44 protein-coding genes and 1 pseudogene are annotated in these 51,216 nt (G+C 70.0%); 25 read left to right on the top strand and 20 right to left on the bottom strand.

Going from position 1 to position 51,216, the window contains the following annotated elements; genetic code table 11:
• Positions 1–47 precede the first annotated feature (47 nt).
• Positions 48–527, bottom strand: coding sequence for a response regulator (locus tag VIL67_RS18855; RefSeq protein ID WP_332050466.1), 480 nt, complete (start codon positions 525–527; stop codon positions 48–50).
• A gap of 149 nt (positions 528–676) precedes the next feature.
• Between VIL67_RS18855 and VIL67_RS18860 the strand changes: the two genes are divergently transcribed.
• A complete protein-coding gene (locus VIL67_RS18860) occupies positions 677–880 on the top strand; it encodes a hypothetical protein (RefSeq protein ID WP_332050467.1) in 204 nt (67 codons plus the stop codon).
• 475 nt (positions 881–1,355) lie between these two features.
• Here VIL67_RS18860 and VIL67_RS18865 read toward each other — a convergent pair whose 3' ends face one another.
• The 3 genes from VIL67_RS18865 to VIL67_RS18875 all read right to left on the bottom strand — a co-directional run bounded on the left by VIL67_RS18865 (position 1,356) and on the right by VIL67_RS18875 (position 5,981).
• The gene (locus VIL67_RS18865; RefSeq protein WP_332050468.1) at positions 1,356–2,495 is read right to left on the bottom strand and encodes a zinc-binding dehydrogenase; all 1,140 of its coding nucleotides are present in this window, start codon (positions 2,493–2,495) and stop codon (positions 1,356–1,358) included.
• 464 nt (positions 2,496–2,959) lie between these two features.
• On the bottom strand, positions 2,960–3,124 hold the full coding sequence (locus VIL67_RS18870) for a hypothetical protein (protein WP_332050469.1): 165 nt from the start codon (positions 3,122–3,124) through the stop codon (positions 2,960–2,962).
• Positions 3,125–3,221: 97 nt separating this feature from the next.
• A complete protein-coding gene (locus VIL67_RS18875) occupies positions 3,222–5,981 on the bottom strand; it encodes a TonB-dependent receptor (RefSeq protein ID WP_332050470.1) in 2,760 nt (919 codons plus the stop codon).
• Positions 5,982–6,327: 346 nt separating this feature from the next.
• Between VIL67_RS18875 and VIL67_RS18880 the strand changes: the two genes are divergently transcribed.
• Together VIL67_RS18880 and VIL67_RS18885 are read left to right on the top strand one after the other, a co-directional pair.
• Entirely contained in the window at positions 6,328–6,756 is a 429-nt protein-coding gene (locus VIL67_RS18880; protein ID WP_332050471.1) for a DUF4112 domain-containing protein, read from the top strand.
• 60 nt (positions 6,757–6,816) lie between these two features.
• Positions 6,817–7,116 (top strand): PAS domain-containing protein, encoded by a 300-nt coding sequence (locus VIL67_RS18885; RefSeq protein ID WP_332050472.1) that lies wholly within the window; start codon positions 6,817–6,819, stop codon positions 7,114–7,116.
• Between the two features lie 3 nt (positions 7,117–7,119).
• On the opposite strand, the gene VIL67_RS18890 is transcribed toward VIL67_RS18885, so the two are convergent.
• The 3 genes from VIL67_RS18890 to VIL67_RS18900 form a co-directional block, all read right to left on the bottom strand.
• Positions 7,120–8,406 (bottom strand): DUF418 domain-containing protein, encoded by a 1,287-nt coding sequence (locus VIL67_RS18890; RefSeq protein ID WP_332050473.1) that lies wholly within the window; start codon positions 8,404–8,406, stop codon positions 7,120–7,122.
• Between the two features lie 113 nt (positions 8,407–8,519).
• Positions 8,520–9,206: a TetR/AcrR family transcriptional regulator gene (locus tag VIL67_RS18895; protein WP_332050474.1), complete on the bottom strand. Its 687-nt coding sequence runs from the start codon at positions 9,204–9,206 to the stop codon at positions 8,520–8,522.
• 912 nt (positions 9,207–10,118) lie between these two features.
• A complete protein-coding gene (locus VIL67_RS18900) occupies positions 10,119–11,621 on the bottom strand; it encodes a hypothetical protein (protein ID WP_332050475.1) in 1,503 nt (500 codons plus the stop codon).
• 250 nt (positions 11,622–11,871) lie between these two features.
• Between VIL67_RS18900 and VIL67_RS18905 the strand changes: the two are divergent.
• The 9 genes and pseudogenes from VIL67_RS18905 to VIL67_RS18945 form a co-directional block, all read left to right on the top strand.
• A pseudogene (locus VIL67_RS18905) lies at positions 11,872–12,174 on the top strand (TetR/AcrR family transcriptional regulator); the annotation flags it as partial.
• A gap of 71 nt (positions 12,175–12,245) precedes the next feature.
• Complete coding sequence (locus VIL67_RS18910) at positions 12,246–13,493, top strand: serine hydrolase domain-containing protein (protein ID WP_332050476.1); 1,248 nt, start codon at positions 12,246–12,248, stop codon at positions 13,491–13,493.
• 175 nt (positions 13,494–13,668) lie between these two features.
• Positions 13,669–15,888, top strand: a complete 2,220-nt coding sequence (locus tag VIL67_RS18915; RefSeq protein WP_332050477.1) for a TonB-dependent receptor — start codon at positions 13,669–13,671, stop codon at positions 15,886–15,888.
• Positions 15,889–15,948: 60 nt separating this feature from the next.
• A complete protein-coding gene (locus tag VIL67_RS18920; RefSeq protein WP_332050478.1) occupies positions 15,949–17,223 on the top strand; it encodes a spinster family MFS transporter in 1,275 nt (424 codons plus the stop codon).
• A gap of 204 nt (positions 17,224–17,427) precedes the next feature.
• Complete coding sequence (locus VIL67_RS18925) at positions 17,428–18,486, top strand: hypothetical protein (RefSeq protein WP_332050479.1); 1,059 nt, start codon at positions 17,428–17,430, stop codon at positions 18,484–18,486.
• 84 nt (positions 18,487–18,570) lie between these two features.
• On the top strand, positions 18,571–18,954 hold the full coding sequence (locus VIL67_RS18930; protein WP_332050480.1) for a response regulator transcription factor: 384 nt from the start codon (positions 18,571–18,573) through the stop codon (positions 18,952–18,954).
• Positions 18,951–20,039: a YaiO family outer membrane beta-barrel protein gene (locus tag VIL67_RS18935; RefSeq protein WP_332050481.1), complete on the top strand. Its 1,089-nt coding sequence runs from the start codon at positions 18,951–18,953 to the stop codon at positions 20,037–20,039. Before VIL67_RS18930 ends, VIL67_RS18935 begins: the two co-directional genes overlap by 4 nt.
• A gap of 3 nt (positions 20,040–20,042) precedes the next feature.
• Positions 20,043–21,083 carry a HEAT repeat domain-containing protein gene (locus VIL67_RS18940; RefSeq protein ID WP_332050482.1) on the top strand — a complete coding sequence of 347 codons (1,041 nt, stop codon included), beginning with the start codon at positions 20,043–20,045 and terminating at the stop codon, positions 21,081–21,083.
• The gene (locus VIL67_RS18945) at positions 21,080–22,516 is read left to right on the top strand and encodes a glycosyltransferase family 2 protein (RefSeq protein WP_332050483.1); all 1,437 of its coding nucleotides are present in this window, start codon (positions 21,080–21,082) and stop codon (positions 22,514–22,516) included. The genes VIL67_RS18940 and VIL67_RS18945 overlap by 4 nt, the downstream gene beginning before the upstream one ends.
• Here VIL67_RS18945 and VIL67_RS18950 read toward each other — a convergent pair.
• Positions 22,500–22,751: an Hpt domain-containing protein gene (locus tag VIL67_RS18950; RefSeq protein ID WP_332050484.1), complete on the bottom strand. Its 252-nt coding sequence runs from the start codon at positions 22,749–22,751 to the stop codon at positions 22,500–22,502. The two genes, VIL67_RS18945 and VIL67_RS18950, sit on opposite strands and share 17 nt — an antisense overlap.
• Positions 22,752–22,939: 188 nt before the next feature.
• On the opposite strand from VIL67_RS18950, the gene gltB reads away from it, so the two are divergent.
• Together gltB and VIL67_RS18960 are read left to right on the top strand one after the other, a co-directional pair.
• The gene (gltB, locus tag VIL67_RS18955; RefSeq protein ID WP_332050485.1) at positions 22,940–27,592 is read left to right on the top strand and encodes a glutamate synthase large subunit; all 4,653 of its coding nucleotides are present in this window, start codon (positions 22,940–22,942) and stop codon (positions 27,590–27,592) included.
• A 26-nt stretch (positions 27,593–27,618) separates the two neighbouring features.
• Positions 27,619–29,070: a glutamate synthase subunit beta gene (locus VIL67_RS18960; protein WP_332050486.1), complete on the top strand. Its 1,452-nt coding sequence runs from the start codon at positions 27,619–27,621 to the stop codon at positions 29,068–29,070.
• A gap of 99 nt (positions 29,071–29,169) precedes the next feature.
• Here VIL67_RS18960 and VIL67_RS18965 read toward each other — a convergent pair whose 3' ends face one another.
• The 8 genes from VIL67_RS18965 to VIL67_RS19000 form a co-directional block, all read right to left on the bottom strand.
• Positions 29,170–29,724 (bottom strand): DUF4142 domain-containing protein, encoded by a 555-nt coding sequence (locus VIL67_RS18965; protein WP_332050487.1) that lies wholly within the window; start codon positions 29,722–29,724, stop codon positions 29,170–29,172.
• 190 nt (positions 29,725–29,914) lie between these two features.
• The gene (locus tag VIL67_RS18970; RefSeq protein WP_332050488.1) at positions 29,915–30,085 is read right to left on the bottom strand and encodes a hypothetical protein; all 171 of its coding nucleotides are present in this window, start codon (positions 30,083–30,085) and stop codon (positions 29,915–29,917) included.
• A 46-nt stretch (positions 30,086–30,131) separates the two neighbouring features.
• Positions 30,132–31,625 carry a hypothetical protein gene (locus tag VIL67_RS18975; RefSeq protein ID WP_332050489.1) on the bottom strand — a complete coding sequence of 498 codons (1,494 nt, stop codon included), beginning with the start codon at positions 31,623–31,625 and terminating at the stop codon, positions 30,132–30,134.
• A complete protein-coding gene (locus VIL67_RS18980) occupies positions 31,625–32,149 on the bottom strand; it encodes a protein-tyrosine phosphatase family protein (RefSeq protein ID WP_332050490.1) in 525 nt (174 codons plus the stop codon). Before VIL67_RS18980 ends, VIL67_RS18975 begins: the two co-directional genes overlap by 1 nt.
• A 4-nt stretch (positions 32,150–32,153) precedes the next feature.
• Positions 32,154–33,077, bottom strand: coding sequence for a glycoside hydrolase 5 family protein (locus VIL67_RS18985; RefSeq protein WP_332050491.1), 924 nt, complete (start codon positions 33,075–33,077; stop codon positions 32,154–32,156).
• Entirely contained in the window at positions 33,074–33,862 is a 789-nt protein-coding gene (locus tag VIL67_RS18990) for a TIGR04290 family methyltransferase (RefSeq protein ID WP_332050492.1), read from the bottom strand. The genes VIL67_RS18985 and VIL67_RS18990 overlap by 4 nt, the downstream gene beginning before the upstream one ends.
• Complete coding sequence (locus VIL67_RS18995) at positions 33,859–34,455, bottom strand: histidine phosphatase family protein (RefSeq protein ID WP_332050493.1); 597 nt, start codon at positions 34,453–34,455, stop codon at positions 33,859–33,861. Before VIL67_RS18995 ends, VIL67_RS18990 begins: the two co-directional genes overlap by 4 nt.
• On the bottom strand, positions 34,452–35,579 hold the full coding sequence (locus VIL67_RS19000; protein WP_332050494.1) for an inositol-3-phosphate synthase: 1,128 nt from the start codon (positions 35,577–35,579) through the stop codon (positions 34,452–34,454). Before VIL67_RS19000 ends, VIL67_RS18995 begins: the two co-directional genes overlap by 4 nt.
• Positions 35,580–35,870: 291 nt before the next feature.
• Between VIL67_RS19000 and VIL67_RS19005 the strand changes: the two genes are divergently transcribed.
• From VIL67_RS19005 to VIL67_RS19050, 10 genes are read left to right on the top strand one after another with little or no spacing between them, the layout of a single operon-like run.
• A complete protein-coding gene (locus VIL67_RS19005) occupies positions 35,871–36,110 on the top strand; it encodes a hypothetical protein (protein ID WP_332050495.1) in 240 nt (79 codons plus the stop codon).
• Positions 36,111–36,118: 8 nt separating this feature from the next.
• Positions 36,119–37,231, top strand: coding sequence for an NAD-dependent epimerase/dehydratase family protein (locus VIL67_RS19010; RefSeq protein WP_332050496.1), 1,113 nt, complete (start codon positions 36,119–36,121; stop codon positions 37,229–37,231).
• Positions 37,228–38,298 carry an SDR family NAD(P)-dependent oxidoreductase gene (locus tag VIL67_RS19015; RefSeq protein ID WP_332050497.1) on the top strand — a complete coding sequence of 357 codons (1,071 nt, stop codon included), beginning with the start codon at positions 37,228–37,230 and terminating at the stop codon, positions 38,296–38,298. The genes VIL67_RS19010 and VIL67_RS19015 overlap by 4 nt, the downstream gene beginning before the upstream one ends.
• Positions 38,295–39,422, top strand: coding sequence for a glycosyltransferase family 4 protein (locus VIL67_RS19020; protein ID WP_332050498.1), 1,128 nt, complete (start codon positions 38,295–38,297; stop codon positions 39,420–39,422). Before VIL67_RS19015 ends, VIL67_RS19020 begins: the two co-directional genes overlap by 4 nt.
• On the top strand, positions 39,419–40,528 hold the full coding sequence (locus VIL67_RS19025; RefSeq protein WP_332050499.1) for a CgeB family protein: 1,110 nt from the start codon (positions 39,419–39,421) through the stop codon (positions 40,526–40,528). The genes VIL67_RS19020 and VIL67_RS19025 overlap by 4 nt, the downstream gene beginning before the upstream one ends.
• Positions 40,528–41,622: a CgeB family protein gene (locus VIL67_RS19030; protein WP_332050500.1), complete on the top strand. Its 1,095-nt coding sequence runs from the start codon at positions 40,528–40,530 to the stop codon at positions 41,620–41,622. Before VIL67_RS19025 ends, VIL67_RS19030 begins: the two co-directional genes overlap by 1 nt.
• Positions 41,619–42,707, top strand: a complete 1,089-nt coding sequence (locus VIL67_RS19035; protein ID WP_332050501.1) for a CgeB family protein — start codon at positions 41,619–41,621, stop codon at positions 42,705–42,707. The genes VIL67_RS19030 and VIL67_RS19035 overlap by 4 nt, the downstream gene beginning before the upstream one ends.
• 56 nt (positions 42,708–42,763) lie before the next feature.
• The gene (locus VIL67_RS19040) at positions 42,764–43,780 is read left to right on the top strand and encodes a UDP-glucuronic acid decarboxylase family protein (RefSeq protein WP_332050502.1); all 1,017 of its coding nucleotides are present in this window, start codon (positions 42,764–42,766) and stop codon (positions 43,778–43,780) included.
• A gap of 14 nt (positions 43,781–43,794) precedes the next feature.
• Complete coding sequence (locus VIL67_RS19045) at positions 43,795–45,231, top strand: phosphomannomutase/phosphoglucomutase (protein WP_332050503.1); 1,437 nt, start codon at positions 43,795–43,797, stop codon at positions 45,229–45,231.
• 31 nt (positions 45,232–45,262) lie between these two features.
• The gene (locus tag VIL67_RS19050; RefSeq protein ID WP_332050504.1) at positions 45,263–46,480 is read left to right on the top strand and encodes an MFS transporter; all 1,218 of its coding nucleotides are present in this window, start codon (positions 45,263–45,265) and stop codon (positions 46,478–46,480) included.
• On the opposite strand, the gene VIL67_RS19055 is transcribed toward VIL67_RS19050, so the two are convergent.
• Genes VIL67_RS19055 through VIL67_RS19070 form a run of 4 tightly spaced genes read right to left on the bottom strand, consistent with a single transcriptional unit; the run spans position 46,464 to position 49,866 of the window.
• Positions 46,464–47,207 (bottom strand): nucleotidyltransferase family protein, encoded by a 744-nt coding sequence (locus VIL67_RS19055; RefSeq protein ID WP_332050505.1) that lies wholly within the window; start codon positions 47,205–47,207, stop codon positions 46,464–46,466. The two genes, VIL67_RS19050 and VIL67_RS19055, sit on opposite strands and share 17 nt — an antisense overlap.
• Positions 47,208–47,209: 2 nt before the next feature.
• Positions 47,210–48,298: a CgeB family protein gene (locus tag VIL67_RS19060; protein WP_332050506.1), complete on the bottom strand. Its 1,089-nt coding sequence runs from the start codon at positions 48,296–48,298 to the stop codon at positions 47,210–47,212.
• Between the two features lie 58 nt (positions 48,299–48,356).
• A complete protein-coding gene (locus VIL67_RS19065; protein ID WP_332050507.1) occupies positions 48,357–49,103 on the bottom strand; it encodes a metallophosphoesterase family protein in 747 nt (248 codons plus the stop codon).
• Entirely contained in the window at positions 49,087–49,866 is a 780-nt protein-coding gene (locus tag VIL67_RS19070) for a nucleotidyltransferase family protein (RefSeq protein ID WP_332050508.1), read from the bottom strand. Before VIL67_RS19070 ends, VIL67_RS19065 begins: the two co-directional genes overlap by 17 nt.
• A 416-nt stretch (positions 49,867–50,282) precedes the next feature.
• On the opposite strand from VIL67_RS19070, the gene VIL67_RS19075 reads away from it, so the two are divergent.
• On the top strand, positions 50,283–51,216 hold a 934-nt coding region (locus tag VIL67_RS19075), incomplete at its 3' end, for a HAMP domain-containing protein (RefSeq protein WP_332050509.1).

Genomic DNA, 51,216 nt, shown 5'->3' on the forward strand with positions numbered 1-51,216 from the left:
CCCCTGGTGAGCATCCAAGGGATCGTGCAGCAATCTCCAGTCGCCCCTCACCCGCGCCGGCGCTCGCGGCCTCGATAGTCGGGCTCCTGCCGACGGCGGCGGTCAGGCCCGAAATAGCGCTCCGCCTGGACAAACGGGCGGGGGCGGTGGATGAGCACGTTTAGCCGGTCCACCAGTCGCGCCACCGTGAACGGCTTCACCAGGTATTCGCTGACCCCCGCGTCCCGGGCCGCGTAGACGACGCTGCGTTCGCCGGACCCGGTGAGCATGAGGATCGGCAGGAAGGCCGCCGGGCTGTCGCCGGGACGTCGGATCCTTCGGACCAGCTCCAGCCCGTCGCCGCCCTCGAGGTTCCGGTCCACAATGAGCAGGTCGAAGGCGCGGGTCTCCAGCAGGTTCCAGCCCTCCTCGACCGTGGCGGCAGTCTCCAGGTCACGACAGCCGAGGCTGACCAGCACGCTGCGGAGGAGTTCGGTCATCTGGCGATGATCCTCGACTACGAGGATCCGGGCGGCGCTTAGGTCCATGGGCGGGGGCTTATGGCGTCAGGGCGGTGGACCGCGCGACGGCTTCGTTACTCAAAATGAGGCGGCGGCGTTTGCGGCCGCATGCCGGCCGTGGTCCTTCCGCGTGCGGACGTTCGCCACATCCGTGCCTGCGCCGTGGAGTCGCCATCGTGACCGAAACCGAACAGCACGCCTTCGCCCTGGAGCTCCTCGTGACGCTTCGGCTCTCCCTCGATCCGCCAGAGGTCCGGGCCCGTCTCATGGCCGCGGTCTCGTCGCTGGCCCTCGAGGCGTCGCCCGAGACGCGTCAGGTGCACGAACTCGCGCTGACGATCCTGAGGTCGGGCGAGCCGCTCGCGGTCGTATCGGCCTGAGGGACGGCCGGAGGGGTTTTCTCGGCCGGAGCGGCGCGGCGCCCGTCCTGCCTGGCGACGGCCAGCTGGCGTGAGTGGTCCGCTTCGGCTGCCCAGGCGGGCGCCTGATGCTGCCGACACCTGACGCTGGCCGACGCCGGCCGTTGCGGCGCCTGCCGAATTGCTGACGCTAATGAAGATCGCGATGACGGGTCTCGGGGTGCGGGCGGAGGCGGAAAACCAACACCTCGGTATGGCAAGATGAAAAGGCGCGGGACCTGAGGGTCCCGCTGGAGCTCATGGCGCGCGAGTTCGCCTCGCCGGCGACCTCGGCGCAGGCGGCGCCGGCTCGTTCGGGGGCGCGCGACCATAACGCCTGTGGCGCGGGTCTATCCCGTCGTGGTTCCGCGCGCCGAACTGCCGGCGACGGTCAGCCTGCTCGCCGGAAAGGGGTTGGGACCGGCTCGGCCGGCCGGGACCGGCGCGCTCGCAGGCGTCAGAGGGCCTTCTGCGGCGCCACCAGGTACTTCTCGCCCGTGTGCTTAGCGTTATAGGCGGCGACCCGGTCAGGCTGGAGCGCCTCGGCTAGCGAGATCTCGGCTGTGTAGCGGCTGGCGAACGTCGTCTTCAGCTCCGCCGCCACGCGGTCCCTGAGGGCCCGGGCGCGCTCCGGCCCGATCTTCGCCAGGAAAGGCGTCAGCAGGAAGCCGCCGATGCTCCACGCGAAGCCGAAGCTGCGATTGAACTCGGTCGGGCCGGTGTCCAGGCCGCCGTAGATGTAGACCTGCTTGAAGCTGTCCGAGCCGTAGCGGCTGTAGACGGGCATGCGCCGCACCGCCGCCGCCTCCATAGCCGCCAGGATCTGGCCCACGAGCCGTCCGCCGCCGATGGCGTCGAAGGCGATGGTGGCGCCCGTGGCTTCGAGGGCGGCGGTAAGCTCCGCCTGGAAGCTCGGGGATCCGGTGTCCACCACATGGCGCGCGCCCAGGCTGCGGAGCAGTTCAGCCTGCTCGGGCCGGCGGACGATGTTCACCAGCTCCACGCCGTCCTGCAGGCAGATGCGGTTCAGCATCTGGCCCAGGTTCGACGCCGCGGCCGTGTGCACGAGCGCGCTGTGGCCCTCGCTTCGCATGGTCTCCACCATGGCGAGCGCGGTCAGCGGGTTGACGAAGCAGGAGGCGCCGTCCGCCGCGGTGGCGTCGTCTGGAAGCGGCAGGACGTCGGCCGCGGAGAGCGTGATGTACTGGGCGTACATCGCCCGTCCGAGCGCTGCGACCCGTCGGCCCAGGAGCGCCCCTGCGTTCTCACCGGCGGCGATCACCAGGCCCGCGCCTTCATTGCCGGTGGGGAGTGACTGGTCGAGGCGGCCGCGGACGGCAGGCAGGGCCCGCTCCGGCACCCTGGCGGTCAGCACCGGGCTCTGCGGCGAACCACTGATCGCCAGGCTCGAGAGATCCGCAGGACCGAACAGCAGGCCGAGGTCGGACGGGTTGATGGGCGCCGCCTCGATCCGCACGAGCACCTCGTCCGGACCCGGCGGCCGGACCGGCTCTTCGGCTAGGAACAGCTGCAGTTCGCCGGCAGCCGTGATGAGGCTCCGCAGCGACAGGCCGCTCTGCGGGATGGGGTCGGGCATGGCTGTGTCCTCGCGATCGCCGTGTTGTGCCGACCATGTCTAGGGGCGGATGCGCGCTACGGCCACTCCCGACGCCCAGCCAGTTCGCGCGGCCTCCTCCGATCTCGCGCTCCGCGTTGTCGGCCGAGCCGCTTCCAGTCGGGCGTCAGGCCGGGCCCTGGTCCGTCAGCATCGCGCGTGATCACGGCCTCTCCGCCCACGCGCGCGGCCAGACGGGCGAGAGCTGCGGACCCGTATAGCCGGCGCAGTGGCGCTCATCGCGAAGCCCATGCCGCGCTTGAGCTGCTTGACAATGGAAGCGGTGAGGCTGCCGTCGCTGGGGATGGCTTCGCTGGTCTACGACAACTCGACGCCTGAAGCGCGGCAGAGGAACTCGTCGTGTGCACTCTCGTCCAGGTCCTGGAAGCATCCCCAGCGGCTCACGTTGTGGACCAGCACCGCGACGGGCCCGGGCGCGCCGCCGATCACGCCGGTCGGCAGCTGCTGCAGGCCTCCGCGACACCCGAGGCCAGGCCGCTGACGCCCGGGTTGGCGTAGGTCCTGAGGATGCTCAGCTCCCAGGCGGCGGCGTAGTCGGCGTTATGGGCCGTCTGGCGCCCCTGGAAGAAGTCCTGGTGCTCGCGCGACATGCGCGTCCTGCGATGCTGCCCTCCACCATGGTGGTCTCCTGGTGACGCCTGCAGTGGCCCTTTCGCCCCTCAGGGCCAGGAGGCGCCTCCTGCTGGATCAGAAGAAGCGGTACTGCAGTTCGATGCCGTAGGTCCGCGGCGGGGTCAGTGGATAGGTGCTCGCCACGCCCTGCACCACATTGCGGATCGGGGCGCCGGCCGGCGGCGTGTAGATGCTGCCCGCCCGCCGGCTCGCGCCGGCGCCGCCCTCGTAGCCCAGCTCGTCGAAGAGGTTCCGCACGAAGCCGATCACGGTGATCTTGTCCCCGGGCGCCTGCCAGGTGATCCGCGCGTCAACCTGGTCCCAAGACGGAGAGCGATAGTAGTCGCGGTTGAAGATCGAGCCGTACTGCGCGTCGCGCCAGATGTAGCTTACCGAGCCGATCAGGGCGCCGCCGCGTGGCAGGTCCCAGGTGTAGTTCGCGTTTACCGCTACCTTGTGCCGGGGGGCGTTGGGCAGGGAATTCCCGTCGAGGTCCTGGGCGCGCTGGAAGCCCCCGTTCGGGTCAGGATTGCCTGACGTCTGTGTGGTCTGGCCGGCCGCGTTCACCACGGGGCGGGGGCTGGTGTAGACGTCGGCCGCGCAGGTGGTGGCGGCGTCCCCGTAAACGGCCGCCCGGCACGCAGCGCGGTCGGTGATCGGACGGCTCCGGGCGTTCAGGGCGGCCGGATCTGCCGGATCTACCGCGGCGCCTTCGGTGATCTCGGCGTCCAGGTAGGCGTAGTTGAACAGGATCTGCAGGCCCTGGAAGGGCTGCCAGACCGTCTCCAGCTCCACGCCTTTCGACGTGGCCTTGGGCACGTTGTAGAGGATTGCCTCCGAGACGGCGACGGCGCCTGACGTGTTGATCACGCCGAGCGGGATCTGCGCGTTCTTGTAGTCATAGTAGAAGGCGGCGAGGTTGGCCTGCAGCCGGCCGCCGAAGGTGCGCTTCATGCCCACCTCGAAGGCGTCGACCGTCTCCTTTTCTGTCCGGGGGTTGGGCGAGAAGCCCACGTCGATCCCCACCCGGAAGCCGCCCGGCTTGTAGCCGTGGCTGTAGCGGGCGTAGGCGTTGGTGTTCTCGTCGGGTTCCCACTTGAGGCCGACATTGCCCGTCGCCTCCTTCCAGGTGTCGGCGAGCCGGCGTATGGCGAAGCCCGTCGCCCGGTCGAAGGTGGTGGGACCGGACACGCCTGGCGGCAGCACCGGCCGCGGCCCCCATTGGTTCTCTGTGATGTCTACGGGCGGAATGCCGCCCGGCACCGCGCCGTTCAGCTCCGGGGCGGCGAAGCAGCCTGCCACGAGGTAGCAGAGGAGGCGGCCCCGCTCGACGCCCTCCTTGCGGTCGATGGAGTAGCGGGCGCCCACCGTCAGGGTGAGATCGGGGGCGAACTCCCAGTCCAGCTGGCCGTAGGCGGCCTTGGAGCTGATGTCGAACTCCGGGTTGGTGTCGAAGATCCGCTGCGCCGGGTTCTGCGGGCACACCCCGGCGCGCTGGGCGCAGAGCAGGGCCGGCACGCCGAACGGGCCCTGCACGCGCGGCTCCTCCACGAGGTAGGTGTAGACGGGCTGGGTGAAGTGTTCGTCCCAGTAGTAGAGGCCGGCCAGCCACTGGAGGGGCCCTTCGTGGGTGGAGACCAGGGTGAGTTCATGGCTCATCCACTCCTCGCGCTCCTGGTAGTTGAAGGCATAGCGAGGGCGCACGGTGAGGTTTCCTCCCGGGATCAGCGAGGGCAGGCGGTAGGCGAGGATGGGCGCGGTCTGGTCGACGGGCGTCGGCCCGTTCAGCGCATAGTTGTAGTTCACGGCCCCTGCCAGGTAACGCAGGTCGAACGACGGAAAGTGGTAGGTCCACTCGCTGGCGAAGATGAAGGTGCCGTTCAGGTCGACGTCGTAGGGAACGGTAGAGGCGATCTGGCGCGGGTTGCTGAGAGCCGGATTGGTGCAGCCCAGCGGCGAGGGGTTCACCACATTGGTGACATTGCCTGAGCAGCCGTAGCCGGGGTTCAAGGTGATGGCCGCGTTGGCGGCCTCGTAGGTGGGGTAAGGGGCCGGCGTCCAGGTGCCGCGCGCGCCCGGCCCGCCGGCGCCGTTGCGCCACTCGATCCAGGTAAGCTTGGCCCAGCCTTCGAAGTTGTCGTTGAAGTCGAAGCGGAGCTGGCCCTCGACGATGTTGGTGTCGATGATGTTCCCCTCGTCGGGGAAGCCGGGCACGATGTTGTCGATCCAGCCCTTGGTCTGCTTCTCCCAGTTGGCGGCGACCCGGAAGTAGACGCCTGGGATCTTGGTGGGACCGGAGGCTGCGAACTCCAGCAGGTGGTGGTCGTAGTTCTGGTATTGAGCGCGCGCCTCCGCATACCATTCCTCCGTGGGTCGCCGGGAGACCAGGTTGATCGCCCCGGCCACGGCGTTGCGGCCGTAAAGCGTCGCCTGTGGGCCCCGCAGCACCTCGGTTCGCTCCAGGAACAGCGGGGTCTTGCCCGCTTCCACCGTCGAGGTGGTGTAGATGCCGTCGGAGTAGACCGACACCGAGGCGTCGGCGGCGTGCACATTGCTCGTGCGTCCGACGCCTCGCAGGCTCACACGGTCGGTCTGGGTGGAGTACTGCAGGCCGGGCGTGAAGTTGGTGATGTCCTGGACGCTCGTGATGCCGAGGATGTCGCGGCTCTCGGAGGTGAAGGCGGAGACCGCCACCGGCACGTCCTGCAGGCTCTGCTCCCGCTTCTCCGCCGTGACCACCAGTTCCTCGATGGTATTGGGAGCCTGCGCCTGGGCGGCAGAGGCCATCGTCGCGGCCAGCAGGGCGCTGGACGCCATCAGGGTCAGTCTTTGCATGTCAGCCGCCTCCCCGCAGCTTCTGGAACAGCGCTATTCCCTGCGCTTGTCTGCGAGGCTGTGCCAATGCCGCGGCGCCGTCAACAATCGCCGCCCAGGTTATCGCCGTTCATGAAGTGGAAGTAGAGTGCTGTTACCTTGCGCGACATCTTACAACTTAGGATCGGTTGAATGACGGCGGCCTTGGACCGATGTTGTAACTAGATCTGGTTTTCATACCCCCAGAAGTTAACTCGGGGCGCGCTAAACCGCGCCCCGGTATTCTTTGTGAGCAAGTCCTGAGCCGGCTGCAATTCTCACCTTCGAGTCGGCGCGAACTCGTCACCGCGCTGTGCGTTGCTGAGCCATGACCGACCCCTCCCGCGAACGCGCCCACCAGGCCTGGCGATCGGCCCAGAAGATCCGCAAGCTGTCCGACGGCATGTTCAAGGTGGGCCCTTGGGGCGTCGGACTGGACGGGATGCTGGCCTGGGTGCCGGGGGTCGGCACGGCCTACTCCCTGGGAGCCGGCGGGCTGCTGCTTTACGAAGCCTCGCAGTGCGGCGCTTCGAAGGCCACCCTCGGCAAGATGGCCGGCTGGCTTGCCGCCGACACCGCCTTCTCCGGAGTACCGCTCGTGGGGTGGGCCATCGACACCTTCTTTCGCGGCCATCGCATGGCCGCGCGCGAACTGCAGCGCGACATCGAACGCCGCCATGGTCGGCCGGTGCTGCATGAGGGGCTTGGCGGCCGGAGCGCCTCCGCGATGCGCGACGTCACCCCGCGCCGGAGCTGAGGCCGCCGGGCCACGACAGGCAGCGCGGCGTCTGCTATGCGGCGCCATGGGGGACCCGTCGTGCCGCTGAGCGACAGACCAGCTTACTGCACCGTGGATCGCGAACTGCGGTTCCTGTCGGTCAACGACACCATGCTGCGCGTGCTCGGCAAGGCGCGGGAGGAGATGGTCGGGCGGACCTACCTCGAGGTCTATCCGCAAGCCGAGGGCGGCGAGGTGCACCTGGCCCTGCAGCGGGCGCTCAAGTCACTCACGCCCCAGAAGGAGCGGCTGTGGTCGCGGCCGCTGAACCGGTCGTTGGACATGGAGATCTATCCGGTGGCCGACGGGTTGCAGGTGGCCTTCTCGCCGGCGGATTAAGTCCTACTCAGCGAGCGCCCCCGCCGGCCCGGGCTCGGCGCGCAGGAGCGCCTGGCGCCGCCACTGCACGAGCGAACGCCAGGCCCACTCGAAGGGGCCATAGCGGAACCGAGCCAGCCAGGGCCGGCTCCAAAGCAGGATGAAAGCCCAGACGCCGGCGACCACGAACAGCAGCTGGGCGCGCGACAGCTCGCCGAACAGGCCGAACCCCCAGCCGCCGAACAGGGCCGCGGTGATGATCGAGGTCATGAGGTAGTTGCTGAAGGCCATGCGCCCGGCGGCGGCGAGGCGGTCCACCAGGGGCCCCGTCGCGCCTGAACGGACCAGCAGAAGCAGGGCGGCGGCGTGGGCGAGGGCGATGAACGGACGCGTGGTCTGCTGCCAGACCTCGAGCTCATGCAAGACCAGGGGTTCGAAGCCGCTCCGCCAGATCAGCCAGGCGAGCCAGGCGGTGACGGGCGCGCAGACGAGGTAGCCGAAGGCGGCGAGCGCGGCGTAGGCGCGGCTTGTCCAGCGCAGGGTGAAGAAGCCCAGGCGAAAGAGCGCCATGCCGATGAACATCTGCCCGATCGCCTCGGGAATGGCGTCCTGCGGCAGGAAGTAGGTGTAGAACATCTTCAGGAGTTCGAGCCGCGCGTGGACGGCGTCGACGAAGCCGCCGCCGAAGCCCGCCAGCTCGGCCGCAGCAACCTGCGGCGGCGGGGCGATGGCTCCGCGCGCCTCCTGCCAGGCGGCCACGAGGGCGGCGGGGGCGCCAGGGGCGCTCGCCGCGGCGCGCAGCGTCGCCAGCTGCTCGGCCTGCCAGAGGTTCTTGGCCAGCAGGGCCAGAAGGATGGCTGCCCCGAGCGTGACCTGGGCGCGGGGCGACAGCTTGCGGAAGGGGAAGATCACCAGGCCGGCGACGGCGTAGGTGACCAGGATGTCGCCGAACCAGAAGAACACGGCGTGCAGCAAGCCGAACACCGCCAGCCAGAACATGCGGCGATAGTGGGTCTGAGCCGGCGAGAGGCCGCGGGCGCTCGCCGCTCGATCGGCGATCAGCACCGCGCTTGCGCCGAACAGGAAGGTGAACAGCGCGCGCATCTTGCCGTCGACGAGCACGTTGTTGACCGCCCAGGTCCACAGGTCCGCGCCCTCAGAGCCGCCGGCGAAGGTCGGCTGGAGGTAGGCGAAGGACGGCAGGCCCATGGCGACGATGTTCATCAGCAGGATGCCGAGCACCGCAAAGCCGCGGACCGCGTCAATGGACAGGTGGCGTTCGCCCGCGGGCGCGTTCCCGATGCCGCTCATGCTGTCTCCCCCAAGCCGCGGAGGATGACCACCAGGCGGGGCGTGTCAATCTTGCGTAACGCCGGTCCATGGGCGGAGCAGGGCGTCGTGCGCGAGCCCGCGTCGCGTTGACCTCAGGCCGGCTTTCGCCGCACCACCTCTTCGATGCCGGCGGCGCAATAGGCGTAGAGCCGGGCGCGCACGGCCTGCATGTCCGTGGAGCGGCACAGGCCGTCCGACAGCTGGTCGATGCGGCCGGTCTCCGAGAGCGCCAGCATCATCGAGCCGGTGAGGAACTGGTAACACCAGTAGAGGTCCCGGATCTCGGCTTCGGGAAGGGCCGCCTTCAGGGTCTCGACGAGCTGGTGGACCACGGGATCGAAGAAGCGGTGCATGGTCTCACCGCCCCACGCCGGGGTGTTGTTCACGAGCGCGACGAGCCGGAAGTAGTTGGTCCAGCCTTCATCGTTGGTGCTCGAAAGATCGATCAGCGGTCCGATGAACGCCTCGATCACGCCCTCGGTGGTCAGTCCCCCGGCGGCCTTGGCCACATAGGCTTTCATGGCGTCGAGCCGCGCCGCGTTGAGGATCTCGGCGCGGCGGGCGAACACGCTGTCGAACAGCTCGCGCTTGGCGCCGAAGTAGTAGTGGATCAGCGCCGTGTCGACGCCCGCCTCGGCCGCCACCTGGCGCACCGTGACCCCGTAGAAGCCATGACGGGAGAAGAGCGCTTCGGCGGCGTCGAGGATCGCCTCGCGCAGGTCGGGCCCCTGGCCCTTCGGTCGCCGGCCACGCGGCGTCGACGTTGGACTCGCGTTCAAATGGTCCCTCGCATGAACCGTCTGCCGCCCGGAGCTGGGCAGTTCGCTTCCTGTGGTGGTCGGCCGCCGGACGACCGAAGACAAGCTGATTCTTCGTCCAGGCGACCGCGACCGCCTGCCGGCGCCGAGGGTTGACGTCGAGCTGGGGCCGGGCGGCAGGGCAGGATCGAACGCGGGGGCTGCATCCTCAGCGCCGCCGATCCCGGGCGGGCGAGGCGAGCCGGTCCAGGAGCAGCGGCTCGCGCGCTGGCGGCTGCAAGGCAGGCTCGAGCCGCGCGGCCCAGAGACCGTCCAGCACCCGGTCCACCGCCGCCACGCGCTCGTCAGGCGCGAAGCGGCCGTAGTGCTCCAGCACGGTGCGGGGCGTGTCCTGGATGGCCCAGGCGGCATGCTGCGCCGACCCGGTCGCCTTCAGCACCTCGGTCGCGAGCACGGCGCGCAGGGCGTGGGGACCGTGTGGCAGCAGGCCCGGGATGGCGCCGCATCCGGTGAACGGGTTGCGCACTCCGTGGCGGCCTGTGATGCGGCGCCAGGCGGTGTAGAAGGCGCCGCGATCGTGCTCGGACCCGCAGCCCCGCGCGCGCCGCACGAAGAAGGCGCCGGAGTCCTCGGCGCTCCCCAGCACAAGGGCGCGGTCCTCGCCGAGCCAGGCGCAGATGTGGGCGTAGAGCCCGTCCCGGTCGGGAAGGACGCGCCGGAAGGGGCCGTTCCGGAAGAAGGAGGAGTGGGCGTTCTTGAAGGCTGCGGCCGGGGCGAAGACCTCCCAGGCCGCCTCGCCCGAGTTCCAGCGCAGCTCCGCGCGGCGCGCGATGGTGAGCTCCACCGCGCTGCGCGCTGCGCCGTGGGGGCGGCAGAACAGCAGTTCCCGCAGGTTGCGTGAGCGAAAGCCCAGCGTCAGGCCGATGCGCAGCATCAGGTAGTCCTGCCGGGCCTGCGCCGCCCCGAGCGGGTCGCGGGCCGGGTCGGGCGCCCGGGCCAGGACGTCGGCGGCGATCTTGAGGTACTCCGCCAGCGGCGAGCGCGCCTGCAGCACCGGCAGGATCGCCTCGTAAGGGTTCGGCTGACCCGGGCGAGGCGCTCGACCTCCTTGGCGCGCATACGCGAGAATCCTTCGAATGCGCGGCAGGCGCCCGCCCAGTCCGCCTGCAGGCGCGCGACCTCGCCCGCCTCGAGCAGGCCCGGGATCGGCTTCAGGGTCTGGGCCAGGTCCGGGCGCTGGGCGAGCCAGCCCGTGCCCGCACGGGCCAGGGCGCCGGCGCCGCCCACCATGCGGTGTTCCCAGGGGCTGAGGAAGCCGCGGCGCGCCTCGCGCCAGGCGATATACCAGTCCCAGACGGCGGGGACACAGAGCAGGGCGAAGGTGAGGCTGTCGCGCGGCGCCCCGAGGCCGCGGGCGGGACCGGTAGCGGGCGCGGCCAGGGCGCCGAACAGCAGGCCCAGGTGGTGGAGCTGCTGGCCGGCGGTGGCGGGGCTCCAGATCCCGTGGCGCAGCTGTCCGGCCGGGGCGAAGCGGGCGGTCTTGAAGGCGACCAGCTGGGCGGCCTGGGCGGCCAGGGCGTCGGGCGCGGCCCGCAGGCCGGCCACGGCCCGGCTGCGGTCGTCGAAGACCAGGGCGAAGGCGTGCTCGGAGGCGCTCTTCTGGTAGACCCGGGCGCGCGAGGCGCCGTGGTAGACGCTGCGCACCCAGGCGAGGATCTCGGCCTGTTGCTCCCGGGCCAGGTCGGCGAAGCCGGCGGGCAGGCGCCGTCCAGCGTCGTCATACAGGGTGGGCGGGGGGACCTCGGCGGCCGCGGCTGGTCCGAGCAGCTCGCTCAGCGCGCCGGCGGGCAGGTCGTAGCGCCGCTCGATGGCGGCCACCCGGGCGAGGCCCGCGGCGGTGCGCGGCCTGGCGGCTCCCCGCCGCCACATGGCGATGCGGCCGGCGGCGACGGGCTCCGCATGGCCAAGGGCGGCGGCGAGGGCGCCGTCCGTTTCTCCGGCCTGCCGCATGGCCGCGTCCAGGGCCGCGGCGAAGCCGCCGGGCGGCGGGCGCCTGGACCGCTGGCGCTGCTGCGCCGGCGCGGCGCGACGGCGCGACGGGGGGGTGGAGGCCCGCACGGGCGGGGCCGCGCCCAACTCGCGCAGCAGGGCTGCGAACCCGGGCCGCAGGCCCCGGGCGGCGATCCGCAGCGTCTGCAGGTCGACGCCGGCCTCGACGGCGATGACCGGCCACTGGAGGCGGCGGGGCGAGCCGGGCAGGGGCCGTTCCCGGGCCAGCTGCGCCTCGGCCCAGGCGCAGAGCGCGCAGGCGTCCGCGGGCGGCAGCCATGCCGGGCCGTGGCGGCCGAAGAAGGCGAGGATGGCGGCGCGGCGCATGCCCGAGCGGCGCGGCGGCGTGGGCTCGTGCGCGGGTTGGCAGGGTTCGGCGCTCGCCATGTCCTTCACCTCGTGTCGCATCGGGTGGAGACGCAGGCGGGGGCGCTTCACCCTCGCGGCCGGCCGCCGCGGGGATGGCGGCGCGCCTGGCGAGGCGCGCGCGGTCGTCCTGGACGATGGGTGAATTTCGTTGCCGGCGCCGTGACGCACCTCCGGGAGTGGAAAAATGGCGGTTAGGGGTCGGTAAGTTCCTGTTCCGCCGAGGGAAATTCCAGTTTGTGGCTCTGGAGGTCTCCCGTTCGATCCGGGGGCGCTGGTGAACAACACGCCGGCCTGGGGCGGGGAGACCATGCACCGGTTCTTCGACCCGGTGGTCCACCAGCTGGTGGAAACGCTCAAGGCCGCCCTGCCGGACGCCGAGATCCGCGACCTTTACTGGTGCTATCAGTTCCTCACCGGCTCGATGATGCTGGCGCTGTCGGAGACGGGTCGCATCGACCAGCTGTCCGACGGCCTCTGCCGCTCCACAGACATGGAGTCCGTGCGCGCCCGGCTCTACGCCTATTGCGCCGCGGGCATCCAGGAAGTCGTCCGCCGCAAACCCTCGCCGTGAGAAGGGGGCTGGCGTACTCGCCTTTCGACCGCGAAACTGTCTCCAACCAGAAGAACCCAGGGGAGGAGACCATGACCATCCACACCTCGCGCCGCACGCTCTTGGCCGGCGCCGCCGCCTTCGCGCTCGCCGGGCCCGCCCGAGGCGCGGTGAAGGTCGCGCCGCCGCAGTCAGCCGGCTTCAACCCGGCCGGCGTCGCCGCGCTGAATCGCGAGATGCACGCCCTGGTGGACCAGCAGAAGCTGGCCGGGGTGGTCACGCTGCTGGCCCGCAAGGGCAAGGTGGTGAACTTCGACGCCTACGGCGCGCTCGATGTCGCCACCAAGGCGCCGGCGCGCAACGACAGCATCTTCCGCATCGCCTCCATGACCAAGCCGATCACCGGCGTGGCCATGATGCAGCTCTACGAGCAGGGCCGCTGGCGCCTGGACGATCCAGTCGCCCGGCACATCCCGGAGTTCGCCGGGCTGAAGGTGAAGGCGGCCGACGGGACGCTCGTGGCGCAGGCCCAGCCGATGACCATGGCCCAGCTGATGAGCCACACCGCCGGGTTCGGCGTCAGTGCGGTCTACGAGAAGGAGAACCTCGCCGAAACCGACCTGCAGGGGATGATCGACAAGCTGGCCAAGCTGCCGCTGGTCAGTCAGCCCGGGACAGATTGGGCCTACGGCCCGGTGGTGAACATCCAGGGCTACTTGGTCGAGAAGCTGTCGGGCAAGTCGCTGGACCGCTACTTCCAGGATCACATCTTCACGCCGCTGAGGATGGTCGACACCCAGTTCTGGGTGGAGCCGGCGAAGGCCGCCCGGGTGTCGAAGGTCCACACCTATGACGCGGCCGGACGGATTGTCCCGACCCAGGCGGCGGTGCAGACGACCAAGCCCCGCTTCCTGTCCGGCAGCGGCGGGCTCTACTCGACCGCCGAGGACTACTACCGCTTCTGCCAGGCCCTGCTGAACGGCGGAACGCTGGAAGGCGCCAGGATCCTCAAGCCTGAGACCGTGCGCCTGATGCGCCAGGACGTGCTGCGGCCGGGCGTGAAGGTGGACCTCTATGGCCCCAACCAGGAGGGGCTCGGCTTCGGCATGGACTTCGCCGTGCACAAACGCCCGGCGGAGAGCGGCCTTCCGCACGGCCTCGACAGCTACTGGTGGGGCGGAGCGTTCGGAACCTGGTTCTGGATCGATCCGACCCACGACATCGTCTTCGTGGGCATGATCCAGAACGTCCGCGGCTCGGTCCCGGGCGGCGGCACGCCGGACGTGCGAGGGATTTCGCCGAAAGCCGTCTACGCAGCGCTCTCCGACCGAAGGGCGTGACGAAGCGCCACTGTGGCGCAATTTCATCACCTGATTAAAATCAGCGCCAGCCGCACCTCCCGCGGCTGGCGCTGGTCGCCCGAATTACGGCAGATTGCGCCGTAATTCGCTTTGCGATGAATTCTGCGCCGACCTTTCGCCAAACGGGGACGGACGGCGGCGCCGGGAGGATCTTATGAAAGCTCTCATGAAGGCGGCGCTCCTCGCGGGCGCGGCTTGGTCCGTCGTTCCCACCCTGGCCTTCGCCCAACAGGCGGCCGACGCCGACCAGGCGGTGGTCGAGGAACTGGTGGTCACCGCGCGGCGGCGTGAAGAGTCCCTGAAGGACGTGCCGGTCGCCGTCACCGCTGTCACCGCCGAGCGCCTGGAGCAGACGGGCGCGGTCGACATCACGACGCTGCAGCAGACCACGCCGAACCTCACCGTGCAGGTGGCGCGCGGCTCGAACTCGACCCTGATCTCCTTCATCCGCGGCGTCGGCCAGCAGGACCCGCTGTGGGGCTTCGAGCCGGGCGTCGGCCTCTACATCGACGACGTCTACGTCGCCCGCCCGCAAGGCGCGGTGCTCGACATCTTCGACATCGAGCGGATGGAAGTTCTGCGCGGGCCGCAGGGCACGCTCTATGGCCGCAACACCATCGGCGGGGCCATCAAGTACGTCACCGCCAAGATCGAAGGGGATCCGGAGCTGCGCCTGCGCGGGCAGTTCGGCTCGTACGATCAGCGCGACGTGATCGCCTCGGCCAAGGCCAAGGTGACCGACCAGCTCGGCATCGGCCTCACCTGGGCCAAGTTCAACCGGGACGGCTTCGGCACGAACCTGAGCACCGGCGCCGAGCACTACAACAAGGACGTCTCGGCCGCCCGCGCGACCGTCGAGTTCACGCCCAGCGAGGACCTGTTCTTCCGCCTGTCCGGCGACATCGTCACCGACCGGTCGAACCCGCGCCACGGCCACCGCGAGACGCCGCTGATCACCCTGGCGGGCGCGCAGCCGGCGTTCCCGGTGCTGGACGACGTCTATGACACGCGCGCGGGCTCGGGCGACCACAACCTCGTCGAGGCGCGCGGCGTCTCCTTCATGGGGCAGTGGGACGTCTCGGACGTGCTGACGGTGAAGTCGATCAGCGCCTACCGCGCCGGCGAGACCGAAGGCACGATCGACTTTGACAACGAGCGCGCGACCCTGCTCGACATTCCCGCCCGCTACAACGATCACCAGTTCACCCAGGAACTGCAGTTCCTCTACACCGGCGACCGTGTCCAGGGCGTCTTCGGCCTCTACTACCTCAACGCCACGGCGGCGGGCGCCTTCGACACCGTGCTCGGCCAGGCGAACACCACCACCGCCACCGCGGGCCATGTGGACACCGAGAGCTACTCGGCCTTCGCCGACGTCAGCTTCGATGTGACCGACGCCCTGTCGATCTCGGTGGGCGGCCGCTACACCCGCGACGAGAAGACCGGCCGCGTGTACCGCCAGAACTTCACGGGCATCCGCAGCCCGCTGTTCGGCAACACCCTCGCCGTGCCGGGCCTGCTGCGTTCGAACTTCACCAGCTCGGACAAGTACGAGCGCTTCACGCCGCGGGTGAGCGTCAGCTACGACATCAACCCGGACATGACCGGCTATGTCTCCTACAGCCAGGGCTTCAAGTCGGGCGGCTTCGACATGCGCGCCGACGCCATCCTCACGCCCAACTCGGTGAACGGGTATGATCCGGAGAAGGTGGAGTCCTACGAAGGCGGGCTGAAGGGCTACTTCTTCGACCGGCGCCTCTCCCTGAACTCCGCGGTCTTCTACGCCCGCTACAAGGACCAGCAGGTCACCCTCCAGACGCCGGTGGGCACGTCCATCGCCAGCCAGGTGCTGAACGTTGGCCGCTCGCACATGTACGGCGTCGAACTGGAAGGCGTGGCGACGATCACCGACTACCTGAGCGCCAACTTCGCGCTCGGCTACATCAAGGCCGAGTTCGACGAGTACCGGGCGCTCGATCTGACGGTGAGCCCGCCGGTGACCCGCGACTTCGCCGACAGCCGTGTGTTCCAGAACACGCCGGAATGGACCGGCTCGGTGGGGCTGACCTACACTCGTGATCTCGGCGACGCCGGCTCGATCAGCTTCATCCCGACCGCCTCCTACCGCTCGTCTTTCTCGATGTTCGAGATCCCCTCGATCCTCGACCAGGACAGCTACTGGCTGGTGGACGCCAGCCTCGTGTGGACCTCGGCCAACGACAAGTACCGCGTCGGCCTGCACGGCAAGAACCTGACTGAAGAAGAATACCGCGTCGGCGGCTACAACTTCCCGGGCGCCCTGTTCGGCAACTCGGTGACGGCGTACTACGGTCCGCCGCGTACGGTGATGCTGTCGCTCGAAGCGAAGTTCTAAGACAAGAGACGCCCGGCTCTCCTCCAGAGCCGGGCGTTTTTCATTGCTGTCCGGAGCCCCATGACCACGACGAACCCGTCCGCCGCGCCTGCGTCGGGCCGCTACCGCATCCTGGTGTTGGCCGTCCTGATCCTGGCCTACACCTTCAACTTCCTGGACCGGCAGATCCTCGGAATCCTCGCTGGGTCGATCAAGAAGGACCTGGGTCTCACCGACAGCCAGCTCGGGCTCATGGGCGGCCTGGCCTTCGCCCTGTTCTACACGGGCCTGGGCATCCCGATCGCCTGGTGGGCGGATCGCGGCAACCGCACCTGGATCATGACCGGCGCCCTGGCGCTCTGGAGCGGGTTCACCGCGCTTTGCGGCCTGGCCGGCGGCTTCACCCAGCTGTTCCTTTGCCGCATGGGCGTGGGCGTGGGCGAAGCGGGCGGCGTCGCGCCGGCCTATTCGCTGATCGCCGACTACTTCCCCAAGCACCAGAGGGCGCGGGCCTTCGCGGCCTATTCCTTCGGCATCCCGATCGGCTCGGCGCTGGGGATCCTGTTCGGCGGACTGATCGCCGCCTCCATCGACTGGCGCGCCGCCTTCGTGATCGTCGGGCTGGCTGGCCTGCTGCTGGCGCCCTTCTTCAAGCTGGTGGTGAAGGAGCCGGTCCGCGGCGCCATGGACGAAGCGCCGGCCGCGCCGGCGCCGCCGGCGGCGGGCGGCCTTGCGGCCCTGCTGGCGAAGCCCAGCTTCTGGCTGATTTCGCTGGGCGCGGCGGCCTCGTCGGTGTGCGGCTATGGGGTGGCCTTCTGGCTGCCGTCCTTCTTCGAGCGCAGCCTGGGCATGGGCCTCGTGGATCGCTCGCTGTTCCTGGGGGTGATGACGCTGTTCGGCGGCGTGGCCGGCGTCTGGCTTGGCGGCTGGCTAGGCGATAAGCTGGGCCGGGCGCGGCCGCAGGCCTATCTGCTGGTCCCGGCGGTGTGCTTCCTGGTGGCGCTGCCCTGCTTCTTCCTGGCCGTGCAGGCGCAGAACCTGGTCGTCGTCTTCCTGCTGCTGCTGATCCCGACCGGGCTGAACCTGGCTTGGCTGGGGCCGGTGGTGACCGCGGTGCAGCATCTGGTGGCGCCGGCCCAGCGCACGACCGCCTCCGCCTGCTTCCTGTTCGTGAACAACCTGATCGGGCTTGGGCTCGGAACCTGGTTCTTCGGCGCCGTGTCGGACGCGCTGACGCCCCGCTTCGGGGTGGAGGCGCTGCGCTACGCCATCTACTCCGGCCTGGGCTTCTATGTGGTCAGCGCCGCGTTGCTCGGTCTGGGCGCCCTGCGCCTGCGCCGCGACTGGGTGGAATGACGACCATTCGTCGCAGTAATTCCACCACAGGTGAATTACCGCTTGCGTTTGTGCGCTGCAGCGTGAATCTGGTGGCGCCCTTCGGGGCGTTTCCTCCCTATGAACTGGCCGCGCCGCTGGCGCGGCCTTTTTTTGCGCGCCAGCTCTCGTGGCGGCGCAGCTTGGCTGCGTGATAGACCAGCCGGCCCTCACCTGGAGCAGACCGTGAAGTCCGGCCTCGTCGTCCTCTGCCTGTCCGCCGCGCTGCTCGTGTCCTGCGACCGCAAGCCTGCGCCGGCGCCCCAGCCAGTGGTCGCGCCCGTCCAGACCGCAGAGCGCGCGGGACCCGTTCGCTGGAACGCGGCCGCCGGCGTGTTCGAGATCGGCGGCGCGCCGCTGCGCACCGCGCGCCTGTGGACATTCGACGGCTCCACGGACGGGTTCGTCGGGCAGGGTAGCGAGGTCATCCCGGCTGACCCCCAGGGCCTGGCGGTGACGATGGCGAACTCGCCGTTGCGTTCGCCCCGCGGGCTGCAGGCGCCCGGCGCGCAGTTCCCCCTGGTGCTGGTACGGCTGACGCGCCTGGCGGCAGGGCAGGGGTGGAACGGGGCGCTGTACTACTCGACGACCCTGCACGGCGAGGGTGGCGACTGGCTCGGCCTGCCGCTGGACAACACCCCGCCCAAGGTCGGCGAAACGGTCACCCTCGTCTACGACATGAGCCGTCAGGCCCGGGGCGCCCCCGACTGGACGGAGTCCGTGATCGAACAGATCCGGCTCGACCTGGAAGGCCGCGGCGGCGGACGCTTCGTCATCCACCAGGTGGCCCTCGCCGCGCCGTCGGACGGCGTGGCCCTGCCCGCGGCGGGCGGCTCCGCGGCCGGGGTGATGGAGCCGGTCCCCGCTGAGCTGCGGGACCGGCTCGCGCCCGCTCCCGTGGCCAAGGGCTGCAACGTCGAGGAGGCGGCGCTGACCCGCGCAGGGGAGGGGGAGATCCTCAGCCTCGCCGGATGGATTTCCGAGCTCGGCCCCGCGAACACGTCGCCCGAGGGGCTGGCGCGATTGCAGGGACCCGGCGGTGATTTCGTCGCGGCGCTGACGGTGAACGGCCCGCGCAAGGACGTGGCCCGCCACTTCGACCTGCCGTCCGCGCACGACAGCGGCTTCAGCGCCACCCTGCGCCTCCCGCAACTGACGCCCGGGAGCTATTCGGCTTGGGTGTATCGTCGCACCCCCACGGGGTGGGTCGTCTGCAAGGCCGCCCAGCCGCTAAACCTGCCCTGACCGCGACCTTCGGTCCGCTTCGCTGGCCTTGGTTACGTGATATTCGCCCGGTCCGCCCGCATCCGCTTGCCTCGGAGACGCGCCATGTCCCAGACCCAGGTCCTCATCGCCGACGACGATCCGCTGCTCCGGGCGATCCTGGAGCACAAGCTGGCCGCCGCCGGATATCAGGTGAGCAGCGTCGAGGACGGCCGCGCGGCCGTTGAGGCCGCCGAGGCGAGCCGGCCGCAGTTTGTCGTGCTGGACGCCATGATGCCCGTCATGGACGGTTTCGAGGCGCTCCGCCGGCTGAAGGAGAACCCCGCCCTGGACGGCGTCACCGTGGTGATGCTCACCGCCTTGAAGCGGGATCAGGACGTGCTCGGCGCCCTCAAGCTCGGCGCCGCCGATTACCTCGCCAAGCCCTTCAATCCCGACGAGCTCGTCGCTAGGCTGGACCGGTTGGCCGCCCAGCGGAGCCCTACGTGAAGACAGTTCTTGCGGCGGCCCTGTTCGCCGCCGTACCCGCCGTCCTCTGCGCTCAGCCTGCAGACGACGGCGCACGCGGCCGCGAGTTGCGGCTGGCCGGCCGCCCGGCGGAGGCCATCCCGCTGCTGGAGGCAGCCGCCCAGGCGTCCCCTGCCGACGCCGACGTCTGGCTCGACCTTGGCCTGGCCTACGCCGCCGTCCAGCGCTACGCCGATGCCGAGCGGGCGCTCGCCCAGGCCCGCCGCCTCGCGCCCGAGTACATGGACGTCCAGCTGGCGCAGGCGCGCCTGGCCTACTGGCGCGGCGACGTGGCCGAGGCCGAGCGGCGGCTGCAGCCGATCCTTGCCGCAGGTGAACACGACGAGGCCCGCGAGCTGGCGGCGCAGTTGGCTGCAGCCCGGCAGGCCCAGCCTTACGCCTGGCGTGTCGACCTCTCCGGGGCGCGATCCAACCTGAGCGCCGGACTGTCGGACTGGAGCCGCGCCGCCGTGGCCGTGACCCGGCGGCTGTCCGACACGCGCAGCGTCGGCGCCTATGTGGAGCACGCGCAGCAGTTCGGCTTCGAGGACACCTATGGCGAGGCCACCTTCGGCTTCCGGCGTGGCTACGTTTCGCTGGGCGGCTCGGCCGACGCGGATTTCCGTCCCGAATGGCAGGTGCGCGGTGGCGTCTACGGCACCCCACATGCGATTGGCGCCGGCTGGACAGCGACGCTGTCGCTGGACGCGTCCTGGGCCCGCTACTGGAGCGGCGACGTGCGCTACGTGCAGCCCGCGGTGACCCTGGTGCATGGGCAGAGCTGGATCTATGCGCGCTGGATCAACTCCTTCGACGAGCGCGAGGACTACCGGTCGGGCTACAGCGTCTACGGCTCGTGGGCCGCCACCCCCAAGCTGCGGCTGTCCGCCGGCTGGGCCGCCGCACCGGAGTCCAACCAGGGCGTCACTGTGGACGTGAGGGCGCTCAGCGGCGGGGTCGCTGTGGACCTGGACTCGGCCACCACCGTGCGCCTCGACACCGTGCACGAGATGCGCGACGCCTATGACCGCACAGAGCTCTCCGTCGGCCTGACACGTCGATTCTGAGTCATGCCGCTGCTCGACGTCATCTGGTGGATCGCCGCCTTGCTGGTGGTCAGCGCCTTGGCCTGGATGAGCGGACTGATCCTGCTGCGGGTCGTCCACGCCCGCCGCACCACGCGGCGGGCGGCCGACCGCCGCCAGGTGGAGGCGGCGCTGATCGGCGCCATGCAGGGCCGCAGCGATGTCGAGGCGGCGTTCGCCCCGTTCCGCGGCCGCGCGCGATTGCTCGCCGAGACCCTGCTGGACTTCCTCGGCATCGTTCGTGGTGAGGACCGCCGCCTGGTCGTCGGCGCGCTCGAACACCTGGGCGCGGACCGCACGCTGCGCGAGCGTGTCTTCTCAGGATCGCTGCCAGGCCGGCTGGCGAGCGTGGAAGCGCTCGGAGCCTTCCCCGGCCCGGAGACCCAGTTCGCCCTGATCCGCGCCTCCACCCGCGGCCCAGCAGAGGTGCGCCTGGCCGCCCTTCGCTCCCTTTGGCAGGCCGGCGGGGAGGTGGATGTGGCGCGGCTGGTGGGCGGGCTGGAAGGCGGCGAGTTTCCGCCCTCCGGCGCTTTCAGCGAACTGCTGCGTCTGGTGGTGGAGGCTGACCCCGCCGCCGCTGTGGCGGCCCTGGAGCAGCTGGGGCGCAGCGCGCCGGCTCGCGGCCTGCTCGCCCAGGCCCTCGGCGCGGCGGGCGCCTACGGGGCGATCCCCGCCCTGACGGCGCAGGCGCAGGCCCCCGAAGCTCCGGTTCGCACCGCGGCGATCGAGGCCCTCGGGCGCCTGCAGCACCCCGCCGCTCAGCCCGTGCTCGCCCGCGCCCTCGGCGACAGCGACTGGCAGGTCCGGTCGGCCGCCGCCGACGCGGTCGGGGACGCGCGTCTGGCGGGCCTTGTCGAAGGCGTGGCGAACTTGCTGGACGACCCTGTCTGGCGCGTCCGCCACCAGGCCGCGGCGGCGCTTGGCAAGTTGGGCCCGGCGGGCACGGCGCGGCTGGAGGCCGTCGCCCGGTCTGACCACGAGGTGGCGCGCCACGCCGCGGCCCTGGTCCTGGCAGGGGTGGCATGATCGAGGTCGACCTGCAGGCGATCGCGCACGCGCTGACGCGCTTCGCCGAGTCCATCGCCTGGTTCGTGATCGCCGCCGGCCTGTTCCAGAACGCCTTCCACATCTGGCAGCTGGTGCTGGCCGCCCGGGCGCTTCGCCGGGACCGTGGCGGTCCGCAGGGACGCCTGCTGTGGCGGCGCTACGCCGAGACGGCCCCGCCCATCGCCCTGCTTGTGCCCGCCTATGGCGAGGAGCTGACCATCGTCGAGAGCGTGCGTTCCCTGCTGTCCCTGCAGTACCCCGCCTTCGAGGTGGTGGTGGTCAACGACGGATCGAAGGACCGCACGCTGGACGCCCTCCTCGAGGCCTTCGAGCTGCAGCCGGTGGACCGGGACTACGAACTGATCGCGCCCTGCGCGCGGATCCGCGGCCTCTACGCCACGGCGCGTCAGCCGAAACTGCTGGTGGTCGACAAGGAGAACGGCGGCAAGGCGGACGCCCTCAACGCGGCGCTCAACCTGTCGCGCGCGCCCATCGTCTGCTCCATGGACGCCGACAGCCTGCTCGAGCCCGACGCCCTGCTTCGCGCGGTGCGGCCGTTCGTCGAAGACCCGGAGCGGATGGTCGCCGTGGGCGGCTCGGTCCGGATCGCCAACGGCTGCGAAATCCGCTTCGGGCGGGTCACGCGGATCGGCGTGCCGCGGAACTTCCTGGCGGTGCTGCAGACCATCGAATACCTGCGCGCCTTTTTGATGGCCCGGCTGGCCTGGAGCGAGCTGCAGTCGCTGCTGATCATCTCGGGAGCGTTCGGCCTGTTCCGGCGCGAGCCGGTGCTGGCCGTCGGCGGCTACAGCCTGGGCACAGTGGGCGAGGACATGGAGCTGGTGGTCAAGCTCCACAAGCACTTCCGCCGCGAGAAGAAGCCGTACAGGGTGGTGTTCCTGCCCGAACCGGTCTGCTGGACCGAGTGCCCCGAGGACCTGGGCGTGCTTGGCCGCCAGCGGGCCCGCTGGCACCGGGGCGCGCTGGAGACGTTCGAGCGGCACCGGGACGTGCTCTTCAATCCGCGCTATGGGCGCGTGGGCGTCCTGGGCTTCGGCTATATCCTGATCGTCGACGTCCTTGGGCCGTTCATCGAGCTGGCCGGCTATGTGCTCGTCCCGGCCTTCTATCTGCTGGGCGTGCTCAACGCGGCCTACCTGTGGGCCTTCCTCGCGGTGAGCTTCGCGTTCGGCGTCGTACTCAGCGTCGGCGCCCTGGCGCTGGAGGAAAGCGAGCTCCGGCGCTTCCCGGACGTGAAGAGCCTGGTCGTGCTGATGCTGGCCGGGATCGTCGAAAACTTCGGCTACCGGCAGATCAACAACTTCTGGCGGGTCCGGGGCACCTGGCAGTATCTGACCAAGCAGCACAGCTGGGGGACCATGACCCGGCGGGGGTTCACGAAGGCCGCGTAGCCTCGGCCATGGACGCGAGCAGGGCGGCCCAGTCGGCGGGGTTCGCCTCGCCGTCGACGAGCTGTTCGTCGACCACGGCCGCCAGCCGGCCGAGGTCCGCGAAGCCCAGCATCCCGGCTGTGCCGGCCAGCCGATGGACCAGGGGGCGGGGCTCGGCGCCGGCCCGGAGCTGCGCCAGGTCCTCCCGGGTCCGGTCCAGGAAGCGTGTCCGGAGGCTCGCCAGGGGATCGTTCATGCGCCTTGCCTAGCACGACGGGGTGAGTTTCGCCTGGGTCCCACTGTGTTAGAAAAATCTTCCACCGGTGCAGCTTTTCGCCCATCGACAGGGGCTGATCTTGCCGGGTAAATGCCCGCGATTGCACGTCACGGCCCCCTCAACGGTGGAGGTCCGGCCGCGTTTCGGCGTGCCCGATGGGGTTGAAGATGGCTCTGCCCGAGCGGCAAGGATTGTATGATCCGGCGAACGAGCACGATGCGTGCGGCGTGGGTTTCGTGGCCAATATCAAGGGCCGCAAATCGCACGAGGTGATCGAGGCCGGGCTGCAGATCCTGGTCAACCTGGATCACCGCGGCGCGGTGGGCGCCGACCCGCTGGTCGGCGACGGCGCGGGCATCCTGATTCAGATCCCCGACGCCCTTTATCGCACCTGGGCGCAAGGGGAGGGCATCGAGCTTCCCCCGGCCGGCGAGTACGCGGTCGGCATGTGCTTCCTGCCGCAGGACGCGGCGGCCCGGAACGCCGCCATCGAGCAGTTCGAGCACTTCCTGCGCGTCGAGAAGCAGCCGCTGCTGGGCTGGCGCGACGTGCCGGTGGACACCACGGGCCTGGGCGAGGCGGTGCTCGCCTCCATGCCGGTGGTTCGCCAAGCCTTCATCGGCCGGGGTCCCAATGTGCGTGACCAGGACGCCCACGAGCGCAAGCTGCTCGCGGTGCGCAAGCAGACGCAGAACCCGCTGAAGGATCTTGCGGCGAAGCGCGGGCTTCCCGACGTCGCCGAGTTCTACATGCCGTCCCTCTCGACCCGCACGGTCGTCTACAAGGGCCTGCTGCTCGCCCACCAGGTGGGCTCTTTCTACAAGGACCTGCAGGACGAGCACGCGGAGTCCGCCCTCGCCCTGGTCCACCAGCGCTTCTCGACCAACACCTTCCCGTCCTGGCGCCTGGCGCACCCGTACCGGTTCATCGCTCACAACGGCGAGATCAACACGGTGCGCGGCAACGTGAACTGGATGAACGCCCGTCGCCGAACGCTGGAAAGCGAGCTGCTGGGGCCCGACCTGAACAAGATGTGGCCGCTGATCCCGCACGGCCAGTCGGACACGGCCTGCCTGGACAACGCGTTGGAGCTTCTGGTGGCGGGCGGCTACCCGATCGCGCACGCGATGATGATGCTGATGCCGGAGGCTTGGGCCGGCAATCCGCTGATGAGCAAGGAGCGCCGCGCCTTCTACGAGTACCACGCCGCTCTGATGGAGCCGTGGGACGGCCCGGCGGCGGTGGCGTTCACCGACGGGCGGCAGATCGGCGGCACGCTCGACCGCAACGGCCTGCGTCCGGCGCGGATCATCATCACCGACCAGGATCATGTGATCATGGCCTCGGAATCGGGCGTGCTCGACGTCCCGGAGGAGCGGATCGTCCGCAAGTGGCGCCTGCAGCCCGGCAAGATGCTGCTGATCGACATGGAGCAGGGCCGGATCATCGAGGACGAGGAGCTGAAGCGCACGCTCGCCGAGGCCGCGCCCTACGAGGAGTGGCTGGCCGAGACCCAGTTCAAGCTGGAGGAGCTGTCGCTGGCGCCCGAGGCCGAGCAGCCGCGCAGCAACGACCCTGAGACCCTGCTCGATCGCCAGCAGGCCTTCGGCTACACGCAGGAGGACCTCAAGTTCTTCCTGGAGCCCATGGCCAAGATGGGCGACGACCCCGTCGGCTCCATGGGGGCGGACACGCCGATCGCCGTGCTCTCGCGCCGGCCCAAGCTGCTCTACGAGTACTTCAAGCAGAACTTCGCCCAGGTCACCAACCCGCCGATCGACCCGATCCGGGAAGAGCTGGTGATGAGCCTGGTCTCGATGATCGGGCCGCGCCCAAACCTGCTGGGCCGCCAGGCCGGGCACCACAAGCGCCTCGAGGTCGCCCAGCCGATCCTCACCGACGAGGACCTGGCCAAGATCCGCGCCATCCACGACCTGCTGGACGGCGCCTTCTGCACGGCGACCATCGACACCACCTGGCCCGCCGAAGACGGGGCGGAGGGGCTTGAGCGGGCGATCGAGCGCATCTGCCAGGAAGCGACCAACCAGGTCCTGGCCGACGTCAACATCCTGATCCTGTCGGACCGCGCCACGTCCGCGGACCGCATCCCGATCCCGGCGGCGCTCGCCACCGCGGCCGTGCACCATCACCTGATCCGCCAGGGCCTGCGCATGCAGACCGGCCTGGTCATCGAGACCGGCGAGGCGCGCGAAGTGCACCACTTCTGCGTGTTAGCCGGCTACGGCGCGGAAGCCGTGAACCCGTACCTCGCCTTCCAGACCATCGAGGAACTGCGCGCCCAGAACGACCTGCCGGTCTCGGCCTACGAGGCCCGCAAGAACTACATCAAGGCGGTCGGCAAGGGCGTGCTGAAGGTGATGTCCAAGATGGGCATCTCCACCTACCAGTCCTACTGCGGGGCGCAGATCTTCGACGCGGTCGGCCTCTCGTCCGAGCTGATCGGCAAGTATTTCACCGGCACGGCGACCACCATCGAAGGCATCGGCCTGCAGGAGATCGCCGAGGAGTGCGTGCGCCGCCACCGCGACGCCTACGGCGACAACCCGATCTACAAGACCATGCTGGACGTGGGCGGGCAGTACGCCTGGCGCCTGCGCGGCGAGGCCCACGCCTGGAGCCCGGAATCCGTCTCGCGGCTGCAGCACGCGGTGCGCGCCAACCTGCCTGACGAGTACCGGACCTTCGCCGCCTCGATCAACGAACAGTCCGAGCGGCTGCTGACGCTTCGCGGCCTAATGCGCTTCAAGCCGGCGGATCGGCCGATCCCGCTGGACGAGGTCGAGCCGGCCGCCGAGATCGTCAAGCGGTTCTCCACCGGCGCCATGTCGTTCGGCTCGATCAGCCGCGAGGCCCACACGACGCTCGCCATCGCCATGAACCGCATCGGCGGGCGCTCGAACACCGGCGAGGGCGGCGAGGAGAGCGACCGCTTCAAGCCGCTGCCCAACGGCGACTCCATGCGCTCGGCCATCAAGCAGGTGGCGTCGGGACGCTTCGGCGTCACGACCGAGTACCTGGTGAACGCCGACGACATCCAGATCAAGATGGCCCAGGGCGCCAAGCCCGGAGAGGGCGGCCAGCTGCCCGGGCACAAGGTCGACAAGAACATCGCCCGGGTCCGGCACTCGACCCCAGGCGTGGGCCTGATCAGCCCGCCGCCGCACCACGACATCTATTCGATCGAGGACCTGGCGCAGCTCATCCACGACCTGAAGAACGTCAACACCAGGGCCCGCATCTCGGTGAAGCTGGTGTCCGAGGTTGGCGTGGGCACCGTGGCGGCCGGGGTCGCCAAGGCGCGGGCCGACCACGTGACGATCTCGGGGTTTGAGGGCGGCACCGGCGCCTCGCCGCTGACGTCGCTGACGCATGCGGGCTCACCGTGGGAGATCGGCCTGGCGGAGACCCAGCAGACCCTGCTGCTGAACGGCCTGCGCACCCGGATCGCCGTACAGGTGGACGGCGGGCTGCGGACCGGTCGCGACGTGGCCATCGGAGCCCTGCTCGGTGCCGACGAGTTCGGCTTCGCCACCGCGCCGCTGATCGCCGCGGGCTGCATCATGATGCGCAAGTGCCACCTGAACACCTGTCCGGTGGGCGTGGCGACCCAGGACCCGGTGCTGCGCGCGCGGTTCACCGGCCAGCCAGAGCACGTGATCAACTACTTCTTCTTCGTGGCCGAAGAGCTGCGGGAGATCATGGCCGAGATGGGCTTCCGGACGCTCAACGAGATGATCGGACGGGTCGACCGTCTCGACATGAGCCCCGCGCTGGACCACTGGAAGGCCAACGGGGTCGACCTGTCCCGCATCCTCTATGCGGCGCCGGCCGAGGGGCAGAAGGGACTCTGGAACACGGACCGGCAGGACCATGGTCTCGGCGGTGTCCTTGACCATACCCTGATCGCGGACGCCAAGGCGGCGTTGGAGACAGGGCAGGCGGTCCGGGGCGAATACCAGATCCGCAACATCAACCGCACGACGGGCGCCATGCTCTCGGGCGAGGTGGCGCGGCGCTACGGTCACGCCGGACTTCCCGACGACACCATTTCGCTGAAGTTCCGCGGCGTCGCGGGGCAGAGCTTCGGCGCCTTCCTGGCGCGGGGCGTCACCGCCGAGTTGATCGGCGACGCCAACGACTACGTGGGCAAGGGGCTGTCCGGCGGGCGGGTGATCGTGCGCCAGCCGCCGGAGGCTCGTCGCGAGCCCACCCGCAACATCATCGTCGGCAATACGGTGCTCTACGGCGCCGTCGCGGGGGAGGCCTATTTCGAGGGCGTCGCCGGCGAGCGGTTCGCCGTGCGCAACTCCGGCGCGGTGGCCGTGGTCGAGGGCGTGGGCGACCACGGCTGCGAGTACATGACCGGCGGGGTGGTGGTGGTGCTCGGCGACACGGGCCGCAACTTCGCGGCCGGCATGAGCGGCGGCATCGCCTACGTCTACGACCCGCGCGGGCGGTTCGAGGAGCTGTGCAACAAGGCCATGGTCCAGCTGGAGCGCATCCAGCCGGCGCAGGCGGGGCCGTTCAGCACCGCCGACGAGCCCTTCCGGCCAAGCCAGCGGGCGCTCAGCGTGGACAATGCGGGCATGGGCGACGTGCTGCGGTTCGACGCCGAACGCCTGCGCATCCTGATCGAGCGCCACCGGCTGCACACCGGCAGCCGCCGCGCCGCCGAGATCCTGGAGAACTGGGACGAGGCGCTGGGCTCCTTCGTGAAGGTGATGCCCACCGATTATCGCCGCGCGTTGCTCGACCTGGCGGCCGAGCGCGAGACGCTGCCCGTCGTGGCCGCCGAGTAGACCTTTAGAGTTCGGAGACCCCAGCGATGGGCAAGCCCACCGGCTTCCTCGAGATCGAGCGCCACGACCGCAGCTACGAGGCGCCTGCCAGCCGCCTGAAGCACTGGAAGGAGTTCGTCCAGCCGCTGCCGGAGATGCAGCTGCGCCAGCAGGCGGCGCGCTGCATGGATTGCGGCATCCCGTTCTGTCACCAGGGCTGCCCGGTGAACAATCAGATCCCGGACTTCAACGAGCTGATCCACCGGGACCACTGGAAGGCGGCGCTGGAGAACCTCCAGTCGACCAACAACTTCCCCGAGTTCACCGGTCGCGTCTGCCCCGCGCCGTGCGAGGCGTCCTGCACCCTGAACATCCCGGACACCCCCGTGACCATCAAGACGATCGAATGCCAGATCGTCGATCGCGGCTGGGACGAAGGTTGGATCAAGCCTGAGCCGTCGCCCAGGGGCACGGGCAAGCGCGTCGCGGTGGTGGGCTCGGGCCCGGCCGGCCTGGCGTGCGCCCAGCAGCTGGCGCGCGCCGGCCATGCGGCCACGGTGTTCGAGAAGAGCGACCGGATCGGCGGCCTGCTGCGCTACGGCATCCCCGACTTCAAGATGGAAAAGCACCTCATCGACCGGCGCATCCGCCAGATGGAGGCCGAGGGGGTGATCTTCCGCACCAATTTCGAGGTCGGCGTGGCGGTCTCGGTCCAGCGGCTGCTGGACGACTATGACGTGATGGTCTTCGCCGGCGGCGCGGAAGCCCCGCGCGACCTGCCGGTGCCGGGCCGCGAGCTCGATGGCGTGCACTTCGCCATGGAGTTCCTGACCCAGCAGAACAAGCGCAACGCCGGGGACCCCGAGTCCATCGCGGCGCCGGCGGGCACGCTGAACGCGGCGGGCAAGCACGTGGTGGTGATCGGCGGCGGGGACACCGGCTCGGACTGCATCGGCACGTCCAACCGCCATGGCGCCGCGTCCGTCGTCCAGCTGGAGATCATGCCGCGTCCGCCGGAGCGGGAGAACAAGGCGGTCACCTGGCCGGACTGGCCGCTGAGGCTGCGCACCTCCTCGAGCCACGAGGAGGGCTGCGAGCGCGAGTTCGCGGTCACCACGAAGCGGATCGTCGGCAAGGACGGTCGCGTCACCGCCATCGAGTGCGCCCGCCTGGAGTGGGCGCCCGGGCCGGACGGCCGCCTGCAGATGCAGGAAGTGGAAGGCTCCACCTTCGAGCTGAAGGCGGACCTGGTGCTGCTGGCCATGGGCTTCGTCGGGCCGCGTCGGGAAGGCCTGGTGGAGCAGGGCGGCGTCGAACTCGACCCACGCGGCAACGTCAGGGCCAATGTGGTCGACTACCGAACCTCGGTGCAGAACATCTTCTCGTGCGGCGACATGCGTCGCGGCCAATCCCTGGTGGTCTGGGCCATCCGCGAGGGGCGGCAGTGCGCGCGGGCGGTGGACGAATACCTGATGGGGGCGACGCGGCTGCCGCGCTGATCGGCGGCGCTCGGTATCGCGCCTTCTCCGTCGCGTGGGAACCCCGACCCACCCTCCTCCAAGCATGGAGGAGGGCTTAAGTGGTCAGGCCCGGGACGGTCAGCCCGGCTGCATGCCTTGGACGTGGCTCAGGTGCTGTTGAACGATAGGGGCGATCTTGCCGGCCGCGCCGCGGAGCGCCGCGTTGTCGCCGTTCTGAGCGTAGCCGCTGTGCAGGGCCAGCGCCTCCTGGTGGGCCATCAGCTGCTGGCTCACGTACATGCGATCGAAAGCCGGCCCCGAGGCGCCGCGCAGCTGGTCCAGCATGCCGCGGCGACGCGCGTCCAGGGGCGGCGGGGGCGGCGGGGTCATGCCGCCGGCGCGGGCCGCCTCCATAACCATCTGGGTGGAGTTGGTGTGGTCGCGGATCATCTGGGCTGCGAAGTCCTTCACCGCCTGGGACGACCCCCGGGTCTGGGCGAGTTGGCTGGACTGGATCTCATACATGTCGCTGCGCGCCGCTTCGGCGAGGAAGGCGGTGGCGGTGGTGGGAGCCGCGGCGGCGGCCGCCGAGCCGCTGTTCATCGCGGAGCTGGCGCCGCCATCCATCCCGCTGGCGCATGCGGTGAGGCCAAAGGCGCAGGCGGCCGCGGCCGCCATCCAGATCATCTTCATCAGGCATCCCTCGTTCGTCGGCCGTGTGGGACGGCCGCTACCGCGGGAACAACGGGCGCTAGAAGAACGCTGTTCCAACAACCCTCATTTGCCATCCTGGTTCTCTATCGCGGCTGCAACACTGTTGCGGCGGCTCACGAGCGGGATGATCAGCCCCGTGTGTGGCGGGATGGCGGGGCGTGGCGGACCGTCAGGCGTCGCCGACCAGCGCGATGATCTTCCCCGACCCGCCGCAGTCCGGGCACTCCGCGCCGCCATGCTGCCGGCCCGTCCCCTGACAGAGCGGACAGATCTGCTCGCCGCTCTGCTCCGTGCCGGGCTTCACCTCGTCGCCAGGGTTCATGTCGGGCTGGTCGGGCATGCGCAGTCTCCTCGGGACAGGAGAACCGCCGAGGGGGCGGGCAGGTTCAGGCCGGCGCTCGGGCCGCCAGTCTTTCCAGGAGGCGCGCCTGGTAGCGGGCGACCTGATCCGGCGCACCGTTGAAGCTCCAGAGCCCCGCCTGAAAGGCGGGGTAGGCCAGTTCGAACAGCCGGAGCATCACCCGGTCGGCGCCCGCTGCCCGGGCCAGCGATGAAGTCTCCGCCTCCGAAAGCGCGAACTCGACGGCCGCGCCAGCCACGTCCCAGGCGATGTCCTGTGGACCGACGAGGTCGTGCGCCTCGGAATGGTCGAGGGCGTCGAGCTTAATCCCACCCAGCCATTCCCAGCGATGAAGGCGGCCGTCCACGTGGACGGGGCGGGGTCGGGCCTGGGTGAGGGGCAGGGCGGAGAGCCGTCCTGCGACAGAGCGTGCGGCCTCTTCCCCGAGCAGTTCCGCCACATTGACCCGCACCATCTCGGCAAGGGTCCTGGCGTCTGCGCCGGCCGACCTGGCGAAGGCCTCGCGGCGGAAGCGAAGATAGCGGCCAAGGTGGTCCAGGTCCGGCGTCCAGGGTCGGTCCTCCACCCATCGCTGCAGGAGCATGCCGTGGCGCAGCGCCAGCGGCTCGGGTGCGAACCCGGCGGCGTGCAGGGCCTGCGCCCTGGCCAGCTTGCGCGCACCCGCCGAGCCAAGGCCCGCGAAGCGGGCGATGAAACCGTCGCCCAGCCGCACCTTCCAGACTGTGCCGGGAACATCATTCGCCTGGCCCACCGGGCCCGTGAGATCGGCGAACCAGTCGCTGACGGGGCATGGGGCCTGGGCGGTCAGGCGGACCGCGCTGCGCCAGCGGGCGCGGTGCTCGGGCGAGGCTTGTGGACCGAGGTCGCCTCCATGGCTGGGCAGGAAGACGATGCGGTCCGGCGCGACGCCCAGCGCCTCGAGGGCGTCGGCGGCGGCGCCGAAGGAGCTGCCGGAGAGGCCCGGGCCCTCGTCGACGATGGCGAAGGAGCCGGGATGGGCCTGCAGCCGCGCCCGAAGGGAACTGGAGAGGCGTAGTTCGCGCCGCCAGGGATGGCCCGTCGGGCGGACCGTGATGACCTCCCCGGCGCCCGTCGCCGCGGCCACCACGCCGGCCAAGCTCGTGCCGATGCTCCGAAGCCCGATGACGAACGGTGGGGCTAGCCAGGGGTGCGAGCGGGCCGCCAGCGCATAGCTCTCGGGATAGAGGCCGTAGAAGGCGTAGCCCTCCGGCGTCTTCACCTCGACGACGTCCGGCAGCGGCAGGGCTCGCAGGCGCGCGATCGCGTCGGCTTCGGCCGCGCCTGCGGCGACCGCGTTGCAGAGGTCGAGGGCGGCGCGCTGCAGCGGGGTGTCGTCGTCCTCGCCGCGCGCGGAGAACTCATCGTCCGCCAGGCCCTGGGCCAGCTCGCCGGCCTCGATCAGGGCGCCGGTCCGGTCGCCACGGGCCAGGGCGTCGGCCACCGACGCGAGCTTCTCACGGGGAGACTCCCGCCTCGGCTGGTCGCCGTAGACCAGCATCAGGCGCGCTGTGGCAGATGGCGGTAGGCGATGGCCTTGAAGGCGTCGAATGTCGGCGGACGGACCTCCGGCGCGCAGCGCTGCATCCACTCGACCCACGCCTGGTACTGCGCGGGGGAGGGCGAGACGAGGGCGCGGGCGTCCTTGGCCCGAGCGAGCGCTTCCAGCGGGCCCAGGCCGCGGCTGACCAGCACGCACAGCGCGACGAGCGCGGAGCGGCCGATCCCGTGCTCGCAGTGAACGAGAAGCTTGCGCCCGGCGGCCCGGGCCTCGGCGGCGAATGCGACGCCGTCGTCCAGCATGGGCTGGGCGACGGCGTGATGGTCGAGGGTCGGCAGGTGCAGGAAACGCAGGCCGCACGCCTCCAGCTCGGCGGCGTCGTCACAGCTCTCCGCACGCACGTCGATGACGGCGCCGACCCCGTGGCGGGCGGCGAGATCGACGGCCCGGCCGGCAGGAAAGGCGCCGCCCACCGCAAGGTCGTGGACGACCCAGCTGAGGTTGGGCGTCCAGCCCGCCGTCATGGGCCTACTCCGCGGCAACAGCGGCCGGGGCGGCGGCGGACGAGGGGGCGTAGCGCCGGATCATGCGCGCGCAGAACTCGGCGAACTCTTCGGCGACCTGGGGCGGGCTGGTGTGATGCGGCTCGATCCCGCGATGCTCCGGCGTGAAGCAGAACGTGACGGTGACGTCGAAGTCGGCGAGCGCCTCCATCTGCCGATCGAACCAGCGGTCGCAATCGGGCCGGAAGCTGTCGGCCCAGGAGAGGCCCGTCCGCAGATGCTTCACGCCCAGGCGCTTCATCCAGGCGACCGCATCGTCCAGGCGGTGATCCTCGAAGTGGAACCACTGGCAAAGGCCCATTTCGGCGGCGTAGGGGGCGTAGGCCTCCACCGCCGGCTTGGGCGAGCCGTCCTCGCGCAGCAGACCCATGTGGAAATGCCGGTAGTAGGACGAGCCCTCGGCCTCCTTGTGCCGGGTCGTGGCCTCCCAGGTCTTCGGCAGGTCGTAGAGCGAGTACCAGTGCAGGCGCGGGACCTTGCCGATCAGCAGGTCGGCGGTCTTCTTCACGCCCCAGGCCTGAACCTCCTCGGAGCCGAAGGAGGAGACACCCACCTCGGTGACCCAGATCGGCTTGTCGGTGACGGCGCGGATCTCGTCGACCTTCGAGGGCCACTCGTCGATCTGCCAGAGGTTCCAGTCCAGGGGAAAGCCGTGGATGGCGACCACGTCAATGTGGTCCATCACGCCCCGTTCTTCCAACCTGCGCACGAAGGCGGGATCGATGGGGCTCATGCCGCCCAGCACGCGGGGCAGGGCGGCGTTTTCGGCGCGGATCGCCTGACCGGCCAGCTTGGTCATGTTGGCGAACAGGTCCCACTCGGGATCCAGGTTCGGGTCCCAGTGGCTCTTGTTGTTCGGCTCGTTCCAGATCTTGGCGGCTTCGATCATGCGTGGTCCCTCCCGTTGGACTTGCCGTTGGTGCGCGGCCGGGCGGGATAGACCGCGCCCATTGGCTTGGGCCGCTCGACGCGGCGGCAGACGAACACCTCCTCTTCGGGGTGTTCCAGGATCTCGAACCCGGCGCTGCGGAGCATGGCGGCCGAACAGGCGGCGTTCGGCGCCCACCAGTTGGTCCAGTCGTTGGCGTACTCGTGCTCAATGAAGTGCATCTTCGGGTAGCCGGGCTCGTTGAAATGGTCCTGCTCGAAGAAGTCGTAATTGGCCCGGATCGGCGGCTCCTCGGCGCTGCCGCGCTGCATGGACTGGAAGATCAGCAGGTCCTTGCAGACGTTGTCGTGGATCAGGTCGAGCGCCAGCAGCGGGTGCCGCAGGTGGTAGAGGACGCCCATGAACAGGACGATGTCGAACGTCTCGCCCAGCTCGGCCACGTCGTAGACGCTGAGCTGGCGGAACTCGATGTCCATGCCCTTCACCTCCGCGGCGAAGCGGGCCTGCTCGAGGTAGCGCTCGTCGAAGTCGACCCCCAGCACGCGGTCTGCGCCGCGCCGCTTCATCTCCAGCGAGTAGAAGCCGCCGTTGCAGCCGATATCGAGCACGGTCTTGCCGGTGAGGTCCTCCGGCACGACGTGCTGGAAGGTCCGCCACTTCACGTTCGGATAGTCGTTCAGGAAGTGGTTCGGGGCGGTCTGCACGCCGCCCAGATCGATGTTGTGGAACCAGTCGCCCAGGGCGGCGGCGCGTTCGCGGATCTGATCCGCCGTCATGTGGTTCATCGGCACGCCTCGTTCACGCTCAGCACCTTCATTCCCCAGTCCCCCGCACAAAGGACGCTGACCGACCCCGGGCTGATCTCCAGCGCCCAGTGCCGATCGAGCGAGAAGCCCAGGACGCTGGCCAGCAGCGCCTTGATCGCGTCGGCATGGCTCACCGCGCAGACCCGCTCGCCGGGATGGCGCCTGGCCACCTCCGCCACGAAGTCGCCGAGCCTCGCCTGCACTTCGTCCATGGCCTCACCGCCGGGCGCCCTGGCCGTGCTGCGCGCCTCGTTCCAGCGCCGCCACTCGGGATCGGCATCGAGGTCGGCGAAGGCGGCGCCGGTCCAGGAGCCGAAGTCGATCTCGATCAGCCGCTCGTCGACGACGGGGTCCAGCTCGAGGGCCTGCCCCAGCGCGGCTGCGGTCTCGCGGGTGCGCTGCACGGGGCTGGTGTAGAGGGCCGTCACGCCTTCGCCGCGCAGGCGCTCAGCCGCGCGCCCCGCTTCCTCGCGGCCGAGCGCGTTGAGCGCGACGCCCTCCATGCGCCCGGAAATCCGGCGGCCGAGGTGGTCGGTTGAGCCGTGTCGCACGAGAAAGACCGTCGTGGTCACGAGGCGAGCTGGACCGCCGGGCGTTTCCTGGGGGCCGCCGTCGTGGGCTCGTCGCCGGCGATGAACCGCTCGGTGCGCTCGCGCGCCTCGTGGTCGGTGTACTGCTCGGGCGGGCTCTTCATGAAGTAGCTGGACGGGCCGAGCAGCGGACCCGACAGCCCGCGGTCGAGGCCCAGCTTCGCGCAGCGCACCGCGTCGATGACGATGCCGGCCGAGTTCGGGCTGTCCCAGACTTCGAGCTTCAGCTCCACGTTCAGCGGCACGCCGCCGAAGGTGGTGCCTTCCACCCGGATATGGGCCCACTTGCGATCGGTGAGCCACGGCACGTAGTCCGAGGGGCCAACATGAACGTCGTCCTCCGCCAGCGGCACGTCCAGCTGGCTGGTCACCGCCTGGGTCTTGCTGATCTTCTTCGAGTGCAGGCGCTCGCGCTCGAGCATGTTCTTGAAGTCGGCGTTGCCGCCGAAGTTCAGCTGGTAGGTGCGGTCGACGCGAACGCCCCGGTCGCGGAACAGGTTGACGATCTCCCGGTGCAGGATGGTGGCCCCGACCTGGCTCTTGATGTCATCGCCGATGATGGGCAGGCCGCGCTGCTCGAAGCGCTTGGACCAGACCGGGTCGGAGGCGATGAACACCGGAATGCAGTTCACGAAGGCGCAGCCCGCCTCCAGGGCCTGCTGGGCGTAGTACTCGGTGGCGCGCTGCGAGCCGACGGGCAGATAGGACACCAGCACGTCAGTGTTCGACGCCCGGAGCGCCTCCGCCACGTCCACGGGAGCGGCATGCGCCTCCTCGATGTCGCCGGCCATGTAGCGGCCGATCCCGTCGAGCGTGGGGCCCCGCTGTACGGTCACGCCCGTCTTGCCCGGACGCTCGAAGACGAAGGTGTTGTTGGGCGCGGCGAAGACGGCCTCGCCCAGATCACGGCCGACCTTGCCGACGTGGATGTCGAAGGCGGAAGCGAGCTCGATGTCCCCGACGTGGTAGCCGCCGAGATCCACATGCATCAGGCCGGGCGGCGGCTCATTGGAATTCGCTTCGGCATAGTGGCTGACGCCCTGGACGAAGGACGAGGCGCAGTTGCCCACGCCCACGATCCCGACCCTGACTTTCTTGCGGCTCATGCGCCCCCCTTCGGCCGCGTCGACGCTGCGGCGAGGTAAGTACCTGCGGGAGAAACAGCTTGGCCGGAGCTTTGTTCCTTCGCCTGGCCGAGTAAGTGGCGCGAACGGTGGATAACTCGCTCCACAGGCGCCGGGTTTCAAGCAACCCCAACCTCATTTGATCACTGGGTTCCGATCACAAGAAGTTGGTCGCTGCAAAAACAATCCCAATGGAACCAACACTTAGCTCCGGCAGGGAACTTACATGAAGATGAAGGGTTAGCTTGGCGGGTGTGACGGCGAGGGACGGCCATGAGCCGAGTGAAGAATTTGGGGGCCGCCGACAAAACTACGGACCCCGATCCCACCACGTCCGGCAAGGCGAGCCGGGTAATGGTTAACGAATTCCCGGAAAGCGTCCAGGCGCTCCTTCTGAAGATTGTGAGCCGCGCGGGGGACCGCGCCAACTATTCCTCTGTCCAGCGCTTCGAGTTCCTCGAAGTTCCCGCGTTCGCCCCGCAGGCGAAGTCCGCGCGGCTGGCGAACGGCTGAGGCGAAGCATGTCCGAACAGATCCTCATCACCGGCGGCGCCGGCTTCATCGGCCGACACCTGGCCCAGGCATTGATTGAGCGGGGCGACAAGGTCCGCGTCCTCGACAGCCTGATCGAGCAGGTTCACCCGACACGGCAACGGCCCGCCGAGCTGAACGACGACGTGGAGCTGATCGTCGGCGACGTCCGCGACGAGGCGGTGGTGCTACGATCGCTGAAGGGTGTCGACAAGGTGGTGCACCTGGCGGCCGAGGTCGGCGTTGGCCAGAGCATGTACGCGGTGGACCGCTACACCTCGGTCAACGACTACGGCACCGCGGTGCTCTTCCAGCAGCTGATCGACAACCCGGTCGAACGGGTGGTGGTCGCCTCCTCAATGTCGATCTACGGGGAGGGGCTCTACCGAACGCAGGACGGCCGGCTGATGGAGGACGTGGTCCGCGGCGGGCGCAATCCTGACGGGTCCTGGGACCCGCTGGACGACGAAGGCCGGCCGCTGATCCCGGTGCCGACGCCCGAGACGAAGAACAACGGCATCAAGTCGGTCTACGCCATCGGCAAGTACGTGCAGGAGCGCCTGACGCTCACGCTGACCAAGCAGTACGGCATGGGCGGGTCGGCGCTGCGTCTCTGGAACGCCTACGGCCCTGGCCAGGCGCTCTCCAATCCCTACACGGGCGTGCTTGCGATCTTCGCCAGCCGCATCGCCAACGGCCAGTCGCCGATGGTGTTCGAGGACGGCCAGCAGCGCCGGGATTTCGTCCACGTCCGAGACGTGGCTCGCGCCTTCCTGCTGGCGCTCGACAAGGCCGAGGCCGACGGCGAGGTGTTCAACGTGGGCTCCGGCGTCGACCGAACGGTGGAAGACGTGGCCCTGCTGCAGGCCACCGCCATGGGGCGGCCTGACCTGAAGCCGGAACTGGCCGGCAAGGCCCGGGCGGGCGACATCCGCCACTGCATCCCCGACCTGACCAAGGCCCGCAACGTGCTGGGCTACGAGGCCCAGGAAGACTTCCAGGAAGGCCTCGCGGAACTGGCTGAGTGGGTCGCGCGGCAGGAAGCCGAGGACCGCGTCGTCGAAGCCCGCAAGGAGCTCGAGATGCGCGGGCTGGTGGCATGAGCGGGTCCGGCGCTCCGGTCCTGGTGACCGGCGGGGCAGGGTTCATCGGCTCCAACCTCGCCGACCGGCTGGCCAGCGACGGCCATACCGTTCTGGTGCTCGACGCGCTGTCCCGCGACGGCGTGGAGCGCAACCTTGCCTGGCTTAAGAGCCGGCACGGTTCGAAGATCGTCCACCTGGCCGCCGACATCCGGGACCGCCGCGCGGTCGACGAGGCGGTCGGCGAGGCGCAGGCCGTGTTCCACCTCGCCGCCCAGGTGGCGGTGACCACCAGCTTGGTGGACCCGGTGGAGGACTTCGAGATCAACATCCAGGGCGCTCTGAACGTCCTGGAAGCGGTGCGTCGTCGCGGGGCCACGACGCCGGTCGTCTTCGCGAGCACCAACAAGGTCTACGGGGACCTGGCGGACGTGCCGTTGGAACTGGTGGGCGACGCCTACCGGCCCACAGACCCGGGTCTGCGGGTGCGCGGCGTCAGCGAAAGCCGGCCGCTGGACTTCCATACCCCCTACGGCTGCTCCAAGGGCGCGGCCGACCAGTACGTGCTGGACTATTCCCGCAGCTTCGGTGTGCCCACCTGCGTGCTGCGGATGAGCTGCATCTACGGCCCGCGTCAGATGGGCACCGAAGACCAGGGGTGGGTCGCCCACTTCCTGATCCGCGCCATCGAGGGCCAGCCGATCAGCATCTACGGCGACGGCCGCCAGGTGCGCGACATCATGAACGTCGCCGACACCGTGGACGCCTACCTCGCGGCCTGGCGGCGTATCGAGCGGGTCTCGGGTCGAGCTTTCAACCTTGGCGGGGGGCCGAACAACGCCGTCAGCCTCGTCCAGCTGATCGCCTACATCGAGGAGCTGATCGGCCGGAAGGTGGACCTTTCCTTCTCCGACTGGCGGGCGGGCGACCAGCGCTACTATGTGTCGGATCCCTCGGCCGCCCGCCGTGAGCTGGGCCTGGCGGAAGCGATCGACTGGCGGACCGGGGTGGCTGGCCTTGCCGAGTGGCTGCAGGGCGAACGCAACGGTAAGCCGGCCCAGCGCGAGAAGGTCGAGGCCGTCGGATGAAGGTCGGGCTAGCCCGACCGACCCGGCCGCGCGTGCTGATGACCACCGACGCCGTCGGGGGCGTGTGGACCTATTCGATCGACCTGGCGGGCGGGCTGGCCCGCGCGGGCGTCGAGACCACGCTCGTGGTGATCGGGCCGTCACCGACGCCGGACCAGGTGGCTCAGGCGCATCTCGTGCCGCACCTGACCCTAATCGACACCTGTCTGCCGCTGGACTGGATGGCGAGCGAGCCCGCCGAGATCCTCGAGGTGGGGGCGGCGATCCGCGGCCTGGTGCGCGGCGCAGGGGCGGACCTCGTCCACCTGAACAGCCCCGCCCTGGCGGCGGAGGGCGGCTTCACCGCCCCGGTGATCGGCGCCTGCCATTCCTGCCTCGCCACCTGGTGGGGGGCGGTGAAGGACGGGCAGATGCCGTCAGACTTTCGCTGGCGCTCCCAGGCGCTTTGGCAGGGCATGCTGGCCTGCGACGCCCTCATGGCGCCGACCGCCGCTTTCGCGGAGGACACGGCCCGGGCTTACGAGCTGCCGCGTCCGTTCGTCGTTCACAACGGCCGCAGTGCGCCGCCGCCAGCGCTGGCTGCCCGCGAGGCGATGGTCTTCACGTCCGGCCGCCTCTGGGACGAAGGCAAGAACATCGGCGTCCTGGACCGGGCCGCCGCACTCATCCAACCGCCGCTGCACGCGGCCGGGCCGCTGCAGGGCCCATCAGGCGGTCCGGTGACCCTGAAGCACGCCCAGGCTCTCGGTCGCCTCTCGGCCGACGGCGTGAGCCGTTGGCTGGCGCGCGCGCCGATCTTCGCCTCGGCCGCACTTTATGAACCCTTTGGGCTGGGCGTGCTCGAGGCGGCCCAGGCCGGCTGCGCCCTGGTGCTCTCGGACATCCCCACATTCCGCGAGCTCTGGGACGGGGCGGCCGTGTTCTGCGACCCCGACGCGCCCGAGGCCTTCGCGGCCGCCTTCCAGGACCTGCTCGCCGACCCGGTTCAAGCCGAGCGCCTGGGACAGCAGGCCAAGGCGCGGGCCGGCCGCTACACGGTCGACGCGATGGTGGCCGGCGTGCTCGACCTCTACCGCCACTACCGACCGGACCTGTTCCCCGTGAGCCAGGAGGCCGCCGCGTGAAGGTCGTCTACTTTACCCACTCGCTCGCCTCCTGCTGGAACCACGGCAACGCCCACTTCCTGCGGGGCGTGCTGCGCGACCTGATCCGCCGCGGGCACGAGGTGGGGGTGTTCGAGCCGGCCGACGCCTGGAGCCTGCAGAACCTGCTGGCCGATCACGGGCAGGCGGGGCTGGCGGCCTACCGCCACGCGTATCCGGAACTCAGCTCCACGCCGTTTGAGGCCGAGTTCGCGCTCGAGCGGGCGCTCGACGGGGCTGACCTCGTCATCGTGCACGAGTGGAACGACCCTGCGCTGGTGGCCCGCATCGGCAGGGCGCGGGCGGCGGGCGCCCGGTTCACCCTGCTGTTCCACGACACCCACCACCGGGCGGTCAGCGAGCCGGACGCGATCCGCGCCTTTGACCTCTCCGGCTACGACGGCGTGCTGGCCTTCGGCGAGACCTTGGCGGAGGTCTACCGCCGCTGGGGCTGGGAAGCCCGCGTGTTCGTCTGGCACGAGGCGGCCGACGTCGCCCTGTTCCACCCGCCGGCCGAGGAGGGGGCTCGCGACGGCCTGGTCTGGATCGGAAACTGGGGCGACGGCGAGCGCACGGCGGAGCTGGAGCAGTTCCTGATGGCGCCCGCGAGGGCCGCGGGCCAGCCGCTCACCATCTATGGCGTGCGCTATACCGACGAGGCCAAGGCGATGCTTGGCCGCTATGGCGTCGACTATCGTGGGTGGCTGCCGAACGCCCGCGCCCCTGAGGTCTTCGCCCGCCACCTGGCGACCGTGCACGTGCCGCGGCGCTTCTACGTCGAGGTGCTGCCCGGCATCCCAACCATCCGCGTGTTCGAGGCGCTCGCCTGCGGGATCCCGCTCGTCTCGGCGCCCTGGCAGGACAGCGAGAACCTGTTCCGGCCGGGAGAGGACTTCCTGTTCGCCCGCGACGGGCAGGAGATGGAGCGTCACCTGCGCGCCATCGCCCACGATCCCGACCTGCGCGCCAGCCTCGTCCGTTCGGGCCTCGAGACCATCCGCGCCCGCCACACCTGCGCGCACCGCGTGGATGAGCTGCTGGCCGTGGTCGGCGAGCTGTCGCCCCGCAAAGCCTTGGAGACCGTCTGATGAAGATCGCCTTCTACGGCTCGAGCCTGCTCTCGGCCTACTGGAACGGTGCGGCCACCTACTATCGCGGCATGCTCTCCGAGCTGGCCAAGCGTGGCTACCAGATCACCTTCTACGAGCCGGACGCCTTCGACCGGCAGCAGCACAAGGACATCGAGCCGCCGGACTATGCCCGGGTGGTGGTCTATCCGGCCACCGAAACCGCGCTGCAGACGGTGATGGCGGAGGCCGCCGACGCGGACGTGGTGGTGAAGGCCTCCGGCGTGGGCGTCTTCGACGACGAGCTGCTGGAGGGCGTGATGGCGCTCGCCCGGCCGCATGCGGTGAAGATCTTCTGGGACGTGGATGCGCCGGCCACCCTGGCGCACCTGCGGGCCAACCCGGGCGACGTGATGCATCGCGTCCTGCCGCAGCTCGACCTGGTGCTGACCTACGGCGGCGGCCCGCCGGTGGTGAACGCCTACCAGGGTTTCGGCGCGCGGCTCTGCCGGCCGGTCTACAACGCCCTTGATCCCACGACCCACCATCCGGTGGCGGCGCAGCAGAGGTTCGAGGGCGACCTCAACTTCCTGGCCAACCGGCTGCCGGACCGCGAAGCGCGGGTCGAGGAGTTCTTCCTCAAGCCGGCCGCGCGCCTGGCCGAGCGACGGTTCCTGATCGGCGGCAACGGGTGGGACGACAAGGCCATGCCGGACAACGTGCGCCGCATCGGTCACGTGGGCACGGCCGACCATAACGCGTTCAACTGCTCGCCGCTGGCGGTGCTGAACGTCGCGCGCGACTCCATGGCCGACGTGGGCTTCTCGCCCGCCACCCGGGTGTTCGAGGCGGCCGGCGCCGGCGCCTGCCTGATCACCGACGCGTGGGAGGGCATCGAGCTATTCCTCACGCCGGACGAGGAGGTGCTGGTGGCGCGGGACGGCCAGGACGTGGCCGAGCACGTGGCCGCCCTGACGCCCGCCCGGGCTCGGGCGATCGGCGAGGCCGCCCGCCAACGGATCCTTGCCGAGCACACCTACGCCCGCCGGGCCGCCGAGGCCGACGCGCTGATCCGCCATGAAGCTGTCGCCAAGCGCGAAAGGAGCCTCGCGTGAAGCTGGTGATCCTGGGGCTGTCGCTGTCGTCGTCGTGGGGCAACGGCCACGCCACGACGTACCGAGCCCTGCTGCGCGCCTTCGCCGCCCGGGGCCATGAGGTGCTGTTCCTGGAACGCGACGTACCCTGGTACGCCAACAACCGTGACCTGGCGAAGCCCGACTTCTGCGAGCTGCGCCTCTACGCGAGTCTCGAAGAACTGAAGACGCGCTGGGCGGGCGAGGTCGAGCGGGCGGACGCCGTGATCGTCGGCTCGTACGTGCCGGACGGGGTAGAGGTCGGGCGTTGGGCGCAGAAGACGGCGCGCGGACCGGTGGCCTTCTACGACATCGACACGCCGGTCACCCTGGCCAAGCTGGCGGCGGGCGACCACGAGTACCTGCACCCGGAGCTGATCCCCGGCTACCAGGCCTACCTGTCGTTCACCGGCGGCCCCACCCTGGAGCGGCTGGAGCGGCGGTACGGCTCGCCAGCGGCGCGGGCGCTCTATTGCTCGGTGGACGCCGAGGCCTACCGGCCGCTCCCGGCGGCCAAGCGCTGGGACCTGTCCTACCTTGGCACCTACAGCCCCGACCGGCAGCCCACCCTCGACCGCCTGCTGCTGGAGCCCGCCCGCCGCGCGCCGGAGCTCAAGTTCTGCGTGGCCGGTCCGCAGTATCCGGCCGACATCGACTGGCCGGCCAATGTGGAGCGGCTGGAGCATGTGGGCCCCGCCGACCACCCGGCCTTCTACGCCGCCAGCCGCTACACCCTGAACGTCACCCGGGCCGACATGATTGAGGCCGGCTATTCGCCGAGCGTGCGCCTGTTCGAGGCCGCCGCCTGCGCCACCCCGATCATCTCCGACATCTGGGACGGATTGGAGAGCCTGTTCGAGCCGGGCAGGGAGATCGTGCTCGCGCTGGGCCCAGACGAGGTGCTGCGCACCCTTTGCGGGACCGAGGAGCCGGCGCGTGTCGGCATGGCCGAGGCCGCGCGGACGCGGATCTTGGCCGCGCACACTTCGGCCCACCGAGCTGCGGAGCTCGAAGCCCATCTCGACGAAGCGATCGGGGCCGCCGAGCGGCGGCTCGAGACAGTTTGAAAAGTGAGTAACGGCCGCCAGGCCCACGGGAGACGCAGAGCTTGGAAGGGACGGAAATGAAGAAGAACGGACGGCAACTGCAGGTCCTCGTCGCCGGCGGCGCCGGGTTTCTGGGATCCCACCTCTGCGAGCGGCTCCTGGCGGAAGGCGCCCACGTGGTCTGCCTCGACAACCTCCAGACCGGGAAGCGGGAGAACCTGCGCAAGCTTCAGGGCCGCCAGGACTTCGAGTTCGTGAAGGCCGATATCGTCGACGCCCTGCCGCCGCGGGTCACCAAGCGGAAGTTCGACCGGATCTACAACCTGGCCTGCGCCGCCTCGCCGCCGCTCTACCAGGCCGACCCGGAGCATACCATGCTGACCAGCGTGCTGGGCACCCACCGGCTGCTGCGGCTAGCGGAAGCGACGGGCGCGCGGTTCCTGATCTCGTCGACCAGCGAGGTCTATGGCGACCCCGCCATGCACCCGCAGGCCGAAACCTACTGGGGCAACGTCAACTGCACCGGACCCCGCGCCTGCTACGACGAGGGCAAACGCGCGGCCGAAGCGCTCACCTTCGACTACGATCGCCTAGGCCGCGCCGAGGTGCGGGTCGCACGGATCTTCAACACCTACGGCCCGCGGCTCGCCGCCGACGACGGGCGGGTAGTTTCCAATGTGGTGCACCAGGCGCTGACCGGGGAGCCCATCACCATCTTCGGCGATGGCTCGCAGACCCGCTCGTTCTGCTACGTGGACGACCAGGTGGACGGGCTCTATCGTCTGATGGAGCATGAGGGACCGCAGCCTGGCCCGATCAACATCGGCAACCCCAACGAGCGGACGATCCGCGAACTGGTCGACCTGGTCCTGCAGCTGACCGGCTCCGCCTCGGAGGTGGTCTTCCAGGCCCTGCCGGTGGACGATCCGAAGCGCCGGCGGCCGGACATCAGCAAGGCCGAGCGGGTGCTCGGTTGGCGGCCTGAAACGAGCCTGGAACAAGGGCTTCGCTCGACCATTGCGTGGTTCGAGGCGAACCTCGGCCGTACGGCCCGGGTCCGGGAGAACGAGGACGAGGTTCGCCTGTCGGCCTGACCGGGAGCATCCAGATGAGCCTCGAGGCGCTGGACGACACGGGCGCAGGCGCGGCCTGGCCCGCTGCCGGCGCCGCCGCGCCCGGGCCGCTGGGCCGGATCCGCCCGGAGGCGGTGCGGGCGTATGACATTCGCGGCGTCGCAGGTCGGGATATCGACAGGGCCGGCGCCTACGCGCTCGGCCTGTCCTACGCGACGGCCGCCCGCGAGGCCGGTTTGGCAAGGGTGGGGGTCGGGCGCGACGGGCGGATGAGCTCGCCGGCCTTCGAGCAGGCGCTGGTCTGGGGCCTGATGGACGGCGGCCTGAGCGTCGAACGCATAGGGCTTGGGCCCACGCCAATGCTGGGATGGGCGGTCCGCAAGCTGGGCCTGGACGGCGCGATCATGGTCACCGCGTCGCACAATCCGCCGGGGGAGAACGGCTTCAAGATCCTGCTCGGCGAGCAGCGCGTGCATGGCGCGCGCCTCAAGGCCCTGGTCGAGGGCGCGACGGTGGAGCGCGGCGGCGGCGCGGCCCACCGGGTGTCGGTCCTCGAGACGTATGTGGAGGACCTCGCCCGCGCTGCGGCGGACATGGCCCCGCTCAAGGTCGCCTGGGACTGCGGCAACGGGGCCACCGGACCCGTGGTGGAGCGGCTGGTCCGCCGCCTTCCCGGCGAGCACCGGCTGCTGAACGCCCATGTGGACGGCCGTTTCCCCGCGCACCATCCCGACCCGGCCGTCGCCGAGAACCTGGTTCAGCTCGCCGAGGTGGTGCTGGCCGAGGGCTGCGATCTCGGGGTGGCGTTCGACGGCGACGGTGACCGCATCGGCGTGGTGGACGCCCAGGGTCGGATCCTGTGGGCGGACCAGCTGATCCTGCTGCTGGCGCGCGACCTGCTGGCGCGCCGTCCGGGCGCGACGGTGGTCGCCGACGTCAAGTGCTCCAAGGTGCTGTTCGACGGGGTAAGGCAAGCCGGCGGCCGGGCGCTGATCTCGCCCTCGGGCTATGTGCACGTGCGCGAGGCCATCCAGGCGGAGGGGGCGCTGCTGGGCGGCGAACTCTCCGGCCACATCTTCTTCGCCGACGGCTGGGGCGGGGTGGACGACGCGCTCTATGCGGCGGTGCAGACCTTCCTGGCGGTGTCGCGGCTCCCCGGCGGGCTCGCCAGCTTCCGGGACAGTCTGCCGCCCACCTTCACCACGCCGGAGCTGCGCATCCCTTGTCCCGAGGCGCGCAAGGCCGAGGTGGTGGCCGAGGTCGCCCGCGCCCTGGCGGAGGAAGGCGCCGTCTTCGACCCGGCGCTCGGCCTGCGGGTGGAGGGGCCAGACGGCTGGTGGCTGCTGCGCGCCTCAGGCACCGAGCCGAAGCTGACCTGCCGCTGCGAGTCCTTGCACCCGGACGGGCTGGAACGCCTGCGGGTCGAACTGAAACGCCGGCTCGCCGGCTGCGGACTGGACGCGGACGTCTAGCCATCGGGGACCGAGGGCGTTACTCGCTCTCATGCCTCCGCGAAGACCCGCAGCGCCCCCCGACGCACGGCTGGCCGTGCCGGTCCTGCTGCTGATCGTCTTCGTCAGCCTGATCGGCTTCGGGGTCGTGATCCCGCTGCTGCCCTTCTACGCCCATGTGTTCGACGCGACGCCCTGGCAGGTGACGCTGATGTTCTCAACGTTCTCGGCGGGGCAGTTCGTCGGCGAGCTGACCTGGGGCCGCCTGTCGGACCGGATCGGCCGACGGCCGGTGCTGCTGATCACCATCGCCGCCTCGGCCCTCGGCTATGTGGCCTTGGCCTTTTCGCCGAACATCTGGGTGGCCATCCTGGTGCGGGCGCTCGCCGGCTTCTTCAGCGGCAACATTTCCACCATCCAGGGCTACATCGTCGACGTGACGCCGCCGGAGCGGCTGGCCGGGCGGCTGGGCCTGATCGGCGGGGCTTTCGGGATCGGCTTCGTGGTTGGCCCCTGGCTCGGGGGCGTGCTGGCGAGGCCGGAAATGGGCGCCGCGGGCTTCCACCCGCCGCTGCTCGTTTCCGCGGGGCTCTGCGTCGTCGCCACGGTCGGTGTGATGGCCTTCGTGCGCGAGAGCGTATCGGAGAAGGGTGCGCACCTCGCGCGGACAGGCCCACTGGCGGCGCTGGCCCAGGCGTGGACCGACCCGGTGCTGCGCCGGCTGGTGGCCATGACCTTCATGGGCTTCGCCTCCTTTTCGGCCATGTGGTCGGTGCTGGGCCTGTGGGGCGCGGCGCGGTTCGGCTGGGGGCCGATGGAGATCGGGTACGTGATGGGCGCCACCGGGGTGGCCGCGGCGCTCAGCCAGAGCTTCTTCTCAGGCATGCTGGTCCGGCGCGTGGGCGGCGTGGCGACCATCGTGGCGGGTCTGTCGGTGACCAGCGTGGCCCTGCTCATCCAGGCGGCGTCCCCCTGGGTTTGGCTGTGCATCGCGGCGGTGACGGTGGCGGTCACCGGTCACACCCTGACACAGCCGGCCACCAGCGCCCTGATCTCCGAGGCGGCCCCGCAAGGGCGGCAAGGCGCTATCCTGGGCGCGAACAATGCGGCGGGATCGGCGGCGCGGGTGATCGGGCCGGTGGTCGCCGGGATGCTGTTCTCGAGCGTCGGCGGCTGGGCGCCGATCGTCTTCGCTGGCGTGGGCATAGTGCCGGCGGCCTGGCTGGCCTGGCGGGCGGGCCGGCAGCTTCGGCTCAGGGGCGCGGGCTGACGGGCTCGAGGGCGCCCAGCAGTCGGAGCGCCTGGCGGTAACCGTCGACGGTGCCCACGTCGACATAGCCGCTTCCCAGCGGCGCGTTCCAGGCTTCGCCGCCCGCCGCGATCCAGGCGTTCACGAGGGTGCCCAGGTACTCATCCTCCCGACCGCGTTCGAGCCACAAGGCATGCAATTCGTGGAAGATGCGGCCGGGCATCTTGAAGGCGCCCCAGATCCACTTTGAGGCGGCGTTCGGGACCTTCACCTGGATCTCGCGGATGCGGCCGTCCGGGTCGGCGACCACGGCGTCGAAATGGCGAGGCTCCTCCACCGGGAAGGTCAGAAAGGAGAACCGGTCGTCCGGCAGGTGGGCGAGGGCGTCCTCCGGGAACCAGATGGTGTCCGGCAGGCCCACGGCCACCGGCTCGTCGGCGGGGATCACCGGCGCGGCCCGGAAAATGGCGTCGCAGAGCCCGGCTGGGCGCGGCTGCACCACGAAGGCGAAGTCGACGCCGTCCACCCGGTCGCTGAAGTAACGCAGGATGTCGTCCTTGTGCGGGCTGATGACGAAACACACCTTGTCGGCCCCGCCGCGCGCCAGGCGCTCCACCAGGTACTCGCTCACCGCCCGGGGCCGCTCGGCGCCGTTCTCCACCCGCATGCCCACCGGCAGCAGCTCCTTGGAGAAGGCCAGCGGCTGTATGCGCGTGCCCTGGCCGGCGGCGGGGATGATCCCCCACATGCTCAAGCCTCCTCCAGATCGCGCGGCGCTGCGGGCGAGGTGGACAGCAGGCGCAGGAGCTCCGCGGCCCGGTGGTCGCTGGTGTGCTCGTCGAGGGTGCGTTCGCGGGCCCGCCTTGCGAGGGCCAACAGGTCGGCGGGAGCGAGGTCCAGCGCCGCCAGGGCTTCTGCAGTGGTCCCGGCCGTGAGGATCTCGCGGCCGGGTTCGAAGAACAGGTCGAGACCGTCCCAGGTGTCGGTGAGGATCGGGCAGCCGCAGGCGGCGGCCTCAAACAGCCGGCCGGAGGGGCAGTAGCCCATCTGCGCCATGTCCCGGCGGGTGACGTTCAGCGTCAGTCGCGAGGAGGCGAAGAAGGCCGGGTGTTCCGGCGGCGCGACGTGGTCCAGGAAGAAGATGTTGTCGGTCCAGGGGAAGGCTGTGTCGTAGCCTGAGCCGCCCAGCAGGAAACGCTGGCCGGGACGCAGCCGCGCCGGCTCCGCAAACAGGGCGTTCACCGCCGGCTGGCGGTCGGCGGCGTAGGTGCCCAGGTAGGAGAGGTCGCAGGCATAGCGGGGGTCCACGCCGGTGGGGCGGTGGTGGTCGGGGTCTACATGCCCGTAGAGCGGCGCCGCGCGTCGCGCCCCGAGATCGCGTTCCAGCCGGACCAGGGCTTCGCCGCCCGTGTAGCTGAGCACCAGGTCGAAGCCGCCGAGCCCTTCGGGGGGCAGGTAATCCACGCGCTCGCCGGCGGCGAGCCGGGCGAGCGTCACCGGCGTGTCCATGTCGTAGAACAGCGCCAGGCGACCGTGCTCCACGGCCACCCGCGAGGCCGCAGGGCCGTCCGGGCAGTAAGAGGTGACCATCACCGCGTCGGCGGAGGCGGCCTCGGCGCGGGCCCGCTCGGCCACGTCGGCCCAGTCGCCGTAGAGCACCAGCTCGCCCCAGGGCAGGACGGCCAGGTCACGGTGGCGCGCGTAGTAGGGCGCGTCCTTCTCGAAGAAGACCACCTGCACGCCGCGCCCGGCGAGCGCCCGCGTCAGGCCCCGCCAGAGCGTGGCGTGACCGTTGCCCCACGAGGAGCTGACCGTCAGGCCAAAGATCACGAGCTTCATGCGTGCGGCGCTCCCTTCCCATGGGCTCAACAGGCGCCCATGGCGAAGGTTCCCCCTGCTAGACCTCGTAGAGGGCGTATTCGATCCCGAGGTCGCGGTTCAGCACCGGTCGCGCCACGTTATAGACCGGCACTCCACGCGCCGTGCGGCCCTCGTAGGCCCCGCGGTGAGCGTGGCCGTGGAGGGCGAGCTTCACGCCGTCGAACCGGTCGATGGTTTCGCCCATGCGGGCCGATCCGAGGAACGGGAAGATCTCCGGCGGCTCGCCCTCTACGGTGTCCTGCACAGGGGCATAGTGGGTCACCACCACGATGCGCTCGCTCCGCAGCATCCTGAGCGACGTTTCCAGCTTCAGGTTCTCGTCCACCGAAGCTTGCACGAAAGACTTGATCTCAGCCTCGCCGAAGGCGCTCAGCATGTAACGGCCGAAACCGCCGATGAAGCCCTTGCAGCCGGCGAACCCGACCCCGCCGATTTCCCGCGCCTCGCCGTCGAGAACGATCATCCCGGCCTCGTGCAGGATGCGCGACACCTCCTGCGGCTGACCGCATTCGTAGTCGTGGTTGCCGAGCACGCCCACCACGGGGATGGTGCAGGCGCGCAGGTCCTCGGCCAGGATCTCCACCTCCGGCGTCTTGCCGTAGTTGGTGAGATCGCCGCAGAGCACCAGGACGTCCGCCTCCTGGCTGATCCGGCTGAAAAGGTCGCGGTAGGGCGCCTCGTGGTTCTCCCCCACGTGCAGGTCGCCGATGGCGGCGACCCTCAGGGGTCCGTTCTGCACCGGCGTCTCAGGCGATAGGCTCATGCCGTTCCTCCAGTCCCTTGCCCACCACGTCGGCGAAGCCCCACTCGGTGATATCGGTGACGTAGTCGCGCGGGCTGAACAGGCGGCCTCGGCAGACCTTCACGCGCGCCGCGGGCAGCCCGACCTGCGCCTTCAGCCGGCTGGTCAGCTCTTCCATCACCCAGGTGGGGATGGTGTCCCGCTCGGTGGGGTAGATGAACCGGAAGTTCAGCAGGTGGGTCAGCAGCACCTCCCAGTAGGGCTCCATGTAGCGGAGCAGGTGCTGCCAATCGATCCGGTCGGAGGCGCGCAGGATGACGTGCGCCACGTCGGCCCCGTCGTATCGGTAGCGGTCCTGGATGAACATCTTGGACAGGATCAGCTCGGTCGGCGGCGTGATCTTGGCCTCGGTGCCGTATACATTGATCGTGTCGTTATTGACGAACCACTCGTCGGTGATCGGCGCCGTCCCATTGGACATGGCGAAGATCACGTCGAAGAAGTGCTTCCCCTGCCAGACCTTGGCGATCCAGCGCTCGTCCTCCACGTCCGTGCGGTAGCCGCGTTCCTGGAAGTAGGCGAGGATCTTCGGGTAGTCGCCGGCCTTGCAGAAGACGTCGAGGTCCTTCGTGGGGCGAACGATGCCGGTATAGGCGGTCACCGCATAGGTGCCGGACAGCAGGAATGGGATCCCGGATTCGGTGAGAAGCTTCAGGCTCTCGGCGTAAAAGGCTTCCGCTTCGGGCGGCGGCTCGAAGGCGGCGGCGTCGTAGGATTGCGACATGCGTCCGTGGGCTCGGTGGGAGGGGAGGGGGCCAGCCCCTTGCCCCAAACGGCAGCCCTGGCGGCGGGTTCCGGCCGCGGGCGATGGCCCCGCTCGGGCCTGCTTTCGCCACGATTGCGCGTCACCCCTGGCGGATCGGAGTTCGCGCGGGGCGTCGCGTCTCGATCCAGCTTAGCAGTTGAAGTCGCTTGGGTTTCGCGGCATGTTGAACGCAGTTCGATCGCTGGCCCGCGAGGGCGGCACGTCGCGGTCGCCGATCCCCAAAAATATTTGCGGCAGAGCTGGAACCTTGATGCCGCGTCGCTCGTTCGGCCTCCAGGGCGGGGGTGTGTGTTGCTACTGGTTGGAGCGTTTGGCGCTTCGGCTCGAGGCAAGGCATCCCTCGCCAACGCATTGTCTGCGCCTTCGGGGGATCCATGGCCGCTTCCGCTTCCACCGCCGCCAAGCCGGCGAAGTCGTCCGCTAAACCCGCCAAGACCACGGCGCGCAAACGGGAGCCGGCGCAGGTCGACACCGCCGAGCTGCTGGTCGCGCTGCGCGCCTTCCGGCGCGGCGATTTCTCGGTCCGGCTGCCGCGCGGGCTGACGGGCGTGGCCGGCGAGATCGCCGAAGCCTTCAACGACGTGGTCGAGCTGAACGACCGCATGACCAAGGAATTCGAGCGGCTCGGCGAGACGGTGGGTCGCCAGGGCAAGATCAACCATCGCGCCAAGCTGCCGGCCGCGCAGGGCTCGTGGGCGGCCTCTGTGGACGCGGTGAACACCCTGATCGCCGACATGGTGCACCCCACCGCCGAAATGGCCCGCGTGATCGGCGCCGTGGCCAAGGGCGACCTGTCGCAGACCATGGACCTCGAGAACGAGGAGCGCCCGCTTCGGGGCGAATTCCTCCGCATCGGCAAGGTCGTGAACACCATGGTGGGCCAGCTGGGGTCGTTCGCCTCGGAAGTGACCCGCGTGGCGCGGGAAGTGGGCACCGAGGGCAAGCTGGGCGGTCAGGCGCAGGTGCGCGGCGTCGCCGGCACCTGGAAGGACCTCACCGACAACGTGAACTTCATGGCCGCGAACCTCACCGGCCAGGTCCGTAACATCGCCGAGGTGACCACCGCCGTGGCCAACGGCGACCTGTCGCGGAAGATCACCGTGGACGTGAAGGGCGAGGTGCTCGAGCTGAAGAACACCATCAACACCATGGTGGACCAGCTGAACGCCTTCGCCTCGGAAGTGACCCGGGTGGCGCGGGAAGTGGGTACGGAAGGCAAGCTCGGCGGTCAGGCCCAGGTGAAGGGCGTCGCCGGCACCTGGAAGGACCTCACCGACAACGTGAACCTGATGGCCGCCAACCTGACCG

This window comes from Phenylobacterium sp., assembly GCF_036563385.1.
In the GTDB taxonomy this organism is placed as follows: domain Bacteria; phylum Pseudomonadota; class Alphaproteobacteria; order Caulobacterales; family Caulobacteraceae; genus Phenylobacterium.

Excerpts from the sequence above, each read along its gene's own strand:
- VIL67_RS18930 (WP_332050480.1), top strand. The coding sequence starts at position 18,571 with ATGTCCCAGACCCAGGTCCTCATCGCCGACGACGATCCGCTGCTCCGG.
- VIL67_RS19055 (WP_332050505.1), bottom strand. The coding sequence starts at position 47,207 with ATGTGGGGGATCATCCCCGCCGCCGGCCAGGGCACGCGCATACAGCCG.
- VIL67_RS18920 (WP_332050478.1), top strand. The coding sequence starts at position 15,949 with ATGACCACGACGAACCCGTCCGCCGCGCCTGCGTCGGGCCGCTACCGC.
- VIL67_RS18890 (WP_332050473.1), bottom strand. The coding sequence starts at position 8,406 with ATGAGCGGCATCGGGAACGCGCCCGCGGGCGAACGCCACCTGTCCATT.
- VIL67_RS19020 (WP_332050498.1), top strand. The coding sequence starts at position 38,295 with ATGAAGGTCGGGCTAGCCCGACCGACCCGGCCGCGCGTGCTGATGACC.
- VIL67_RS19000 (WP_332050494.1), bottom strand. The coding sequence starts at position 35,579 with ATGAGCCGCAAGAAAGTCAGGGTCGGGATCGTGGGCGTGGGCAACTGC.
- VIL67_RS18915 (WP_332050477.1), top strand. The coding sequence starts at position 13,669 with ATGAAAGCTCTCATGAAGGCGGCGCTCCTCGCGGGCGCGGCTTGGTCC.
- VIL67_RS19015 (WP_332050497.1), top strand. The coding sequence starts at position 37,228 with ATGAGCGGGTCCGGCGCTCCGGTCCTGGTGACCGGCGGGGCAGGGTTC.
- gltB (WP_332050485.1), top strand. The coding sequence starts at position 22,940 with ATGGCTCTGCCCGAGCGGCAAGGATTGTATGATCCGGCGAACGAGCAC.
- VIL67_RS19070 (WP_332050508.1), bottom strand. The coding sequence starts at position 49,866 with ATGTCGCAATCCTACGACGCCGCCGCCTTCGAGCCGCCGCCCGAAGCG.
- VIL67_RS19065 (WP_332050507.1), bottom strand. The coding sequence starts at position 49,103 with ATGAGCCTATCGCCTGAGACGCCGGTGCAGAACGGACCCCTGAGGGTC.
- VIL67_RS18960 (WP_332050486.1), top strand. The coding sequence starts at position 27,619 with ATGGGCAAGCCCACCGGCTTCCTCGAGATCGAGCGCCACGACCGCAGC.
- VIL67_RS18870 (WP_332050469.1), bottom strand. The coding sequence starts at position 3,124 with ATGTCGCGCGAGCACCAGGACTTCTTCCAGGGGCGCCAGACGGCCCAT.
- VIL67_RS18980 (WP_332050490.1), bottom strand. The coding sequence starts at position 32,149 with ATGACGGCGGGCTGGACGCCCAACCTCAGCTGGGTCGTCCACGACCTT.
- VIL67_RS18950 (WP_332050484.1), bottom strand. The coding sequence starts at position 22,751 with ATGAACGATCCCCTGGCGAGCCTCCGGACACGCTTCCTGGACCGGACC.
- VIL67_RS18910 (WP_332050476.1), top strand. The coding sequence starts at position 12,246 with ATGACCATCCACACCTCGCGCCGCACGCTCTTGGCCGGCGCCGCCGCC.
- VIL67_RS19005 (WP_332050495.1), top strand. The coding sequence starts at position 35,871 with ATGAGCCGAGTGAAGAATTTGGGGGCCGCCGACAAAACTACGGACCCC.
- VIL67_RS18985 (WP_332050491.1), bottom strand. The coding sequence starts at position 33,077 with ATGATCGAAGCCGCCAAGATCTGGAACGAGCCGAACAACAAGAGCCAC.
- VIL67_RS19030 (WP_332050500.1), top strand. The coding sequence starts at position 40,528 with ATGAAGATCGCCTTCTACGGCTCGAGCCTGCTCTCGGCCTACTGGAAC.
- VIL67_RS18865 (WP_332050468.1), bottom strand. The coding sequence starts at position 2,495 with ATGCCCGACCCCATCCCGCAGAGCGGCCTGTCGCTGCGGAGCCTCATC.
- VIL67_RS19040 (WP_332050502.1), top strand. The coding sequence starts at position 42,764 with ATGAAGAAGAACGGACGGCAACTGCAGGTCCTCGTCGCCGGCGGCGCC.
- VIL67_RS18965 (WP_332050487.1), bottom strand. The coding sequence starts at position 29,724 with ATGAAGATGATCTGGATGGCGGCCGCGGCCGCCTGCGCCTTTGGCCTC.
- VIL67_RS19010 (WP_332050496.1), top strand. The coding sequence starts at position 36,119 with ATGTCCGAACAGATCCTCATCACCGGCGGCGCCGGCTTCATCGGCCGA.
- VIL67_RS18880 (WP_332050471.1), top strand. The coding sequence starts at position 6,328 with ATGACCGACCCCTCCCGCGAACGCGCCCACCAGGCCTGGCGATCGGCC.
- VIL67_RS19045 (WP_332050503.1), top strand. The coding sequence starts at position 43,795 with ATGAGCCTCGAGGCGCTGGACGACACGGGCGCAGGCGCGGCCTGGCCC.
- VIL67_RS18975 (WP_332050489.1), bottom strand. The coding sequence starts at position 31,625 with ATGCTGGTCTACGGCGACCAGCCGAGGCGGGAGTCTCCCCGTGAGAAG.
- VIL67_RS18900 (WP_332050475.1), bottom strand. The coding sequence starts at position 11,621 with ATGGCGAGCGCCGAACCCTGCCAACCCGCGCACGAGCCCACGCCGCCG.
- VIL67_RS18855 (WP_332050466.1), bottom strand. The coding sequence starts at position 527 with ATGGACCTAAGCGCCGCCCGGATCCTCGTAGTCGAGGATCATCGCCAG.
- VIL67_RS18945 (WP_332050483.1), top strand. The coding sequence starts at position 21,080 with ATGATCGAGGTCGACCTGCAGGCGATCGCGCACGCGCTGACGCGCTTC.
- VIL67_RS18940 (WP_332050482.1), top strand. The coding sequence starts at position 20,043 with ATGCCGCTGCTCGACGTCATCTGGTGGATCGCCGCCTTGCTGGTGGTC.
- VIL67_RS18970 (WP_332050488.1), bottom strand. The coding sequence starts at position 30,085 with ATGCCCGACCAGCCCGACATGAACCCTGGCGACGAGGTGAAGCCCGGC.
- VIL67_RS18990 (WP_332050492.1), bottom strand. The coding sequence starts at position 33,862 with ATGAACCACATGACGGCGGATCAGATCCGCGAACGCGCCGCCGCCCTG.
- VIL67_RS18875 (WP_332050470.1), bottom strand. The coding sequence starts at position 5,981 with ATGCAAAGACTGACCCTGATGGCGTCCAGCGCCCTGCTGGCCGCGACG.
- VIL67_RS19050 (WP_332050504.1), top strand. The coding sequence starts at position 45,263 with ATGCCTCCGCGAAGACCCGCAGCGCCCCCCGACGCACGGCTGGCCGTG.
- VIL67_RS19060 (WP_332050506.1), bottom strand. The coding sequence starts at position 48,298 with ATGAAGCTCGTGATCTTTGGCCTGACGGTCAGCTCCTCGTGGGGCAAC.